The organism is Bacillus sp. CHD6a, from assembly GCF_001293645.1.
GTDB lineage: Bacteria > Bacillota > Bacilli > Bacillales > Bacillaceae_I > Sutcliffiella_A.
In genome coordinates this window covers 1-57671 of the sequence record NZ_LBMD01000027.1, presented here as the reverse complement: position 1 = coordinate 57671, position 57671 = coordinate 1, and the positions used below count along the sequence as shown (strand labels likewise).

61 protein-coding genes (1 of these 61 running past the window's edge) are annotated in these 57671 nt (G+C 40.2%); 28 read left to right on the top strand and 33 right to left on the bottom strand.

Going from position 1 to position 57671, the window contains the following annotated elements; all coding sequences use genetic code 11:
* The 4 genes from AAV98_RS16755 to AAV98_RS16740 all read left to right on the top strand — a co-directional run.
* Positions 1 to 536 carry the 3' portion of an alpha/beta hydrolase gene (locus AAV98_RS16755; RefSeq protein WP_060666685.1) on the top strand. Its footprint begins 190 nt before the window's first position, so only the last 536 of its 726 coding nucleotides appear in the window; its start codon lies off the left edge, out of view; it ends in the stop codon at positions 534 to 536.
* A 317-nt stretch (positions 537 to 853) separates the two neighbouring features.
* Positions 854 to 1375, top strand: coding sequence for a YjcG family protein (locus AAV98_RS16750; RefSeq protein WP_060666684.1), 522 nt, complete (start codon positions 854 to 856; stop codon positions 1373 to 1375).
* A 3-nt stretch (positions 1376 to 1378) separates the two neighbouring features.
* A complete protein-coding gene (locus AAV98_RS16745) occupies positions 1379 to 1804 on the top strand; it encodes a GNAT family N-acetyltransferase (RefSeq protein ID WP_060666683.1) in 426 nt (141 codons plus the stop codon).
* A 114-nt stretch (positions 1805 to 1918) separates the two neighbouring features.
* Positions 1919 to 2620 (top strand): DUF421 domain-containing protein, encoded by a 702-nt coding sequence (locus AAV98_RS16740; protein ID WP_060666682.1) that lies wholly within the window; start codon positions 1919 to 1921, stop codon positions 2618 to 2620.
* Here the strand turns inward: AAV98_RS16740 and AAV98_RS16735 are convergent.
* A complete protein-coding gene (locus AAV98_RS16735) occupies positions 2590 to 3498 on the bottom strand; it encodes an MBL fold metallo-hydrolase (RefSeq protein ID WP_060666681.1) in 909 nt (302 codons plus the stop codon). The two genes, AAV98_RS16740 and AAV98_RS16735, sit on opposite strands and share 31 nt — an antisense overlap.
* 30 nt (positions 3499 to 3528) lie before the next feature.
* Positions 3529 to 3792 carry a hypothetical protein gene (locus tag AAV98_RS16730; protein WP_060666680.1) on the bottom strand — a complete coding sequence of 88 codons (264 nt, stop codon included), beginning with the start codon at positions 3790 to 3792 and terminating at the stop codon, positions 3529 to 3531.
* A 134-nt stretch (positions 3793 to 3926) separates the two neighbouring features.
* On the opposite strand from AAV98_RS16730, the gene AAV98_RS16725 reads away from it, so the two are divergent.
* From AAV98_RS16725 to AAV98_RS16720, 3 genes are all read left to right on the top strand, one after another.
* Positions 3927 to 6209 (top strand): UvrD-helicase domain-containing protein, encoded by a 2283-nt coding sequence (locus AAV98_RS16725; protein WP_060666679.1) that lies wholly within the window; start codon positions 3927 to 3929, stop codon positions 6207 to 6209.
* A 162-nt stretch (positions 6210 to 6371) separates the two neighbouring features.
* A complete protein-coding gene (gene sda, locus AAV98_RS20065) occupies positions 6372 to 6533 on the top strand; it encodes a sporulation histidine kinase inhibitor Sda (RefSeq protein WP_197284318.1) in 162 nt (53 codons plus the stop codon).
* A gap of 74 nt (positions 6534 to 6607) precedes the next feature.
* Positions 6608 to 7078, top strand: coding sequence for a hypothetical protein (locus AAV98_RS16720; RefSeq protein ID WP_060666678.1), 471 nt, complete (start codon positions 6608 to 6610; stop codon positions 7076 to 7078).
* A 1097-nt stretch (positions 7079 to 8175) separates the two neighbouring features.
* Here the strand turns inward: AAV98_RS16720 and AAV98_RS16715 are convergent.
* The 12 genes from AAV98_RS16715 to AAV98_RS16675 form a co-directional block, all read right to left on the bottom strand.
* Positions 8176 to 8436 carry a stage VI sporulation protein F gene (locus AAV98_RS16715; RefSeq protein ID WP_060666677.1) on the bottom strand — a complete coding sequence of 87 codons (261 nt, stop codon included), beginning with the start codon at positions 8434 to 8436 and terminating at the stop codon, positions 8176 to 8178.
* A gap of 150 nt (positions 8437 to 8586) precedes the next feature.
* Positions 8587 to 8727: a YjcZ family sporulation protein gene (locus tag AAV98_RS20060; RefSeq protein ID WP_082380939.1), complete on the bottom strand. Its 141-nt coding sequence runs from the start codon at positions 8725 to 8727 to the stop codon at positions 8587 to 8589.
* Between the two features lie 318 nt (positions 8728 to 9045).
* Positions 9046 to 9285 (bottom strand): hypothetical protein, encoded by a 240-nt coding sequence (locus tag AAV98_RS16710; RefSeq protein ID WP_060666676.1) that lies wholly within the window; start codon positions 9283 to 9285, stop codon positions 9046 to 9048.
* A 47-nt stretch (positions 9286 to 9332) separates the two neighbouring features.
* Positions 9333 to 10193 (bottom strand): DUF421 domain-containing protein, encoded by an 861-nt coding sequence (locus tag AAV98_RS16705; protein ID WP_060666675.1) that lies wholly within the window; start codon positions 10191 to 10193, stop codon positions 9333 to 9335.
* A gap of 33 nt (positions 10194 to 10226) precedes the next feature.
* Positions 10227 to 10403 carry a DUF1657 domain-containing protein gene (locus AAV98_RS20385; RefSeq protein WP_156317839.1) on the bottom strand — a complete coding sequence of 59 codons (177 nt, stop codon included), beginning with the start codon at positions 10401 to 10403 and terminating at the stop codon, positions 10227 to 10229.
* Positions 10404 to 10419: 16 nt separating this feature from the next.
* Entirely contained in the window at positions 10420 to 10776 is a 357-nt protein-coding gene (gene spoVAE, locus AAV98_RS16700; protein WP_060666674.1) for a stage V sporulation protein AE, read from the bottom strand.
* Positions 10776 to 11789 carry a stage V sporulation protein AD gene (gene spoVAD / locus AAV98_RS16695; protein WP_060666673.1) on the bottom strand — a complete coding sequence of 338 codons (1014 nt, stop codon included), beginning with the start codon at positions 11787 to 11789 and terminating at the stop codon, positions 10776 to 10778. The genes spoVAE and spoVAD overlap by 1 nt, the downstream gene beginning before the upstream one ends.
* On the bottom strand, positions 11789 to 12265 hold the full coding sequence (gene spoVAC / locus AAV98_RS16690) for a stage V sporulation protein AC (protein WP_060666672.1): 477 nt from the start codon (positions 12263 to 12265) through the stop codon (positions 11789 to 11791). The genes spoVAD and spoVAC overlap by 1 nt, the downstream gene beginning before the upstream one ends.
* Positions 12266 to 12278: 13 nt before the next feature.
* Entirely contained in the window at positions 12279 to 12731 is a 453-nt protein-coding gene (locus AAV98_RS16685) for a YhcN/YlaJ family sporulation lipoprotein (protein WP_060666671.1), read from the bottom strand.
* Between the two features lie 110 nt (positions 12732 to 12841).
* Positions 12842 to 13195: a DUF1360 domain-containing protein gene (locus AAV98_RS16680; RefSeq protein ID WP_060666670.1), complete on the bottom strand. Its 354-nt coding sequence runs from the start codon at positions 13193 to 13195 to the stop codon at positions 12842 to 12844.
* Positions 13196 to 13254: 59 nt separating this feature from the next.
* Complete coding sequence (locus AAV98_RS20380; protein WP_156317837.1) at positions 13255 to 13407, bottom strand: hypothetical protein; 153 nt, start codon at positions 13405 to 13407, stop codon at positions 13255 to 13257.
* 92 nt (positions 13408 to 13499) lie between these two features.
* Positions 13500 to 14321, bottom strand: a complete 822-nt coding sequence (locus tag AAV98_RS16675; protein ID WP_060666669.1) for a hypothetical protein — start codon at positions 14319 to 14321, stop codon at positions 13500 to 13502.
* Positions 14322 to 14499: 178 nt separating this feature from the next.
* On the opposite strand from AAV98_RS16675, the gene AAV98_RS16670 reads away from it, so the two are divergent.
* Entirely contained in the window at positions 14500 to 15240 is a 741-nt protein-coding gene (locus AAV98_RS16670) for a hypothetical protein (RefSeq protein WP_060666668.1), read from the top strand.
* A gap of 145 nt (positions 15241 to 15385) precedes the next feature.
* Positions 15386 to 16135 (top strand): coiled-coil domain-containing protein, encoded by a 750-nt coding sequence (locus AAV98_RS16665; protein ID WP_060666667.1) that lies wholly within the window; start codon positions 15386 to 15388, stop codon positions 16133 to 16135.
* A gap of 141 nt (positions 16136 to 16276) precedes the next feature.
* Here AAV98_RS16665 and AAV98_RS16660 read toward each other — a convergent pair whose 3' ends face one another.
* Positions 16277 to 16813: a hypothetical protein gene (locus AAV98_RS16660; protein WP_060666666.1), complete on the bottom strand. Its 537-nt coding sequence runs from the start codon at positions 16811 to 16813 to the stop codon at positions 16277 to 16279.
* Positions 16814 to 17366: 553 nt separating this feature from the next.
* Between AAV98_RS16660 and AAV98_RS16655 the strand changes: the two genes are divergently transcribed.
* Both AAV98_RS16655 and AAV98_RS16650 read left to right on the top strand, forming a co-directional pair.
* A complete protein-coding gene (locus AAV98_RS16655) occupies positions 17367 to 17819 on the top strand; it encodes a hypothetical protein (protein WP_060666665.1) in 453 nt (150 codons plus the stop codon).
* Between the two features lie 21 nt (positions 17820 to 17840).
* Entirely contained in the window at positions 17841 to 18050 is a 210-nt protein-coding gene (locus AAV98_RS16650) for a hypothetical protein (RefSeq protein WP_060666664.1), read from the top strand.
* Positions 18051 to 18110: 60 nt separating this feature from the next.
* Here the strand turns inward: AAV98_RS16650 and AAV98_RS16645 are convergent, their stop codons facing one another.
* Entirely contained in the window at positions 18111 to 18860 is a 750-nt protein-coding gene (locus AAV98_RS16645) for a glycosyltransferase family 2 protein (protein ID WP_060666663.1), read from the bottom strand.
* An 87-nt stretch (positions 18861 to 18947) separates the two neighbouring features.
* Here AAV98_RS16645 and AAV98_RS16640 point away from each other — a divergent pair, with 87 nt between their 5' ends.
* From AAV98_RS16640 to AAV98_RS16620, 6 genes are read left to right on the top strand one after another with little or no spacing between them, the layout of a single operon-like run.
* The gene (locus AAV98_RS16640) at positions 18948 to 19943 is read left to right on the top strand and encodes a glycosyltransferase family protein (RefSeq protein WP_060666662.1); all 996 of its coding nucleotides are present in this window, start codon (positions 18948 to 18950) and stop codon (positions 19941 to 19943) included.
* Positions 19944 to 19967: 24 nt separating this feature from the next.
* On the top strand, positions 19968 to 21056 hold the full coding sequence (wecB, locus tag AAV98_RS16635; RefSeq protein WP_060666661.1) for a non-hydrolyzing UDP-N-acetylglucosamine 2-epimerase: 1089 nt from the start codon (positions 19968 to 19970) through the stop codon (positions 21054 to 21056).
* Positions 21053 to 21226, top strand: a complete 174-nt coding sequence (locus tag AAV98_RS20375; RefSeq protein ID WP_156317833.1) for a hypothetical protein — start codon at positions 21053 to 21055, stop codon at positions 21224 to 21226. Before wecB ends, AAV98_RS20375 begins: the two co-directional genes overlap by 4 nt.
* Positions 21195 to 22199, top strand: a complete 1005-nt coding sequence (locus tag AAV98_RS16630) for a glycosyltransferase (protein WP_060666660.1) — start codon at positions 21195 to 21197, stop codon at positions 22197 to 22199. Before AAV98_RS20375 ends, AAV98_RS16630 begins: the two co-directional genes overlap by 32 nt.
* A 35-nt stretch (positions 22200 to 22234) precedes the next feature.
* Positions 22235 to 23740, top strand: coding sequence for a glycosyltransferase (locus AAV98_RS16625; RefSeq protein WP_060666659.1), 1506 nt, complete (start codon positions 22235 to 22237; stop codon positions 23738 to 23740).
* Positions 23737 to 24741 carry a polysaccharide pyruvyl transferase family protein gene (locus tag AAV98_RS16620; RefSeq protein WP_060666658.1) on the top strand — a complete coding sequence of 335 codons (1005 nt, stop codon included), beginning with the start codon at positions 23737 to 23739 and terminating at the stop codon, positions 24739 to 24741. Before AAV98_RS16625 ends, AAV98_RS16620 begins: the two co-directional genes overlap by 4 nt.
* Before the next feature lie 125 nt (positions 24742 to 24866).
* On the opposite strand, the gene AAV98_RS20370 is transcribed toward AAV98_RS16620, so the two are convergent.
* The 3 genes from AAV98_RS20370 to AAV98_RS16610 all read right to left on the bottom strand — a co-directional run bounded on the left by AAV98_RS20370 (position 24867) and on the right by AAV98_RS16610 (position 27623).
* Positions 24867 to 25043 (bottom strand): hypothetical protein, encoded by a 177-nt coding sequence (locus AAV98_RS20370; protein WP_156317832.1) that lies wholly within the window; start codon positions 25041 to 25043, stop codon positions 24867 to 24869.
* A gap of 126 nt (positions 25044 to 25169) precedes the next feature.
* Entirely contained in the window at positions 25170 to 26594 is a 1425-nt protein-coding gene (locus AAV98_RS16615) for an N-acetylmuramoyl-L-alanine amidase (RefSeq protein WP_060666657.1), read from the bottom strand.
* Between the two features lie 210 nt (positions 26595 to 26804).
* Positions 26805 to 27623 (bottom strand): UTP--glucose-1-phosphate uridylyltransferase, encoded by an 819-nt coding sequence (locus AAV98_RS16610; RefSeq protein WP_060666656.1) that lies wholly within the window; start codon positions 27621 to 27623, stop codon positions 26805 to 26807.
* Positions 27624 to 27832: 209 nt separating this feature from the next.
* Here AAV98_RS16610 and AAV98_RS16605 point away from each other — a divergent pair, with 209 nt between their 5' ends.
* Positions 27833 to 29122: a UDP-glucose dehydrogenase family protein gene (locus AAV98_RS16605; protein ID WP_060666655.1), complete on the top strand. Its 1290-nt coding sequence runs from the start codon at positions 27833 to 27835 to the stop codon at positions 29120 to 29122.
* A gap of 257 nt (positions 29123 to 29379) precedes the next feature.
* Here AAV98_RS16605 and fabI read toward each other — a convergent pair whose 3' ends face one another.
* Positions 29380 to 30150 (bottom strand): enoyl-ACP reductase FabI, encoded by a 771-nt coding sequence (gene fabI / locus AAV98_RS16600; protein WP_060666654.1) that lies wholly within the window; start codon positions 30148 to 30150, stop codon positions 29380 to 29382.
* 807 nt (positions 30151 to 30957) lie between these two features.
* Positions 30958 to 33021, bottom strand: coding sequence for a cation:proton antiporter domain-containing protein (locus AAV98_RS16590; RefSeq protein WP_060666652.1), 2064 nt, complete (start codon positions 33019 to 33021; stop codon positions 30958 to 30960).
* A 211-nt stretch (positions 33022 to 33232) separates the two neighbouring features.
* Between AAV98_RS16590 and prpE the strand changes: the two genes are divergently transcribed.
* Positions 33233 to 33973: a bis(5'-nucleosyl)-tetraphosphatase PrpE gene (prpE, locus tag AAV98_RS16585; protein ID WP_060666651.1), complete on the top strand. Its 741-nt coding sequence runs from the start codon at positions 33233 to 33235 to the stop codon at positions 33971 to 33973.
* 351 nt (positions 33974 to 34324) lie between these two features.
* On the opposite strand, the gene AAV98_RS16580 is transcribed toward prpE, so the two are convergent.
* The 4 genes from AAV98_RS16580 to AAV98_RS16565 are packed head-to-tail and all read right to left on the bottom strand — an operon-like array spanning position 34325 to position 37079.
* Entirely contained in the window at positions 34325 to 35233 is a 909-nt protein-coding gene (locus AAV98_RS16580) for an RluA family pseudouridine synthase (RefSeq protein ID WP_060666650.1), read from the bottom strand.
* A gap of 15 nt (positions 35234 to 35248) precedes the next feature.
* Positions 35249 to 36046: an NAD kinase gene (locus AAV98_RS16575; RefSeq protein ID WP_060666649.1), complete on the bottom strand. Its 798-nt coding sequence runs from the start codon at positions 36044 to 36046 to the stop codon at positions 35249 to 35251.
* 16 nt (positions 36047 to 36062) lie between these two features.
* Positions 36063 to 36695 (bottom strand): GTP pyrophosphokinase, encoded by a 633-nt coding sequence (locus tag AAV98_RS16570; protein ID WP_060666648.1) that lies wholly within the window; start codon positions 36693 to 36695, stop codon positions 36063 to 36065.
* Positions 36696 to 36710: 15 nt separating this feature from the next.
* Positions 36711 to 37079 (bottom strand): hypothetical protein, encoded by a 369-nt coding sequence (locus tag AAV98_RS16565; RefSeq protein WP_060666647.1) that lies wholly within the window; start codon positions 37077 to 37079, stop codon positions 36711 to 36713.
* A 186-nt stretch (positions 37080 to 37265) separates the two neighbouring features.
* On the opposite strand from AAV98_RS16565, the gene AAV98_RS16560 reads away from it, so the two are divergent.
* The 4 genes from AAV98_RS16560 (at position 37266) to AAV98_RS16545 (ending at position 40810) form a co-directional block, all read left to right on the top strand.
* Positions 37266 to 37877, top strand: a complete 612-nt coding sequence (locus AAV98_RS16560; protein ID WP_060666646.1) for a CYTH domain-containing protein — start codon at positions 37266 to 37268, stop codon at positions 37875 to 37877.
* Complete coding sequence (locus AAV98_RS16555) at positions 37874 to 38527, top strand: lytic transglycosylase domain-containing protein (protein ID WP_060666645.1); 654 nt, start codon at positions 37874 to 37876, stop codon at positions 38525 to 38527. Before AAV98_RS16560 ends, AAV98_RS16555 begins: the two co-directional genes overlap by 4 nt.
* Positions 38528 to 39531: 1004 nt before the next feature.
* Positions 39532 to 39948: a globin domain-containing protein gene (locus AAV98_RS16550; RefSeq protein WP_060666644.1), complete on the top strand. Its 417-nt coding sequence runs from the start codon at positions 39532 to 39534 to the stop codon at positions 39946 to 39948.
* On the top strand, positions 39938 to 40810 hold the full coding sequence (locus tag AAV98_RS16545) for a ClpXP adapter SpxH family protein (protein ID WP_060666643.1): 873 nt from the start codon (positions 39938 to 39940) through the stop codon (positions 40808 to 40810). The genes AAV98_RS16550 and AAV98_RS16545 overlap by 11 nt, the downstream gene beginning before the upstream one ends.
* A 193-nt stretch (positions 40811 to 41003) precedes the next feature.
* Here AAV98_RS16545 and AAV98_RS20955 read toward each other — a convergent pair whose 3' ends face one another.
* From AAV98_RS20955 to mecA, 5 genes are all read right to left on the bottom strand, one after another.
* Positions 41004 to 41183, bottom strand: a complete 180-nt coding sequence (locus tag AAV98_RS20955; protein ID WP_082380934.1) for a cysteine-rich CWC family protein — start codon at positions 41181 to 41183, stop codon at positions 41004 to 41006.
* Positions 41184 to 41890: 707 nt separating this feature from the next.
* Entirely contained in the window at positions 41891 to 43705 is a 1815-nt protein-coding gene (pepF, locus tag AAV98_RS16540) for an oligoendopeptidase F (RefSeq protein WP_060666642.1), read from the bottom strand.
* Positions 43706 to 43786: 81 nt separating this feature from the next.
* Positions 43787 to 44965 (bottom strand): competence protein CoiA, encoded by a 1179-nt coding sequence (locus AAV98_RS16535; RefSeq protein WP_060666641.1) that lies wholly within the window; start codon positions 44963 to 44965, stop codon positions 43787 to 43789.
* 418 nt (positions 44966 to 45383) lie between these two features.
* Positions 45384 to 46901 carry a cardiolipin synthase gene (gene cls / locus AAV98_RS16530; protein WP_060666640.1) on the bottom strand — a complete coding sequence of 506 codons (1518 nt, stop codon included), beginning with the start codon at positions 46899 to 46901 and terminating at the stop codon, positions 45384 to 45386.
* A gap of 107 nt (positions 46902 to 47008) precedes the next feature.
* Positions 47009 to 47701, bottom strand: coding sequence for an adaptor protein MecA (mecA, locus tag AAV98_RS16525; protein ID WP_060666639.1), 693 nt, complete (start codon positions 47699 to 47701; stop codon positions 47009 to 47011).
* 545 nt (positions 47702 to 48246) lie between these two features.
* On the opposite strand from mecA, the gene AAV98_RS16520 reads away from it, so the two are divergent.
* Positions 48247 to 48909: a TerC family protein gene (locus AAV98_RS16520; protein WP_060666638.1), complete on the top strand. Its 663-nt coding sequence runs from the start codon at positions 48247 to 48249 to the stop codon at positions 48907 to 48909.
* 172 nt (positions 48910 to 49081) lie between these two features.
* Here AAV98_RS16520 and spxA read toward each other — a convergent pair whose 3' ends face one another.
* A complete protein-coding gene (gene spxA, locus AAV98_RS16515; protein ID WP_060666637.1) occupies positions 49082 to 49480 on the bottom strand; it encodes a transcriptional regulator SpxA in 399 nt (132 codons plus the stop codon).
* A gap of 551 nt (positions 49481 to 50031) precedes the next feature.
* On the opposite strand from spxA, the gene AAV98_RS16510 reads away from it, so the two are divergent.
* The 3 genes from AAV98_RS16510 to AAV98_RS16500 are packed head-to-tail and all read left to right on the top strand — an operon-like array spanning position 50032 to position 55086.
* A complete protein-coding gene (locus tag AAV98_RS16510; RefSeq protein WP_060666636.1) occupies positions 50032 to 51252 on the top strand; it encodes an efflux RND transporter periplasmic adaptor subunit in 1221 nt (406 codons plus the stop codon).
* A gap of 9 nt (positions 51253 to 51261) precedes the next feature.
* On the top strand, positions 51262 to 54330 hold the full coding sequence (locus AAV98_RS16505) for an efflux RND transporter permease subunit (protein WP_060666635.1): 3069 nt from the start codon (positions 51262 to 51264) through the stop codon (positions 54328 to 54330).
* A 24-nt stretch (positions 54331 to 54354) separates the two neighbouring features.
* On the top strand, positions 54355 to 55086 hold the full coding sequence (locus tag AAV98_RS16500; protein ID WP_060666634.1) for an SGNH/GDSL hydrolase family protein: 732 nt from the start codon (positions 54355 to 54357) through the stop codon (positions 55084 to 55086).
* 61 nt (positions 55087 to 55147) lie between these two features.
* On the opposite strand, the gene AAV98_RS16495 is transcribed toward AAV98_RS16500, so the two are convergent.
* Positions 55148 to 55723: a GNAT family N-acetyltransferase gene (locus AAV98_RS16495; protein ID WP_060666633.1), complete on the bottom strand. Its 576-nt coding sequence runs from the start codon at positions 55721 to 55723 to the stop codon at positions 55148 to 55150.
* A gap of 171 nt (positions 55724 to 55894) precedes the next feature.
* Here AAV98_RS16495 and AAV98_RS16490 point away from each other — a divergent pair, with 171 nt between their 5' ends.
* The gene (locus AAV98_RS16490) at positions 55895 to 56083 is read left to right on the top strand and encodes a hypothetical protein (RefSeq protein WP_156317830.1); all 189 of its coding nucleotides are present in this window, start codon (positions 55895 to 55897) and stop codon (positions 56081 to 56083) included.
* A 36-nt stretch (positions 56084 to 56119) separates the two neighbouring features.
* On the opposite strand, the gene AAV98_RS16485 is transcribed toward AAV98_RS16490, so the two are convergent.
* On the bottom strand, positions 56120 to 57340 hold the full coding sequence (locus tag AAV98_RS16485; RefSeq protein ID WP_156317827.1) for a putative glycoside hydrolase: 1221 nt from the start codon (positions 57338 to 57340) through the stop codon (positions 56120 to 56122).
* Positions 57341 to 57671: the final 331 nt, after the last annotated feature.

The window sequence follows — 57671 nt, the reverse complement described above, 5'->3', positions numbered from 1 at the left end:
CCGCAAACGAAATGCAAAATACCATCATCGTAGGTATACCTTACAAAGACGTAAAAGATAGATGGGAAAAGTATCACCCAGACGGAAGCAAAAACAGTGCCTACATTCGCTTCCTTGCACATGAACTGACGCCATATATCGATGAGAAATATCCATCGTATCAAATGGGGATGGGACGAGCTCTTATTGGAGATTCTTTAGCTGCAACTGTCTCCTTGATGACCGCTCTTTCTTACCCGCACACATTTGGCAAAGTCATCATGCAATCTCCATATGTGGATGAAAAGGTTATGTCTAAAGTACAGGATTTCGGACAACCTTCCTTCCTTTCTCTTTACCATGTAATTGGAACAAAAGAAACCGAAGTACCTACCACAAATGGAGAGAAGAAAAACTTCATCGAACCAAACCGTGCCCTGCACTCATTAATGAAAGAAAAAGGTTTCTCTGTATACTACGAAGAATTCGAAGGCACACATACCTGGACCTACTGGCAACCAGACCTAAAACAAGCCCTACCAAAAATGCTATCGTAATTTAAGTGAAATTAGTTGGCAGTTGGATATTTAGAGCTGTGGATTGGAGCAAAAGGCGAAGACTCCTGAGGGAGATAGCGCTAGGTGGAGACCCCGCAGGCGAAGGCGAGGAGGCTCCAGCAGCGCCCCTAGGAAAGCGAAGCCTTTTGCGGAAATTCACAGCGATGTTTTAACAATATCTAAATTGCTACAGGTGTTATCCACCACCAATAGTTATTTATGCATGAACAGGAAACTTTTCTATTCTTTTGAAAAAAATTACGATAAAATAAAAGTAGAAGTTACTTTATTGCAAACGCTAATAGGAGGGATATTGGATGAAATATGGAATAGCTATTTTTCCGACCAAAAAATTACAAGATCTCGCAAATTCATTTCGAAAACGTTATGACACTCACTACGCACTAATTCCGCCGCATGTGACGTTAAAAACAGCATTCGAAATAGATGAAAGTGATATGAAATCAGTAACCGATGAGCTTCAAGCTATCGCGAAAGATACCACACCAATCCCTTTGAACATTTATAAAGTGAGCTCTTTTGCTCCAGTAAACAATGTCATTTACCTTAAAGTAGATCCAACAGACGAACTTGTATCACTACATGAAAAGCTTCATTCCGGCATTGGGTATTTTCAAGATAACCGCGAATTTTCCTATGTCCCTCACATAACTATTGGACAAAATTTATCTGATGATGAACACTCGGACGTTTTAGGTCAATTAAAAATGACCAATATTGAACATGAAGAAATGGTTGACCGCTTCCACCTTTTATATCAATTAGAAGATGGCATGTGGACGGTTTATGAAACATTCCGATTTGGAAAGGATTGCTGACCCTTGCATGTACAAGTTGTAGATACAGAAAAAGAACTGCAGGATGCTTATTCTGTTAGGAAAATAGTTTTCGTAGAAGAGCAGCATGTTCCTCTTGAAGAAGAGATTGATCAATACGAAGAAGACTCTACCCATTTTGTATTGTATGATGAAGATCAAGCAGTCGGAGCTGGTCGCTTCCGTATTGTGGAAGGCATTGGAAAAGTAGAGCGAATTTGCGTTCTTCCTTCCTATCGCACCTCCAAAGGCGCCGGTCGCCTTATCATGAATACCATTGAAGAATATGCAATGACAAAAGAAATGCATGTATTAAAGCTGAATGCTCAAACACATGCGGAAGCCTTTTATGCAAAGCTAGGATATGAAACGATTTCTGACATTTTCATGGATGCAGGAATTCCTCATGTCACCATGACTAAAAATATCTAGAAAGATATCTCTCTAAGGGAAACCTGATGAGAGATATCTTTTTTGTTTTCTCATACTTTTACCGCTCCTAACGAATACTACTGTCAAGGACCCAACATAAAGGATGACACAATAATGATGGACTACGGTCAAATTGCAGTAGAATTGGTAATCGGTTTCTTTGCCCTATTTTTCATTACCCAGATGCTCGGTAAAACACAAATCACTCAAATAACGCCATTTGATTTCATATCAGCACTTGTATTAGGGGAACTTGTGGGAAATGCATTATATGATAATGATATAGGTGTGGTGAAAATCCTCTTTACATTAGGGATGTGGGGAATTTTAATCTTATTACTTGAAACGATCACACAGAAAGTGCGAAAAACTAGAGGCATATTAGAAGGAAGACCGTCTATTGTCATACATAAAGGAATGATAAACAAAAAAGAGTTGAAGAAATGCAAACTAGATATTGATCAACTAAGACATCTACTTCGTTCAAAAGGTGCTTTCTCCATTCAAGAAGTGGAGTATGCCATACTTGAAACTGATGGAACTGTCAGTGTGTTAAAGAAACACCCCTATGCTCAACCTATTAATGAAGATCTTAATATCCCTATTAAAAGTGTCACGCTTCCGATTCCCGTAATTTCTGACGGAGAAATTTTAATGGACAATTTAGATGAATTCAACCTTTCAGAGCAATGGCTACTAAACGAAATAAAAAAAATTGGCCACCATACCCCACAAGACATTGTATTTGCCGAATGGGAAGAAGGAAAGCCAATATTTGTGCTGCCTTACACAGAAGAAGATTCCACGACCAATTGATTGTCTCGAACGATGAGTTTCACACGTTGTTCTTGTATTAATTTGGTCAAATAAGCTGTCACTGCTGTTCTGAATAACATAAATGACGGCACGTTGCGAATGGTAATTCCTTTCTCGGCGCAAGCTTTTGTGACTAACTGTTCAATCGTTAATCCATTTTTCTCATGATTAATTAGTGAGAATAGTAAAAGCTCCATCTGGCGGTGAACCTGTATATTTTCTTTAATAGTAGGAAGGAAGTTTTTTTCATAATTCCCGTGTCCAGGTACCGCACCTGCACATGGGAGCTTTTTTATTTTTTCAAGGCTTTCCATTGTCTGTTTTGCATCGACAATATAAGGAATCCCGTGTTTATGTATGACTTCCACATCGAAATAGGCGTCTGCGGCAAACAGAATATCTTCAACCATCACTCCAAACTGATGGTAACTGTGCCCGGGTAAATCAACGGTCTTAAAGCGGGCATCTCCTTCTATTACCTCCCCTGCTTCTTCAAGAATTAGATCCACTTTTACCGGCTTGCCTTCTAGAAACTTATTCCGCCATTCCTTAATCGGGTTGACACCATGAAACAAGTATAGAGGCTCTAGCATCGGTTCTTGGAGGATGGCAACTTCAAATTTAGGAGCGATGGTATAAATCTTATGTTCGCTTTGCAAATAGGCCGCTCCGCCGTAATGGTCGGCATGGGCATGGGTAAGGAATAAATGCGTCAATGGTAGTTCCTTATTTTTCAGCGTTTTTATCACTTTTCTCATCGTCTGTTCTTCAAGCCCTGCATCAATGAGCATTCCTTGCCTGTTTGAAAAGCGCACATAACCTATGTTAACGGCCCCTTGAAAATAAAACACGTTATCTGTTATCGGATGAAACTCCACGTCACACACACTCCCTATTTCATTAAACTACTAGATGGTTTCGTGAAAGAAGCGCCCTTTTCCTGTTATGTCCGCCAATAATTTATCGGAAATGCCAGAAGTCTGCTTTTCTCTTTTTCGATTAACCTGGTTATGCTGTATATTTTTATGAATTTCTTCCCACGATAGCTGCTGGTCCACTCTGTAAAAAGCAGGTCTTATAACAGGATCAAGTTTAAGCATTTGTTTTTCGGAAATAGTACGGTTTGCATATTGTGTGTAGGCATCCATTTGTACTGGTAAAACATATCCCATCACATTTCTCCCCTTCCTATTCTACCTATATTTTTCCCTGTTTTTGCATAACACAAACTTCCTTTGACTCGTGTTCTCTCTATATAATATGTGGTACTATGGATAAGATTGACGGTTATAAAGGAGTCTGCACAATGAAATCTGCTGTTTGGAAAGAACGAACATTACATATAAAATCAATGACTAGAGAATTGTATCAAGAGGTGTACGACGCCGGTGTAAAGGGCGATCTAACATGCAAATTCTGTGGTGAGAGGGTTAAGCTTTATTTAGGATTAAGGAAAGAACCTCATTTTTTTCACCTAGATGCTTCTATCACTCATAAAGAAGAAATACCGAAGACAGAAACAGTGGTAACCAAAAAACAAGAATATGTGGAGCGAGATGGATTTCGTTATCCAAAATCAAGAACTGTTATTGCGGAAAAAGAAAAGCCAGTAGAGACATGGAAAGCACCAAAGCCGCTAACACATCTTCCTATCTTTATTAAAGAACATACGAAAAGCCATTTGAATATAAGCGGGTTCTTTCATGGATTACAAGAAAAAAATATATTTTTAGATCCTGCCCAGCAAGAAGCTGTTTCGACAGTAGACGGACCATTACTAGTACTTGCCGGCGCCGGCAGCGGGAAAACACGAGTATTAATCACTCGGGTGGCATATATGGTTCAAGAGAAACAACTCGATCCAAAATCCATCATGCTCATTACCTTTACAGCGAAGGCAGCCAATGAAATGAAAGAGCGATTGCGTCTATATGAGACCCACGGTTCAAGAATGTTCACTAATCTTCTATCCGGTACGTTTCACAGCATTTTCTACAGAATGCTACAACACCATCACCCCCAAAGGTGGAATGGGGAGAACTTGTTAAAATGGGATTGGCAAAAGGAGCAATTTCTAAAACAGGCCGGGCGCAAACTTGGCTTAGATGAAAAAGACTTCCCATTCGATCAGGCCATTCAGCAAATCGGCTATTGGAAAAATAATATGCAGACACCTAAGGAGATTAATCCGACCAGCAAGCTGGAAGAGCAGTTTCAAAGTTTATATCAAGACTATGAGGACTGGAAACGCGAGAAGGATGTTTTTGACTTTGATGACATGTTGCTAGGTTGCTACGAACTTTTGTTGGAAAATCCAACTCTGCTCACAAAATACCAGGAAAGGTTTCAATATTTCCTGATTGATGAGTTTCAAGATATTAATAAAGTACAATATGAAACAATGAAACTACTTGCCAAAAGCGGGAATATCTGCGCGGTTGGGGACGATGATCAGTCGATATATGCGTTTCGAGGCAGCAGTCCCGATTATATATTGAACTTCCACAAGGACTTTCCTTCTACCAAAGTCGTCACCCTTTCTGAAAACTACCGATCAACTCACACAATAGTTGCGGCAGCCAACCAGGTGATTGAAAACAATAGGAACCGCCGAGTGAAAAAAATGATCGCTCAGCATGACAATAAACATTACCCTGTTTTATTTTATCCTTACGATGAGGAAGAGGAAGCTACCATTATCGTACAAGATATAAAGGAACAAATTGAACAAGGCGCCACACCTAGTGATTTTGCGGTCCTATATCGGACCCATAGTGCCGCACGCGCAATCTTTGAGAGGCTCTCACAATCCGGGCTTCCCTTCAAGCTTGATCAAGATTACGAAAGCTTTTATAAAAGAAGGATCGTGAAAGGCATCCTTGGTTTCCTGCGACTAAGTCGTGACTCCAATGACGTTCAGGCACTATCCGATATTCTGCCGGCCTTGTTCCTCAAGCAATCAAACCTCCAAGATGCAAAAGCCATTAGTATTCTGGAAGATTGCAGTTTAGTAAAATCATTGAGTAAATTGACCAATGTACAGCCGTTTCAAGTAAAAAAAATCCAACGTATCATCCCATTATTTAAAACACTTGCCAACGTCTCCCCTTCCGTTGCTCTGGAGATGATTGAAAAAGACATGGGGTTTGATGACTACATTAAGAAACGCGGGAATGAAGGGAACGCACTTGAAAAAGGATCTGATGACATTCGTGACTTGAAGGTGGTTGCCCGCAAATTCAAGACCATTGCTGAATTTTTAGATCATGTAGAAGATATGATTGCCAAAACGGATGAGATGAAAAAGCTCAGCAAGCAATATTCAAATGCCATCCACCTTTCCACCATCCATCGCTCTAAAGGCCTTGAGTATACAAATGTTTATGTCCTTAGTGCCGTCGATGGCAGTATCCCGCATGATTTCGCACTAGAATCCTACCGAAATGGTGAACTCAGTGCACTAGAAGAAGAACGCAGGCTTTTATACGTGGCCATGACAAGAGCAAAGGAAACCTTGCAAGTCTCTGTTCCTATGAATCGAAGAGGAAAAAAGGCATACATGACTAGATTTATTAAAGATATTCTCTAACGGAAAGCGCAAATCCTTCTTCATTTTAAGGATTGTGCTTTTCGTTTTGTCAACAAAAATCATTCAAAAAAATTTTATTTTTAGAATAGTTGAAAAGTACGTTTTAACTGCTCCTATCTGGGTATGTACCCTTTATAGATGAGTTGAAAGGGGTATATTCTTTTGAAAACATTGGAGCCTTACCATAACTGTTCCATCACAAAACTGTCCGATGAATCCCTCCAGTTTGCTTATGAAAACGCCAAAGCAGAGAATCTCGATCACTATTTTATACAGCTACTGGAAGCAGAACTACTGAAACGAAAAGAAGGTTGCGTGTATTAAATTCTCCAATTTCTAGCTGAAAAATGATACTATTTAGAGTATATAGATAATTTTTTTTGAAAAGGGGATGTCCAATGGCCAACGTCACAAAGGAAGAGAAAGATGTACAATATACCTTTCACAGAAAAACAGCAATTAACCTATTTAATGAAGTTTGGGATTTGATGGAGAAAGGGGAACGCACTCCTGAAGAAGATTTCCAAATGATACATAAAGCACATGCCTCCCGTTTTCACTGGGGCGAAATCGGCGAACCTGTTAACTTCTCTCGCGGCGAATGGCAAATATCCAGAGTTTATGCCGTTTTACGACGCCCAGAACCATGCCTAGCACATGCAAAAAGAAACCTTGAAATCGTTTTAGAACATGAGATAAAGGACTTTGACCTCGCATTCGCATACGAAGCTCTAGCCCGAGCTTACAGCCTAAGCGGAGAAAGTGAGACTAAGGAAAAATACCTTACCCTCGCCAAAGAAGCATCCACACTAATCGCAAAAGACGCCGACCGGAATGTCGTGTTGCAGGATTTGGAGACGATTGAATAGATTTTCATTAGGTCATGTTTTTTCTAGCTGGTGATTTGAATCAAAAGGCGAAGACTCCTGAGGGAGACAGCTGTAGCTTGAGACCCAACATGCGTAGCGAGGCCACTTAAAACTGATAACCTAAAATTTTTTACGATTCCTAGCTGGTGATTGGAGCAAAAGGCGAAGACTCCTGAGGGAAATAGCGCTAGGTGGAGACCCTACATGCTTAACGAGGCCACTTAAAACTGATAACCTAAAATTTTTTACGATTCCTAGCTGGTGATTGGAGCAAAAGGCGAAGACTCCTGAGGGAAATAGCGCTAGGTGGAGACCCTACATGCTTAACGAGGCCACTTAAAACTGATAACCTAAAATTTTTTACGATTCCTAGCTGGTGATTGGAGCAAAAGGCGAAGACTCCTGAGGGAAATAGCGCTAGGTGGAGACCCTACATGCTTAACGAGGCCACTTAAAACTGATAACCTAAAATTTTTTACGATTCCTAGCTGGTGATTGGAGCAAAAGGCGAAGACTCCTGAGGGAAATAGCGCTAGGTGGAGACCCTACATGCTTAACGAGGCCACTTAAAACTGATAACCTAAAATTTTTTACGATTCCTAGCTGGTGATTGGAGCAAAAGGCGAAGACTCCTGAGGGAAATAGCGCTAGGTGGAGACCCTACATGCTTAACGAGGCCACTTAAAACTGATAACCTAAAATTTTTTACGATTCCTAGCTGGTGATTGGAGCAAAAGGCGAAGACTCCTGAGGGAAATAGCGCTAGGTGGAGACCCTACATGCTTAACGAGGCCACTTAAAACTGATAACCTAAAATTTTTTACGATTCCTAGCTGGTGATTGGAGCAAAAGGCGAAGACTCCTGAGGGAAATAGCGCTAGCTGGAGACCCCGCAGGCGTAGCCGAGGAGGCTCCAGCAGCGCCCCTAGGAAAGCGCAGCCTTTTGCGGAAATCACCAGCGGTGTCTAAAACGATACATCTAAATTCAAAAACTTTAATGCAGTGGCCCTCATGGCCTGGAGTAAACTCAACAGCAATTTTCAAGAAACAAAAAACATCTGCCAGATCCACTTCAAACGTGGTAGGCAGATGTTTTTTTACTTCTTCTTCTCATTCAACATCTTCGAAATAGTCCCCATATCAACCGGCTTATTCCCATTAACCAATGTATTAACAATCTTATCTTCCAATTCCTTAGGTACCTTCTTATTCGCCAACGTCGCTACACGAGACACTAAATTACGCACCGTCTGCTCGTCTTTGAAATTTGCATTTTGCATCGAATTAGCAAGCTCAAATACGTCCTTCATGCTTACGCCCGTTTTCTTCTCAATGCCTTTAAAAATGTTATTATCCACCAAACATCCTCCTCTCGGATATATCACATTGTATGTGAGAGAGCCTATTGGTGTGCCTCTAATAATTCATCACTCACTACTGCGTAGGTGGATGAAACAGAAAAGCACGGGGACACGTCCCGTACTTTCCTTATTCCCACTAATTAATTATTAATAGAATTTAGATGCACCAACGATGATCAAAAGAATGAATAGAACAACGATTAGCACGAATGTGCCGCCTTGGTAGCCACAACCGTAACCGTAGCCAGCGCCACCTACACCATAAGGATAGCCTCCATAGTAACCCATAATCTCGCACCTCCTTAATGAAGATTCCCTATTACTATATGTACTTTTCGAAAAACGGTTTGGGCGCTTTTACGGGCAATATGCAGTTTTACGGATTTTTTTTAAATGAATGGGATTATAGAGTACTGGTAAAGTACAATAAAATTAATTTTGACATGTTGTTTTTGATCTTCTACATTTCCCGGCTTCCGTTCTACCGTTTACCTTGTAGCTTCAACCTTACGCACGTCATCTTCTACCTTTTTAAGAAAACCTTCTACGACTTTCACATAAAACAAAAAAACGAAGGGATCTCCCTCCGCAACCAAGAAACAAAACTTACTCTTCTTCATCTTCAAAATCCACATCAACAGTACTCGCTTTCCCTTCCATCCACCGCTCTAAATTCCCAATGTATTTATTCATCCTGGCTTCTAGCTGCTGCACATACATGAATCCTTCATCTGCAGTACTAATATTTATTTTTGCCTGTTTGCCAGCCTCAGTGATTCCTTCATCCACCTTCCAACGTTCAAAAAGAAACTTTAAATGTTCATCTCCAAAATCAAATTCACTCATGACATTTCACCTCAAACTAGTATATGATCAAAAAAACAGCCGGTAGCTTAACCCTTTAATAATGGGCGCAGCTTCCGGCTAAGCTCTTCTAGGCTTGAAGTAGCGTTGGTATAAAAAGCTTTATTTTCTTCTCTGCTGGCAGTAACACTTAGGAACGAAAAATCTGATGAACATTTATCAAGCGTTACAAATGTCAGCATTTTTTCTTTCATCGGCATAGCTTTAATATGATCATTATATAAGTCTACGTTCATTTCTCCCCAAGCGTTCACTTGAGCGAGAAACACATTATCTAGCAGAACATTCCGCTTTTCGAGTTGTGCATCCAGCCAAGCCCTGTTTAATCCAATTTGAGCAAGGGGCTCATCTAAGATCTCCCCGTCCATTATCACCGTTTGAGGCTCTATCTGATTTGGAGCATCAAGATGGATATCTCCGTATGTAGCAGGTTGCTTTTCTTTTTTCAAAAGCACACTTAAATCACCATTTGACTCAAGTGTAGCGAACTCGATGTCATCCACAGAAAAAATATCTTTCTTCCGCAATTGCTCCAGAAACTCATCAATGGTGTACTTTTCTTTCTTTAGATTATGTTCGAGGATCTTGCCATCCCGGACAAATACTGTCGCATTTCCTTCCACAAAATCTCGAAACTTCTTATTGCGAAGAGAGATTTGTGAGGTCACAAGCGGGAAAAGAGACCAGACCAAAATACTTGTCACACCGTTCGTTAAATTTAGATCCCTATCCATCGACAATGTACCTGCAATGTCACCCACTGTAATTCCTACAATATACTCAAAAAAAGACAGCTTTGACAGCTGCTTTTTCCCCAAAAGCTTCGTAATCATAAACAGCCCAATAATAATTGTAAAAGACCTGACAACTATCTCTAACCACTGCGGCACTACATACACCCCTCACTCACAAGACTGTTTTCATTATATTTCTTTAAGCTTCAAGTCAATGTTAGCAAGGAGGTCGTCTATTTTCATCATGGATTCGTGATAGGTGTTTTGAGCGTTCGGGTCACTTGCTTCCATCGCATAGACGTGAAGATTGTTTCTTATCATCTTCAAACTTGCCCGGTTATAGGAAAGCATCATTTTTTCATCCACCGCAAACCATTCCTCCTTACCCTTTCGGTTTAAATAAGAGTGCACCGATAAAACCGAACACAATTGCTGCCGAAATACCAGAACTTGTCACTTGAAACATCCCTGTCAACACACCCACTAGACCATGATTTTTTGCCTCTTCTAAAGCACCATGCACTAGAGCATTACCAAAGCTTGTGATCGGTACCGTCGCACCTGCTCCTGCAAAGGCTATTAAAGGCTCATACAGCCCCACTCCATCCAATACAGCACCTGCAACCACCAATGCACTTAACGTGTGGGCAGGAGTTAGTTTACATACATCAAACATAATCTGCCCAATCACACAGATTAATCCCCCTACAACAAATGCCCAAAAGAAAGATAACAACATCAGCTGACACCCCCCATCTCAATGGACACTGCATGGGCTATACATGGTATCGATTCCTTTTGTTGAAAAGAAACAGGAGATAACAATGCTCCGGTAGCTACGAGCAAAATCCGCTTGTATGTTCCTTTTTTCATCTCATTTAACAGATGTCCATATAAAACCACTGCTGAACAACCCGCACCACTTCCTCCGGCAAGTACCGGCTGACCCTTATCATAAATCATCAAACCACAATCCTGATACTGTTCGTCACGAATCTGCAACCCTTTCTCCTTTAACAGCTCCAGAGATATCTTTCGGCCAATTTCGCCAAGGTCACCTGTTGCAATTAAATCATAATAAGAAGGATTCCTACCTGTATCTTTAAAATGCGCCTCTATTGTATCCACAGCAGCAGGAGCCATTGCGCCTCCCATATTAAATGGATCTTTAAGCCCCATGTTAATAACTTTTCCAATCGTTGCGGAAGTAACCCGCGGCCCTGTGCCAGTATTGCTCACAAGTCCTATTCCTGCTCCTGTAACGGTCCACTGTGCTGTCGGCGGTTTCTGACCGCCATATTCCGTTGGATAACGAAACTGCTTCTCTACAGCAGCATTGTGGCTCGAAGCACCTGTCAAACAGTATTTTGCTCCACCATAGTTCACCAGGAAGCTAGCTAAAGCCAGCCCTTCCATTGATGTAGAGCACGCACCGAACACTCCAAGATACGGCACTTCCAACGCTTCTGCAGCAAAATTGGAAGGCGTCATCTGATTAATTAGATCTCCTGCAAGTAAAAATTGAACATCAGACAGTTCCAAACTTGCCTTTTTAAGTGCAGTCTCACATGCTTCCTCCAGCAAAACACGGTGCGCTTTTTCATAACTATCCTGTTCTAGCCATAAGTCCTTATGAAGCAGATCAAAGTCATTAGCAAGCAAACCATTCGCTTCAAAGGGACCGCCAATGGCTGCACTGGAGGTGATGACAGGCTTATTTGCAAAAATCCACGATTGTTTTCCCTGTAGCATTAAAATCCTCCTATCGAGACCACAATTGTCTTCACCAATGCGACGACAAAGGCCGAGAATACGCCGAATAAAATAACAGACCCTGCCAGTTTAAACATATTGGATCCTACCCCAAGCACGTACCCCTCTGTCTTATGTTCAATACATGCAGAAATAACCGCATTTCCAAACCCAGTTACAGGAACTGCGCTTCCTGCCCCTGCAAACTGCGCAATTCGGTCATATACACCAAACCCAGTGAGTAACATGGAAATAAATATCATCGTAGCAACGGTAGGGTTCCCTGCGGTTACTTCCGTAAAATTAAAAAAGTATATGTACATCAATTGAATGGCCTGTCCCACAATACAAAAGAGACCACCAACCAAAAAAGCAATGATGCAATTCTTCCATACCGGACGCTTTGTCTCCAAGGTTTGTTCTAATTTCTGATAGGTTTTTTGTTGTGGTGTAAGCTGCTTATCATTATTACTCATCTAATGACACCTCCTATGCTTGTTCTTCACGTAAAGTCTTCATTTTTTCTATGCGCTTTTCCAGTTCTTTTTCCGAGATCTGCTTCTGCTCGACATCTCTTCTAAGCCTTTCAATTTCAAGGCGAATCTTTAAATCGTGGGATACGACCACGTTATCATTTGGAAACTCTTTTTCCAGCGCTTTTTTCACCTTTTTTTCAATTTTCTCCGTGAAAAACTTTTTGTACTGTGTCACATGAAATGCAACCACCAACTCATCTTCCGTGTCGTAAGCCACAGCACCTTTGACTTCTTTAAAGTCCTTGGCAATCTCTTCAGCCCGTTGTTCTTTGTCTGATTTCTCCTTTTGTGCGTTAGAAGTCCTCATGACAGTATCCTCTACTCTTTCTTTGACCTCCCCTTGCCCGCAGGCACCCAACAGGCCAACTGACACACTCAGTAAAATCACAATCGCCTTCGTTTTCATTTCTTCACCTCATTCTGCATGCATACTCTATCTCTTAATATTTATATCTGTCATCAAAATTATGTATCGAAAACTCCACTTAAAAAGGCCCTCCATAAGGAGAGCCACTTTTAATCAATGATTCTTGCCACGATACTTTCTAGAATCCCTGCCACACCAGCTGCAGCAAATATAATCAGTACCGGCTTTCCAAGGAGAGGATAAAACGTGATCAAAAGAAATAAACCCGTGGTTACCCAAACACCGGTACACCAGTAACAGCTGAGCAGTTCTCCCATCCAGCGTCTTAGCCCTTTTCCTTTAATAATGATATATTCCTCTATTTCTCCTTTATCATTCTTCTCCTCCATTTCTTCCATAAAAGGTTTGCGGATAAAACCTGCAATCTTATCCAATACAAGGAGCCTTGTGATTCGGAAACTGGCAAGTCCAAGCAGAAGAAACCAAAACCAGCTTTCAAGCAAAAAAATTCCCCCTTTCATATTGATGATATGTATGAAAAAGGGAATTAGTAGTAATGATGTTAATCTTCTTGGATAACTTTTGCTTTTTTACCGCAACCACAACCGGAGGATTTCTTTTTCTTGTTTGATGAAGAGGAATGATTACTCGAAGAAATCACTTTCATCTGACCAGATGTAGGTTTTGGTTGGCCTGAATAATGATAGTAGTTCATATGCAACCTCCAATTTGTTCGTAGTATAAGATACTTTATCTTATGCGTTTTCGACAAAAAGGTTTTCCGCATCTATCATCACTCATATAGGCTTATGTGTTTTTTTTCACATTATTATAGAACCAAGATTGAATTCTCGGATCAGTGGCTTGAGCATGTTGAGAAGATTTCTTCTTTTCTAAACTAGAAACCTTGGTGGATTCGTGAATGACTTGATCCCCCTTCTTCTCCAGTACTACCACACACTCGTTCAGTTTTTTCAAGTCATCTGTTAGGAGAGAGTTCTCATCGTGCAATGATTTGACTTCCTCTTCTAATTCGCCAACCAGCTTGCGAAAGGATTGATTCTCCGCTTCGAGCTGGTCATTAATTTCTGCAATTCTTTGATATCCTTCATGCGCTTGACTCGAGCTTTCTATTTTCACCAGCAATCCCTTGACCGTTTCCTTGACCATTTCGTATTCTTTCTCAAGATCCAAATTTATGGTACTTTGTTTCTCAAGTTCTCTTTTCAAATCCTCCAGCTCTTCTGTAAGCTCCTCATTTTTCTCTATTGCTTTTAGATGAGCTGTTCGTTCTGATTCACATTGGTACTTAAGTTGATGCATTTCATTGCTAATGGTCATCAATTTTCCCTGGTGATCTTCTTTTTGCTTAGCAAGCTCTCCCTTATATTGCGCCACTTCCTTTTGAAGCTTGGTGAGCCTTTCGTTTCCTTCTTCCTCCAAAAAAGCAAGTTGCTTTGTAAGCTTATTGATTTTCTCTTCATATTCATTTTTTTGCTTTTCTATATTTTTCAAGAGAGACTTACTATTAAGCCTTTCTACATCTGCAGTAAGGCGCTTTACTTCTGCACCTAAATGAATGATTTTCTGCTGTAAGATAATTTTATCGTCATTCTTAAAGTTGTTCATGCTTATCCCTCCCAAAAAACTCTCCCTTTTACAAGTAATTCCATTAGTTTCGGAAATATGACTAACTGATGCAAAAATAAAATTTGGGTTTTTGTCTCAGCACACTTACCCACCAAATTCATACTATACAGTAGTCCCGTAACCCAAATGGGTATTAAATGAATAGGAGGAGTTTTTAGTGAGTCATAAAGAAACTGAAAGAGTCTGCATTAAGGCTCGTAAAGTTTACGACTGGGTAACTCGTCAAGTGCAGGTTTCCCCTAAAAGTATATGTAACTCTGATTTAGAAGGAATTTTTGCATGCGATTGGGATCATGATGACGACGCAAACATTGCTGACATCTTATGTGAAATAGATCCAAAGGTTGGTCCTTTAGCAGTCGAATGTTACCTATCTGACGACCACGGTCGTAAAATTGATGTCATGGCAGCACACCACCACCGCCATCACAAAGGCTTTATCTGTAAAGAAATTGAGCAACCAGGTGGACGTCCGACTGTAGAAGTAGAACTACCAGACGGCACAGAAATCGAATTGCAACGCGTAAAAGTTCTAATCAAAGGCTTTGTTACGGTTCAACTGGTAGACGGTAACGGACGCGTAAGATGCTGCTCCAAAGCACTACCTTTCGCAAGTGTTCAAACATTCCTACTATGTGCTCCAGAAGGCACAGAGCTAGATTGCCATGTAACCTATTTTGAGTGCGACTCCAATCTAATCGCAACAGACGAATTCTCTCAACTTGATGTAACCCTTGCACTATGCTTAGACATTCAAATGGAAGCAGACGTAAAACTAGAAGTAGAAGCTAAAATCTGCCGCCCACGTGAGGAAATTATTGAAGGCCTAATCTGCCCTCCAAAACAATTTCCAGAACAGTGCCCAGAAATCTTCCCAGCACATAGACGCCCAAGATAACTTCCACATACAAATAAAACACTTTCTAGAACAGCCAAAAGGATCGGAGGCCCATCCGGTACTTTTTGGCTGTTTTGTTTATGCTCATATTTGGAGTTGTCCGGTACATAAGATGAAGTAAATGTAAAGGTGGGGAGTGTTGTGAGTGGATCCCAATAGTGAGTTGTTTCGGGTTAAACAACAGGTTATATTCTACCGTGCGGAAATTGCACAGTATAAAAATAGGATAAATGAGTTGGATAGGATGGTAGAGAAAGAAATTGTTAGGAATAAATATCTCCAAGAAAAAATCCGAAAATTAAATAGTGAAAAGATAGCTGTCTTCCAAGAGGAAATAAAAAGGCTACATAAAAAAATAATGGAGTTGGAGGTGCAGTTGGAGGAAGAAAGAAATATGTTAGATAATAGTGGGGAAGCGGTTCCTGCAGTAGAGAGCATTAAAGAAGAAAAAGAAGATTTTTATAGCTACTTCAATTACTCGGTAATCTTGCCACCAGAAGGAGAAGATACCATCAGTATTTATGGAAACTTCATGGTTGTAAATAATGGGGATGTCCCATTAGAAGAAATGGTTGTTTGCTTTAAAGTTAAACCTGTCGGGGCCGTTTCCTTGTCTGCTAAAATAATGGATCCGAATCTTTTGAATGGACCTGGCAGAGATAGAGAGGATATTGAATGGGTTTGGGCTGTCGAGGATTGGCGGGAACGAATTATTAAGGATGGGGAATATTGGTTTAAGCCGAAAAAAAGAATTTATGACTTTAGTGTACTGAATTTAGAATCTACAGCATCTATTAAGGAAGTATACAATAATAGAGTTTCCATTACAGGGATAATGTTAATCAACCAAAGCATTACCATAAAGGCATTAAACAATATTAAAATTAGTCTATAAAAATAGTATTTAAACTTGACACAAACCTGTAGGAATCCAAGTTTGTTTATATGTTATCACACATGGAAAACACTATTATTAAATCAAAATTTGAAAAAACCCAACCTTTTACGGTTGGGCACGAACAGAACTTTTTGGGAACTATTTGATTACTGTACCTGCAAAAGTGATAGGTCTTGAAAGGTTAATTGAACCAGAAGCACCATTTACTGCTTGAACAGTTAATACATAACTTACAGTTTCTTTCTTATCGCAAAAAACGTTACACAGATCGTCGCAATGTAAAACCGGGACTGCAGTGTAGTCACCAAAGAGTTCAAGTTCCTGAGTACGGTAAATTTCGGTGCCACTCGTATTTAGAGGAAAACCTTCACGTCTTCTAATTCTAACAATTGCTTCTCTATCCCCTGTATTTGCCAAGTGCAATATACCGTTTAATAATACTTCTGCATCTTTCTTCAGATGTTCAAAAGTAATGGATGCAATAGCTGTTTCACTTTGTTCTATTGTGATTGTTTGCTCAGTAGAATCATCTGCAATAGCCGGAAGTACAACATCACATTCAAAATCTACCACAGTTTTCTTGAAGCAATCATCTTTCTTATGGTCATCCTTCTTAAAGTCCTTCTTGCAAAAATCATCTTCGCATCTGTGTTTCTTTTGGTAATAGAAACTCATATTTACTTCCTCCTTGGAATTTTTAATTTTGGTGGTATTTTCATACCTCTCGCTTATAGTATATTGTGGTGAACAGGGGTTGTATCAGCGATTGTCCATGGGCGATGATACATTTTAGTAGGGAATGTGAATATGGGTTCATAGATTAGGTAGATGTCATAAACGTTGACCTATCAAGGATTCTAGGTTCTTTCCTCCCTACCATTTACCCAGTTAAACTAGAACTCTCCAACCTAATAATCACTAGGAAAAACGTCTATCAATTAAAAGTAACATTTCCACGTTTTCTTCTTCTTTTCTTGTTTTTTCTTTCTTTTATCGATTAATTCTTCTGCTACTAGTTTCTTCTCACCCATTACACGTACAGCTTTGATCATCTTTCTCACTCCTTTCTTTTTGTCTATTTACAAATTATTCAGCTGGTTGCTGAAACGTTTGTACTTGTTTATCTTTATAGAAAAAAGGGCATCTGCACACGGACACATTCTTCAAATGCTGAATAGATTAGTAAATGAGTTTAAGTACCATTTTTTAACAAAAGGGAGGCTTTATCATGGGAGTAGTTTATGTAGAAGGATCATATGAGGGTTGCGGCTGCTTTAGATGTTCCACCAGAAAACCTTGCTCTTCAAGGAGAAATGATAATTGTAATTCAAATTCAACTATCCGTTCTTTAGAAGAGAGAATTGAACGGTTAGAGGCAATAGTAGCACGAAACACGCAACAAATTGCAGAGAACAACCGTTCATCAGAAGCAAGATTTGCAAGTTTAGAGGCGTCAGTAGAAAGCAACACTGAACGAATCGTAGCACTTGAAAATGGAGACCTCACACCAGCTGAAGTGAGAGCGTTTTTTGAAGCAAACGAGGGCAGGGTTGTGACAATTGGGACTACTTTCGGAACAGTGAGGGGAAGAATTAGTGTAGCAGGTACCGATGTAGGGGAAATTCTTACTGCTGAGGGTGACGTTGTCATTACTCCATATAGAAGTGTCGAAACAGTATAAAGGTTGAATGGAGGAACGAACATGAATTTTGCAGAATCATTATCAAAATATATCGATGAAACAGTGGAAGTCTATCTTTCTAACCAAACTCCAGTTGGACGGCTAGACTCCGTAAACGGAAATTCCATCGTAGTCGAAGTGCGAAACGGGTCGTATGTAACACCTTCTGAATTTGTCACTATATTCCTTGACAATGTGGAAGGCGTGCGGGTCGAAAACGGAGTAAATTAATAAAATTCAATGGAGACGATAAAACTTATTATCGTCTCCTAAGTGTAATAAAAACTTTAGTTAGATGGATAATTCCATTCTTACCCAGTCTCTCCACTTTTCAAAAACCTCTCTTTGTTGCGCTGAAACACTTCCTCTTCTTAATCTTCTATGATATAAAAGTTTATCAATATGCCCTACCTTTCCTTGTTTACTTATTGCACACAAAATATATACATCTTCAAACAACCTACTTTGGTAAATATCCTTCGTGTGCCAACCACCTATTTTTCGTAAGAAATCTATCTGATAAATTCGTGGAGCAAGCGGGTAGGCATTTTCTAAATAGTAGGACGCGGTGAAGTTAGGCAGCCCTTTGATCACTTTAGAAAAGGAGAGCTTCTTATCGCGGAGATATTCCCTCCACTCCGCATAGTTTCCATAGTACGCCGCTACCCCGGTCTCTACGACTTCATCCAGAACAAGTAGAGCATTTTTCTCTAACCAATCATCAGAATCAAGCTCGACTAGCCATGTACCTCTTGCTGCATGCAACGCGATATTCAAACAATACGCCTTCCCCCTATTTTGCTCTAGGGAAATGATCTGAACAGTGGGATTGTTTCTAAATGGGGCGAGTATTTCTAACGTGTGGTCGGTGGATCCATCATTGATGATGATCAATTCCCAATTAGACACTTCTTGGTTCATCACACTTTCTATTGCTTTGCGTATGTATTCCGCATTATTATACGTGCAGATAACGATACTAAAAGTTGTACTGTTATTTTTTTCCTCAATATACTTAAAATGTATGTTTTCTCTATGCAAATGCCTACACCCCCTTCTCTCTAGTACATACATTATATAGACTATGTTCACAAGTGAACTTGTAGAAGCTGGAAAAGAGGGATCGTGTTGGACATTATTATTTTTCCACCTACCATTGACTGGACATTCATGAAGCAGCGCCCACAACAATTGATGACCAAATTCGCCCAAAAAGGATATTGTGTTTTTTATTGTAACAAGACGCAAAAAGAGCAAGACATGGAACTTCTCTCTCCTAACCTTTATCTCGTTCATCATCACCAACAATGGGTAACAGAAATCCTTCCCCTCTTTAGACAAACAGGGAAAAGCCGTGTTGGAGTATGGTGTTCCTGGCCTATGCTAGCTGATATATTGGATGTTTATCAGGCAGATTGGGTGATCTACGACTGTGTAGATGACTTTGCGATAGCGTTGCAGTACGAAAAAGCGATGATTAATAAAGCTGATGCTATCACCTGCACGGCGGATCGGATAAAAGATCGGTTAGTTAAAATGTATCCCCAGAAAACAATTACTCTTATTCCCAATGCCTATGACGACAGTATGGGACTGCATCTAAAAAGTTCCAAAGGGACAAAAGAAAATAACATTATTGGTTATATAGGAGCCTGGGCACCATGGGTAGATGAGGCGTTGATACGTAAGCTTGCATATGCCCTCCCTACAATCCAAATTATCCTTATTGGTATTGAATTTGATAAAAAATTCCGTTTGCACGATATTCCTAACATAACTTATTTGGGGCATCTCCCTCACGACCAGTTGGCTTTGCATCTTTCTACTTTTTCTGTATGCCTTATTCCATTTAAGGTAAATTCTATTACTCTTGCAACCAATCCCGTCAAAATGTATGAATATCTTGCCACCGGAAAGCCCGTTGTTTCTACCAACCTTCCTGAGTGTAGAAAGTATGAAGAAGTTATCTCCATCGCTTCAAGTCACTTAGAGTTCATTGCAAAAGTAAAAAACTACTTAAAAACACCAGGCGATGAAACCCTTCGTAGACATATTGCACTTTCCAACACGTGGGAACACCGATGCAATAGCATCCTTTCATTAATAGATAACATCCCTAACTAAATCAATGGAGAGGACTAAATCGTTATGAGAATAGCTATCATTGTCGGCACCAGGCCTGAATTAATAAAAATGGCCGTCTTGATCAAGGAACTTAAAAAACGAAATTCCACTCATCTCTTTATACATTCCGGCCAGCACTACGACTACTTTATGGATGGAATGGTCCTAGATCTATTTGCACTCCCTAAGCCAGATTATCATCTTAGTGTAGGTTCTGGTACACATGGTGAAACAACGGCCAAGATTATGGTAAAGATGGAAGAAATTATTATAAAAGAAAAAATTGATATCGTTGTCGTGCATGGGGATACCAATACGACACTAGCTGCAAGCCTTGCTGCCTGTAAAACGGATGCCAAGATTGCTCATGTAGAAGCTGGGTTAAGAAGCTATGACAGAACCATGCCAGAAGAAACAAATCGAGTTCTTGTTGATCACCTCTCTGATTACCTTTTCTGCCCTACCGAAGGAGCCGTTCATAATTTGAAAAAGGAAGGCATAAACAAAGGAATCCATCTTGTTGGCCAGTCCATTGTCGACGCCGTTACCTATATATCAGAGGGAGTACCACCAAGCATTCTCGGTAAATATTCCTTACAATCAAAGGGCTATCTGTTTGTCACGTGCCACCGCCAAGAAAACACGGATAACAGGAAGCGCTTAACCGGAATCATGGAAGCCATAAAGCATCTTGCCGCTCACACATCCGAAAAAGTGGTGTGGGCGCTTCACCCTCGAACAAAGAAAATACTCATAAACAATAATATGCTAGACCCTTTAATCCATCATCCAAACATTCTCGTACTAGATCCCCCACCAAATTTCCATGAAACCATACACCTACAACAACATGCCAAAATCGTGTTAACCGATAGCGGAGGATTGCAAGAAGAATCCTGCATATTAGGGACACCTTGTATCACCTTACGGGAAAACACCGAACGCCCTGAGACAGTGGAATGTGGATCGAATACACTAGCAGGTTTTGATACTTTCAAGATAATTCATTCAGTGGAAAGGGTATCAACCACTTCCCCTAATTGGAATCACCCTTATGGAACGGCTGGTATCAGTGCAAACATTATCGACATCATGCTAGGAGGATCAACATGAAATTATTCACCTATGGATTTTATGGAGCAGGAAATGCTGGAGATGACGCCATCCTTGAAGCGGTAAGTGTTCGTTTGAATATAGTCCTAATCAATATATGTTCGAAAACTGTTCCATACGGGAAGGGGGCGAATATCAGTGAACATCCTTATTTATCCTCCAACCATTGATTGGGGTTTTATGAAGCAAAGACCTCAACAGTTAATGCAGAATTTTGCAAAACAAGGATACACGGTATTCTACTGTAATAAGACTCAACAAGATCGGGAAATAGAAGAAATTGCTCCAAACCTTTATTTAGTTCATCATCATGACAACTGGTTAAATGATACATTACCGAATGTCAGAAAAGAGAAAGGTTGCAAAGTGGGTGTTTGGTGCTCATGGGCATTGTTAGCAAAGGAATTAAAAGTATATAAAGCTGATTGGATCATCTATGATTGTGTGGATGAATTTGCTGATTGGATCAAATACGAGAAAGAAATGATCGAGATTGCCGATGCAGTATCGTGTACAGCAGAAAGACTATACTTGCGTCTAAAAAAAGAATACCCTCATAAAAAAATCGACTTGATTCGTAATGCCTATGACGAGTCTATGGGTCTCCATATTCCATCACGGCATAATTTGCCACCTAAAAAAATAATAGGTTATATCGGGGCATGGGCTCCCTGGGTAGATGATCATTTAATCATAAGGCTTGCACGTGAATTTAAAGATTGTGAAATCAAGATAATAGGAGTGGAATTTGGTAAAAAGTTCTCTTTAGATCATATGCCAAATGTAACGTTCTTAGGGCACCTTCCCCACCATGAACTAGCATCCCATTTGAAACAGATGGCGATTTGTATTATCCCTTTTAAGCTAACTTCCGTTACGTTAGCCACAAATCCAGTAAAGATGTATGAATATTTGGCTACAGGCAAACCAGTCGTATCCACAGCGTTACCTGAATGTTTATTGGTTAAAGATTTGGTTGATGTTGGAAGAAGTTATTCAGAATTTATTTCAAAAGTACATTCGCGATTAAAAGATCCAGGTGACAGCTTCAAACGAAAAAATTATGCACTCTCCAATACTTGGAGCCATCGTGTAAATCAAGCAATCTCTCTCATTAATAACCTAAATCAATCAAAAAAGTAGACAGAGTTATTTAAATTAACTATCAGAGGTGAACTATGACTATTATTATTTATCCACCTACAATCGACTGGTCTTATATGAGGCAACGTCCTCAACATATAATGAGTCAGTTTGCTAAAGACCAACACACTGTCCTTTATTTTAATAAGGAAAACCAACCTGGTAAAGTTTGGAGTGAAGTAGAACATAACTTATTTACCATTAACCATGCCCAATTTTTTTTAGATAAAATAGTACCTAAGTTAGAGGAAGAGAAACTATATTGGACATCGTGGAGCAAAAAAATACCATTTGCTAAAGCATGTCATGCAGACTTTCTTGTTTACGATTGTGTAGATGACTTCCCAGATTGGGATGATGATGAAAAACGATGGATCCATGAAGTAGATACCATTGTTTGTACCGCCCTGAACTTGAAGGAGAAAATGAAGAAGATTGCACCAGAAACGCCTGTTACGCTCGTTCCTAATGGGTGTGATTGGGAATTTTTCAATAAATCCCAATCTATTCATGCCGACATGTTGGAAGGTGTCCCTTCTTCCAAAGGACCGAAAATTGGCTATATCGGTGCGTGGGCCCCATGGGTAGATAAAGAAATCATTTCCAAATTAGCCGACACCTATCCAAATGGTCAAATTATTATTATAGGTCCTATGTTAACTTCTGACATAGTAGATAAAACTAATGTTTATTATCTTGGATATAGAGATTATAGTAATCTTCCAGCTATCCTTGCTTACTTTGATATTTGTATTATCCCATTTAAACTAAATAGAATTACGGAAAGTACAAACCCCATTAAGGTTTATGAATATTTAGCTGCAGGAAAACCTGTTGTATCTACTAATCTCCCTGAAGTGAAGAAAATGGTACCTTATGTAGATGTTGCAGAAACACATCATCAATTTCTTTCGGATATTGCCAAAGCACTTGTGTATAAGCGAAACCCGACTTATTTATCACAATATGCTAAACAATTTAGTTGGGAAGAACGGTATAAAACCATTCAACAATCATTGGTAAATTATTTTCCAGCCATTAGAAAGCGCGGTGAAACCCATCAACTATTAACTTCTATTTCCTATCATCATGATACGTTTACATTAGCACACTGCACTACCAATTCCTATTACCCCAACACTAATCTTAAACATGACCCTCCATTCATCGGGAAAAAGCCACAGGGCGAGTACCAATGTTTTTTGAAAGCTCCAAAAGAAAAGATAGATTTAAGAAGTGACCATATTTACTTGGACTTTGATATAGAATCAACTCAATCTTTTCATGTAGAAATTAATTATACCCTTAATGATATAAATCTCGACAAGCTAACATATTCGACTAAACTTGACCTCCATTCCTTTAAAAACTACGACTTGCAAGAATCCATTAACAACACATATTCGGTAGACATTACGGAGTTAGTTAAGAAATTAGGAGTTATTCCTAGCTTTCAATTAAAAAGTAAAAATAATGGTCATATAAGACTAAATAACCCTCGGCTTTCCATATTTAAAAGAACAGATGAGGTGAGGAAATGAAAATAGGTATTGCTGGTTATTATGGCCAAGGAAATTTTGGTGATGAACTATTTCTTGAAACATTCAAACAAGTCTTTCATGAACATACTGTATATCCAATTGTTAACCATATCGATTATTTCTCTTCTGACTCTGTCATCGTAGGAGGAGGAGACCTAATCATTCCTTACTCTTATAACGACAGTTACTTTCCAAAAGGTTTAATAAAACTTCCAACCTGGGTTTACGGCGTAGGAATTGTTGACTTTTATCCTCCTGAAACATGGCCAAAAGAGGAAGTTGAAAAGTATCGAGAAGTTATAACACATGCAAAAGGATTATATGTAAGAGACTCAAACTCTGTAAGGCTTGCGGAACATATACAACTGAATGCCAATATCAAAAAAGTTCCAGATATTGCTTTTAGTTACAAACAACCAAATTATCCCATTATTAAAAATCCAAATAAAAAAACTATCGGTGTCTGCAGCTTCTCCTATGATGAATTCCCTTTAGAAAAAATAGCTAAAATTCTCTCTACATTATCCCCTAACGAATACACCCTTTCTCTAATAGCTGTAGTGGACGTCCGAAACAGATTCTCCGATCTCAACACTTGTGTAAAGTTAAAGGAAGCAATTTTGCAACTTAATCCTAACGCTGATATTGTCATCAAGAATTATCAATACTTGGACGTAACATATAGTCATATACAAAACTTGGATTATTTAGTTTCCTTTAAACTTCATCCTTCTTTAGTAGGCATTAGAAATAATGTCCCAACATTTTGTCTAAGTAGATTAAGCAAAGTAAAAAGCCTCCTCCAGGCCTTTGATTTAGGGGATTTCTTTTGTGATTACCAAGAGGAAGAAGCCGTTTTACAAGCCAAACTTGAGTATGTACTAAAAAATGGCGATAAGAGAATGTTACAAATCGCTCACAAAATAAAAGAAATGGAACAATTAAGTGATAGATCGCTTACTTCTCTTAAAAAAGAAATAGAAAATCTACATCAATCCTAAGATATTAAAATTAAATAGTCTGTTGTCTTTTGGGACAACAGACTATTCTTGTTGCTCTCCATATAAAAAGCAGTCCAGTTAGTTAAGGTAACCTAATTAGACTGCTAACGAAATCCCATAAACACTTATTCAATTGTTTCTTTCTGCCTGTATTCAACAGCTATATTTACCTCTTGTGCGTCTCCATTTTTCAAACCTTGCAAAACTGCCTTTAATGCTTCCTCAATACTTAATTCAGGCGAAATGGTAAATCCTTGTTTGAAATTCACATTCAATTCTGCTTTACAAACCTCTAATGTCATCTAAACCCCTCCCTAACACATTAGGATTTTCACTATATTATGCTGCTTATAGGTTGTTTGATGACATTTTTGAAAACATCCCCTAAGTTTTTTTGTCGAATGAAACTTAACTCCTAAAGATTACTTTTATCTATCTTTCCTTACTTCCACCAAAACATCCCTCATCTTCTCCAACTCTACCTGTTTTACCGTAATCGTTTCTTCCAACATTTTTTCATATATTTTCAAAATTAGTTGTGCGTACTGTGTTCCCGGTACCGCCCAGCGACCATTTAAATCAATCCATCCAGGGGCAACTCCTCTTGTAACAAAGTCAAATCGGGGATCTACTTTTGGATAGGTTGATGGCAGCGGCTTACGATTTGCATACGCGTAAAGATGCTGAATATGAGCAAGAACCCCTTCTTCTGGTGTAGCAAAAGTGGCGCCTCTCACCTCTCCGCCTGTCGCACCGATGCCTGCATAGTTATTTTGACTTGGCTTGACGCCTCCAGTAAAACGGAAGTAGTTTGTTTCGTGGATGGCCTGTGCAAAGGCGACATCACCCCTGACGTTATAAGCTTCACCAAGCTCTATATAATATTCACCAAGTAAAGGCGCATTCCCATTAATGGATTTGACGAAGGCATTTAACTCTTCAGCTTTTAAAACAGATTTGCCTTCAATGGATCGTCCCTTCGGCATAGGAATGTTTGGTGGTTTTGGCGGAGTTGGTGGTGTTGGGTCTGCTGGAGGTGTGGGTGCTGGCGGCATAGTACTTTCGACTAAGAAGAATGCTTCTACCCCTAACCCTTTAATTTGTGTCACAAGGTTTTCTGCGTTTTCCCTGTCTTTAAATGCACCCGCTTGCACACGAAAATACGGTGCACCGTTTAACGTCGTAGTCGCAATGAATGCTGTAATTCCCTTTTCCTGAAGAAATTTCAGTCTGGCTTCTGCGTTTTTCCTATCCTTAAATGAACCGGCAAATACTTTATACAAGTTCGTAGTCACCTTCCTTGGCAGGGCCAAAGCTTTGGCAAGACCTTCCCCGATTGCAGCGGACACATCCTCTTTAAAGGTTTCATGTTGAATGAGTGCCCTGTCTTCGGTGCTATCAAGAAACAGAATTTCCAACAGAACAGATGGCATCGCCGTTTCTCTTAACACATGAAAGTTCGCCGCTTTGATTCCTCTATCTCTCCTATTGTATTTACCTGTAACCACATTAATGACTTCTCTATGAACAATTTCCTGAAAAGTCTTTGTTCTACTAGATAAAGAGTTACTACCATTAAATCGATAGCTTTCAAAGCCTGTCCCCCCACCTGCATTATGGTGAATAGAACAGAAATAATCCGCTTTAACAGAGTTCGCGAGATTCGATCTAGCCTCAAGACTAACCGTAGTGTCCCCCTCTCTTGTCATCATCACCTTCACTTCATATTCTTTTTCCAAATATGCCCTCACACGCTTGGCTATATCTAAATTCAAACTTTTTTCTTGGAGCGTCTGAAACACAGCCCCAGGGTCCTGTCCACCATGACCAGGGTCTAAAACTATCAATTTCATCTGGTGATTCCCTCCTTTTGCTATAGGATATGCTAGAGTTGTGAGGGTGGTATGGGTGAATGACAGATTTGCGGAATATTTTTAATAGAATAGTTAAAGAGAATAAAAAAACACAAATCTATTACTATTATCTATGTAAAATGAGCTACGCTTGGATACAGCCATTTCTATCATAAATGAGGAAAAATGTCAGAAAATGTCCTGACACCTTTATTTCCTCCTTTTATTAATTCGCTCGATTTCATTAATCAAATTTATATACTCTTCATTAATCCCAATATCAAATCGTTCACTGTTAACAACTTTTCCATAGCATTCTTCTTGAGATAACAGATCTTTAATTGCATCAGTAAGCTGCAGCTCTCCACCAGCTGGTGCTTGTTTTTTATTCAATATGGATAGAATCTCAGGGGTGAAAATATATCTGCCGATTACAGCATAATTAGATGGAGCATTTTCACTAGGCTTTTCTACTATATTATTTAATTTAAACAACCCATTTCTTTTTGGCTCACCACTTATAACACCGTAATGTTTCAATTTGGACTCTTCCACTTCTTTTATTCCGATGACTGATTTTCCGAATTTATTGTATTGGTTTATAAGCTGTTTTAAAGCAGGTTCCTTTTCTGAAATCATAATATCATCGGGCAAAAGAACAGCAAATGGCTCATCCCCAATAAATGACTTACCGAGTCTTATGGCATCTCCCAGGCCTTTTGCATATGGTTGGCGGATATAATGAATAGGGACTGAAGGTACTGGTACAATTTCGATCAGATGATGTTTGTTTTCCCTTTCCAGAAAGGCCTCAAGCTCTAAGGATTCATCAAAGTAATCAACAATCATGTTTTTCTTTTTTGAAACAATCATTAATATTTGTTCAATGCCGGATTTGATAGCTTCCTCTACCACATAATGAATAGCAGGCTTTAAATCTATCGGGAACATCTCTTTGGGTAGTACCTTAGTGATGGGTAACCCCCTAGTCCCATAGCCTGCTGCTGGTATAATCGCTTTTTTCACCACACTAAACCCCTCTTTTCCTTTCTTTTTTTTATCGTATTCATTATATATAAACCAGAATGTTGTCTTATAGAAAAAGGGCGATAAACTCCATTTCTTTAATTCTTTTTAGGCAGTGTTTTTGTCACAATCCCCCTTTGTCCAGTAATAGTATATTAAATGAAATTGCCTGGTCTATTCTATATTGGTTAGACCTAAAGGGAGTGTAATTCTTGAACATCTGCATCATAGGAGCCGGTTATGTAGGGCTCACCACCTCTGCCGTGCTGGCGGAATTCGGACATCTTATTCATTGTGTGGATATTAACTCAGATAAAATACAGAAGCTTCAAGAAGGAAATGTTCCTATTTACGAGCCGCAATTAAAAGAATTAATCTGTAAAAATAGCGATAAAATAACTTTTTCAACAAACCTACCCGATTCTATTCAGAGGTGTACCGTCATCTTTGTGACAGTCGGAACTCCTGGTTTAACAGACGGAAGCACTGATTTAAGTTTTCTTCAATCTGTTTTCACAACCATTGCACAACAAATACAAAATTATAAAACCATCATTATCAAAAGTACTGTGCCACCTGGGACAAATCAAAAAATGCACCAGTATCTGCTGTCAAAAGGAGTATCCCCTTCCATGTATAATATTGTTTCCAACCCTGAATTTCTGCGGGAGGGTTCTGCCATTCATGATATGTTCCATCCAGATAGAACGGTCATAGGGATATCAGAAAATGATAAACGGTCGGAAGTGATTATAAGGGAAATTTATCAACCTTTAAGCGCCCCATTTATCGTCACAAGCTGGAATGGAGCAGAAATGATTAAGTATGCATCAAACGCCTTTCTTGCCACTAAAATATCATTTATAAATGAAATTGCTCGAATTTGCGACTTTTATGGAACAGATGTCTTGGATGTCGCAAAAGGCTTAGGAGCAGATCAAAGGATAGGTCCGCATTTTCTTCAGGCTGGAATAGGATACGGTGGGTCTTGTTTTCCAAAGGATCTACAATCATTGCAATCTATTGCTGCTGCCAAATTAGTCAGCACCCCCATTTTGGATGCGGTGCAGGAAGTAAATTCCACTCAATTGGAATGGTATATAAAAAAATTGCAAAAAGATCTTCCTTCTATCCAGGATAAAAAAGTGACCGTCCTCGGAATATCGTTTAAACCAAATACAGATGATATAAGGCATTCCCCTGCCATAGCACTTATTCAACAGCTGCATTCCCTGGGAGCCGATGTTCATACGTATGATCCGAAAGCGTTTTTACCTGCTGATTTACGTCATATAGCCACTCAGCATACATCACTGCAATCATCCTATATTGATTCAGAGGCGGTCATCATTGCCACAGATTGGCCGGAGATATGTCAACTAGACTGGAAGCATGTTAAAGCACATATTAAGGGTAATCTTATCCTCGACGGCAGAAACTGTATAAATAGGGAAGATGTATTGGGATTTGGACTGAACTATAAAGGTGTGGGACGTGGATGAGAGTATTGTTTACGGGAGCTGCCGGTTTATAGATAAAAAGGTAGAGGTCTTTAGTGGTCCTATCAATGGAGGTATCGTCCATTGATTTGTGACAAAAATCAATTTGAAGTCGGAAGCATTATTGTAAAGTACTTTTAAATGGAAATGCCAATGCTCCCAGTTATCGCCTAACTCCTATAACAGAAAAATCCGTGCTTGATTTAAAGATCAAGCACGGATTTTTTATGGAAATTTTACATGTTGCGGAATGAGCCTTATTAAAAGATATGATATCCAGAATCAACGTGAATGTTTTCCCCAGTAATTCCACGAGACAGGTTACTGAACAAGAACAATGCAGTATCTCCTACCTCTTCCTGTGTCGTCACTCGACGTAATGGAGCGGTTTCTTCAATTTCTTTCAAAATAGAGTTAAAGTCACTTACACCTTTTGCTGAAAGCGTACGGATCGGTCCTGCAGAAATGGAGTTCACACGTATCCCCACTTTTCCAAGGTCGTTCGCAAGGTATTTCACGCTTGCATCAAGACTTGCTTTTGCAACACCCATCACGTTGTAGTTAGGAACTACTTTTTCGCCGCCAAGGTAGGTTAGTGTTACAATGCTGCCGCCTTCTGTCATAATTTCCTTTGCTTCTTTAGCTACTGCTGTTAAAGAATAGGAGCTGATATTGTGTGCGAGCATGAATCCATCTCTTGTCGTGTTCATGTAATCGCCCTGTAGCTCTTCCTTGTTAGCGAACGCGATACAGTGCGCTACACCGTGTATCGTGCCAATTTCTTCTTTAATCTGCTGGAAGCAAGTGCGCACTTCCTCGTCTTTTGTTACATCACATGGAAGAACGATGGAGTCATTTCTTTCTAAAGAATCCGCAAGCTCTCTTACGCTCTTTTCTAAGCGCTCACCTGCGTATGTGAACACAAGGCGTGCACCAGCGTCATGCAGGGAACGTGCGATACCCCATGCGATACTTCTTTTGTTTGCTACTCCCATTACTACATATGTACGACCATCTAAGGATAAGTTCATTGTTTTATATCCTCCTATTTATATAAGTTATTAGTACCTAGTCACAATTATAGCATATAGTTGTCGAAATGCGAACTTAATCTTTTGGGAAGTTGGAGTAGCTGGTAGTAACTGGGGATATATGGGGGGGCTATTACGGTTTTTGTTTTTGGAGTTGGGGTTTGGGGGGGAGAGACGGGCTCTCTCTTACCGTTTTTGCTTTTGGAGTTGGGGTTTGGGCGGAGAGGGGGGGCTCTCTCTTACCGTTTTTGATTTTCGAGATGGGGTTTGGGCGGAGAGAACCCCCCTCTCTTACCGTTTTTGCTTTTGCAGCTGGAGTTTGGGCGCAGAGACGGGCTCTCTCTTACCGTTTTTGCTTTTGCAGCTTGGGTTTTGGCGCAGAGACACCCTCTCTCTTACCGTTTTTGCTTTTGGAGTTGGAGTTTGGGGGGAGAGACGGGCTCTCTCTTACCGTTTTTGCTTTTGCAGCTGGTTTTTGGGTGGAGAGACACCCTCTCTCTTACCGTTTTTGCTTTCGCAGCTGGTTTTTGGGCGAAGAGACACCCTCTCTCTTACCGTTTTTGCTTTCGCAGCTGGTTTTTGGGCGAAGAGAACCCCCATCTCTTACCGTTTTTGCTTTCGCATCTGGGGTTTCGGCGGAGAGCCCCCCCCTCTCTTACCGTTTTTGCTTCCACAGCTTGGGTTTCGGCGGAGAGAACCACTCTTTCTTAAAATGAACCCATTTACAACTAACCTCAGGTCATCACAATAAAAAAAACAGTGCAGGTATCCTCCTCCCTGCACTGCTTCCTATCAAATTATAACCAATCAATCATAATCCCTGCCAAGCAGTACTTCTTTTGGTATTTCTGTTCCGCGTGTTCCACGCAGGTCTTCTTTTTCCTCACGTGGATAGAAGATGATAAAGCTTTCCGGGTTTATTTTTGCAAGTTTTCCTGGAATCTTCTCAAGTTGTGGATGCCAGCCGGTCGTCCCTCTTCTTGCGCTTATTACAACCACCAGGTCATCTGGCTGCAGGGTCGGCAGCTTGTTGTCATAGAGTGCCGTCCAACCTTCCACCCATTCGACAATAGTCGGTGGATTTGGTTTGATTTCACGCATATGCGCTTTATAAACATCTGGGAATCCTTTGATCACATAGCATTGAATGGTTGCCCCAAGATTGCTGGCGATTAATTTTATGGTTGCTAGTGCATCCCAGTACCCCGGTTTATGGTCAATCCCTCTTGGAAGAATCAGCACTATCCGTTTAGTGGTATTCAGTGGATGGCCTAGCTTAGAAATCAATACCGATACGTTCGTCTGGTCCAGGACCTGATCGATGACACCGCCAAAAATTTTCTGAGGTGCTGTACGTTCTCCGTTCCAGCCTGCAACAAGGGTGGTAATACGTTCTTCTGCGATGGCTCTGTTAATTCCAATCGCGATATTGCGGTCTACCCTTGTCGTCACACGGATAGGAACATCCGCTCCACTCGAATAGGAAACCGCTTGGCCAAGCATTTTTTCTGCTTTTGCCACATCTCCATCTGCTCCCCACATGTCACGCTGTACAACACTTAGTGCATACAATGGATGCTCAACAGAATTGGATTGTCTGATGACAAAAGCAAGGTCCATCAAGGATTCCATCGTATTTGGATTAGCAATTGGAATCAATATACGCTCTAGTGCATCGCCTTTTTGAACTGGCATCATTTCTTCTTCCAGTGCGAGTTTTCGGCCATATTTTTCAACTAAATACGGTCCAACAATACACGTAATTAAAATCATGATGATAACGCCGTTAACCGTTGCTTGATCCAACAGTCCTACATTAAATCCAACAAGGGTAGCAGCAAGTGTTGCGGCAGCCTGTGGAGTGGTTAGTCCGAAAATCACCATTTTTTCATCTTTGGTGTAGTTGTAAAATTTACTGGTTAGCACTGCGGCAATATACTTACTTACCAAAAGCCCGAGCACAATGGCAATTGTTAAAATCCATGCCTTCGCATTGCCGACAAGTACACTCAAATCCATCAGCATCCCGACAGATAACAGGAAGAACGGAATGAAAATGCTGTTGGCCGTAAATCGAATTCTGTTCATCAACGGTCCTTGATCGAAAATAAAACGGTTTAGGGCAAGCCCCACTAAAAATGCCCCGATAATCGGCTGCAGACCTGCAATAAGTGCCAGGGATCCTGCTGTGAATAGCATGACCATGACATAGATGAACTCACCTGTTCCTTCCGTCGCAATATTTCTGAAGAACCACCTAGAAAGATAGGGTGTCCCCAAAAATATAATCGCGACAAAGACGATCAACGAGAAGGTCAATTTTATACCAAAATAAATATCAAGTTCTCCTGAAGCTGCCCCTGTAATGACTGCAAGCACTAACAGGGCAAATGTATCGGTCAAAATACTTCCACCAACAGCTGTGGTTATTGCTTTACTTTTCCCAATCCCTAGACGGCTGGCAATCGGGTAGCCTAAGAGAGTATGGGAACCAAGTATGGAACCAATCAAAATAGCTGCTGCCATACTATATCCGAGCAGCAAACTTATCACCGTACCAACAGCTAATGGGATCCAAAACGAAAGCATACCATATACTATGCTTCGATTTCGGTACTTTTTAAAACCATCCAGGTCCATCTCAAGTCCGGCAATGAACATGATGAAAAGCAAACCGACCGTACCTAACAACTCAATGGTCGAGCTTCTCTCTAACACTGCCAATCCGTTTGGTCCAATGATGACTCCCGCCAAAATCGGTCCAATTAACCCCGGAATCCGCAACAATTTCATGAAATAGGGAAAAATGAAAAAGATGATCATGGCAATTGTAAAAACTAATACAGGTTCCTTTATTGGTAATTCAAACATGCTATCTTCCCCGATCATTTTATATGTAATAAGCAAAAATTATATCATGTTTTTATTACGCTAAAACAGTAATCTGATAAATTTTTAATGAAAAATTTACATTAATGGTAGAATGAAGATATTAACAGTAGTATGAACTTTTTCCTTTTTTCTCACTCATTTGTATGGGGAACGGAAAAAGATATGTCCAAAAAAGGAGTGTTCCGGCTTTATGAAAATTGATGTAATCGGTGATATACATGGGTGTATAGACGAATTTAAGGCCTTGCTTAAGAAATTGGGCTATGAAAAGATTGATGGTTTATATAAACATCCTGATAAAAGAAAACTTGCCTTTGTGGGGGATCTTACAGACAGAGGCTCTGACTCTATTGGCGTGGCGAAGATCGTTTACGCTTTGGTCGAAGCGGGACTTGGATATTATGTTCCCGGAAATCACTGCAATAAACTGTACCGTTTTCTTTTAGGAAACAAAGTTCAGCATACGCATGGATTGGAAACAACCGTGGCTGAGTTTGAGGCGCTAGATGGCGCTGAGCAGGAACGCTTTCGACAGATGTTTATTAAACTGTACGAGGATTCGCCGCTCTATCAGGTGTTGGATGATGGTAAACTAATTGTCGCTCATGCAGGCATCAAAAAGGACTACATAGGCAAGCAGGGTAAAAAAGTGAAAACCTTTGTTCTTTACGGAGATATTACCGGAGAATTTCACGAGAACGGGATGCCAGTGCGCCGAGATTGGGCACAAGAATATGATGGAGATGCATGGATTGTCTATGGTCACACGCCAGTTCGTGAAGTGAGAATCGTCCATAACACTGCAAATATTGATACAGGTGCCGTTTTTGGTGGGAAGTTATCCGCCCTGCGCTACCCTGAGATGGAGACCGTTTCTGTAGATTCGGGGATGCCGTTTGTGAAGGAGAAATTTCGGGAGTTGTGGGACTGAGAAGACCGTGGATCGGCGAGTGGTGTGGACTAGGGTCAGACTACGGTGGCGGGAGAAGCGGGAAATTCCGCAGCGGCGACGGGGCCCAGGCGATGGGCGGGCCAGGCAATAGGTCAGCTTCGGCGGCCTCGCGTCAAAGATCAACGTTTCACTCAATCGGTCGATAATGTTAGTTTACGGGCGAAAATCAGAAAATACGGGCGATTTTTCCGAGTTTACGGGCGAAATTCAAACGTATACGGGCAATTCCCATTTTCCACCACTCCCCCCTCGCCCTTCCCCCCTTAGCGCGAAAACCGCAGCCAGCAAGCCTAGCCCAGAAAAAAAGAAAGCCGACATTCCCTCAGATCGTCAGCTTTCCCCCAACACTCTTTTCATATCATCTGGCAACTCGCATTGAAAGGTCATCATCCGCTCTTCCACCGGATGAAAGAAGCTTAGCTCACAGCTATGCAACGCCTGGCGTGACATTCCAGCAAACTCAGAACCTCCATATAAACTGTCGCCAAGTAATGGATGTCCAAGATGCGCCATATGTACTCTTATTTGGTGAGTTCTACCCGTCTCTAAGCGCAATGTCATATGACTCCAACCCGCTCCATTACGAAGTACCTTATAATGAGTAACCGCACGTTGTCCATCATCCCGAACCTCTCGCTCAATGATACTGGTATCCTTGCGACCTATTGGAGCATCTACCATCCCATAAGTGCTTAGCTCTTCAGCATTCATCTCTCCATGAACCAATGCCTCATACCGCCGCTTGACGCCAAAGTCCCGTTGTTGCATGGAAAATAGATGATGGGCATGACGGTGCTTGGCAATAAGCATCAACCCTGATGTATCAAGGTCCAGCCTAGTAACAATATGGATGGTTGCGAAAATGCCAATCGATTTATAGTACCCTAGCACACCATTGGCAAGGGTGCCGAAGCGATGCTCCCGTGACGGTATGGATGCCATCCCAGCTGGCTTGTTCACCACAAGCACATACTCATCCTCATAAACGATATCCAAAGGAATGTCCTCAGCCACCAAATCTTCACTCGGCTCTTCTTTTGGAAAAAATACTTCAACCATATCGCCTTCATGTAGAACGTATCGCACAGTAACGGCGCTGCCATTGACATGCAGCGCCCCACCGTTGAATTTTATATCGATCAATGCCCCTTTGGAAATCTGTTTCTCTTTCAAGAAATCCCTTAAAAGCTTGCCTTCATCTTGCTGACCAATTTGAAAACAGAGAGAAAATTGTTCCATACAAAACCAGTCCTCTTATTTATCCGTAATAAATGAATCGCTGACTCGTTTCCAGAAAGGGAAAGGACGGAAGCGTGCAAAGCGAATCTTTTCTTTTGCTACACGGCTTTGAATAGATTTAACATCCTTATGCAGCAGCGTCAAGTGGTCAATGGTGATTTGATAGTCGACATCATTGACCGGCTTTAATAAACAGGTATGATGCTGGGGTAAAACAAGTGGTGAACCGATGGTACGGAACACTCTGTTGTTTATGGACGCCATCTCTGCCAGCTGAATGGCAGGAAGGGATGGATGCAAGATTGCCCCGCCTAACGCTTTATTATAAGCGGTACTGCCTGACGGAGTGGAGATGCACAGTCCATCACCACGGAATGTTTCAAATAACTGTCCCTTAATCTCCACATCCATAACCAATGTTCCTTCCACACTTTTAACCGTACATTCGTTCAATGCAAGGTAACGTGCTTCTCTTCCCCCATCATTGTAGCGGATTATTACTTCTAACAATGGATATTCCACAATTTGATAAGGCGTTTTGGCTATTGCGATGACCAGTTTTTCAATCTCTTCAGGTACCCAGTCGGCATAAAAGCCTAGGTGACCTGTATGGACCCCGATGAAAGCAGTCTTATCCAAGCGGCTGCGGTAGCGATGAAAGGCGTATAGAAGCGTCCCGTCACCACCGACAGAAACAACTAAATCGGGCTGATCTTCATCGTAAATCAAATCAAAATCCTGCAAGTAGGTTCTCATTTTGTGCATCAAAGTATTTGATACCGAGTCCCCTTTGGAGGTTATGGCAAATTTCATACTCCCACCCCTTTTGTTAGTTCGAATCTAGCTCTTTTTTACGAGAAAAGATGGCTTGTGCTTCTTGGATTTCTCCTCGGATTTGCGACATTTCTGCATCAAGCAAATACGCCGCCTCCGCTGCACGAACCAGTCTTTCCTTTATATCTTGAGGAAATTGGCCACTATATTTGTAGTTCAGAGAGTGCTCAATCGTTGCCCAGAAATTCATGGCAAGTGTTCTGATCTGAATTTCAACAAGGATTTTCTTTTCTCCTTCAATTGTTTGTACAGGATAACGCACTACAACATGATAGGAGCGATAGCCGCTATTTTTTCGAGAAGATATGTAGTCTCGTTCTTCTACGATTTCAAAATCGTTGCGAATCCGCAGAATTTCCACCACTCTATGTATATCATCGACAAACTGACACATCATACGGACACCAGCTATGTCCTGCATTTCATCTTCCAGCTTCTCAAGCGATATGCCTTTGCGTGTCGCTTTATCCAAGATACTTGCAATCGGCTTGACCCTTCCTGTGACAAATTCAATTGGCGAATGCTCTGATTGCATTTTAAATTGCCCGCGCATCCCTTTTAGTTTTACTTTCATTTCATCTATTGCCTGTTTATAAGGCGCTAAAAACATATCCCAGTGTTGTATCATAATTGGCCAAACCCCTTAAAAAATCTCGTTTACTCTTCTCTCCATCTCTTCCCCATAATTGGCGTTATCTTTTATATTCTCTATTAAGTACCCTAGTTCTTCTTCTATGTTTGTCAGCAGTAATGCTGTCTTATCCACGACAAGGACTATCGCTTTCTTATCTTGTAATGCCTTTTTCACATCAACCCAAAAATCATCTTTGATGCTTACGTAAATAAATTCCGTTGCTGTCTCCAGCTTATAAATAAATGCGAGATTGTCTGAATCCACCAGCATTTGATTGCTCGCAGACACCTGATCTAGCGGAAAAGAAACAGAATCCGCCTCTAGCAAAAGTTGTTGTTCGTTCCATGATGTTTTCTTGATTTCAATTCTTTTTTGCATAATAATCTCCTTCCAACCTAAATCCTACTCATATATTATCATAATTCCCTTCCTTCAACGAAATGGAAACCTAACTTTTTTCCAAAAAATTGTGTTTCTTGATTCCTATAAGAATGTCACTTAAACATTGCCTTCCCTCAAAAAGCAAGTAATAATAGAAGTATATTAAATAGGAGAGGTAAAACTATGACTAACCAGGAAATTGAAATTGAATTTAAAAACTTATTGACCTTTGATGAATTTACATCTCTCTGTTCGGCATTCAAGGTGAAATCAGCTGACTTTTTCACACAGGAGAACCATTATTTTGACACGCCTGCGTTTGTCCTAAAGGAAAAAGGTTGTGCTCTCCGCATTCGAAAAAAAGGAGACACATTTACGCTCACCTTAAAACAACCCGCTAAAGAAGGACTTTTAGAAACCCATCAGGTTGTGTCGGAAAATGAATTTCAAACGATGAAAAGTGAAAAAAACGGCTTGGTCAACGGAGTTATCTCCACTATTTTAAGGGAGGATCTTTCTATCTCCCCATCTGAAATAATCTATTTTGGTTCATTGAAAACAAATCGCGCCGAGCTACCTTATAAAGATGGGTTATTAGTATTGGATGAAAGCACTTATATGGATACTAGCGATTTTGAGCTGGAATATGAAGTGAAAGATTACAAAGAAGGCGAAAAATTATTCCATGAACTTCTTGCGGCTTATGGAATCCCTCTCCGTGAAACGAAAAATAAAATTGTGAGATTTTACGAAGCTAAAGCATGTGCATTTAAAGGAGAAGAGGGTCAAATATGAACGTAGAACAATTCAGGTCTATGATGCAACTTCAAGCCCTACAAGGATTACAAGAAAACAAGCAATCCACACAATCTGATTCCACCCTTCCATTTTCTACTGTGTTGTCGAGGATGATGACAACTAATACAGGGAATACCACGCTACCAGGACAGGGCTCTTCTTTTTCCCATCCTTTAAATACAGCATTGCTTTCTATGAATGCAAGCTTTTTGGAAGCGGAGATTGTTAAGATGACTGGCTCTGCCAAGGAGAAAATGAGTGTAGCTAGACAAACGGATTTTGAAGAGATTATTGAGGAAGCGTCTGTAAAATATGGGGTCGATCCAAAACTTATCAAAGCAATCATCCAACAAGAATCAAATTTTAATCCCACTGCCATAAGCCATGCAGGAGCAACCGGCTTAATGCAACTCATGCCTTTAACCGCAAAAGGACTTGGTGTTACAAATGCACTCGACCCTCGCCAAAACATAATGGGGGGCACTAAATATATCCGACAGATGCTCGATAAGTACGACGGAAACCTAACCCTTGCACTTGCCGCCTACAATGCTGGTCCAGGCAACGTCGACAAATACAACGGAGTCCCCCCTTTCAAAGAAACCATGAACTACGTCCGTAAAGTTACAGGGAATTATCACACTTAAATAATTTTAAAACACCACGCATGCAAATAAGCATTTCATGTGTGGTGTTTTTTATTTTAGCTAAGGAAGAGGATAACCCGTTGATTGAAGTGAAGGCACGCAGACGCCCGCGGGAGGAAAGAACAGGTGAGACCCTGCAAATGAGGAAGCCACTGAAAAACTGATAACGTAAAATTTTTTATTAATTCCTAGCTGGCGATTGGAGCAAAAGGCGAAGACTCCTGAGGGAACTAGTGCTAGGTGGAGACCCCGCAAGCATAGCGAAGCCACTGAAAAACTGATATCGTAAAGTTTTTATTAATTCCTAGCTGGTGATTGGAGCAAAAGGCGAAGACTCCTGAGGGAGCTAGCGCTAGATGGAGATCCCGCAAGCATAGCGAAGCCACTGAAAAACTGATATCGTAAAGTTTTTATCAATTCCTAGCTGGTGATTGGAGCAAAAGGCGAAGACTCCTGAGGGAGCTAGCGCTAGGTGGAGACCCCACAGGCGTAGCCGAGGAGGCTCCAGCAGTGCCCCTAGGAAAGCGAAGCCTTTTGCGGAAATCAACAGCGATGTTTAGTAAAATTTCAAAATTAAAGTCTTTTTCTGTTGCTTCGGCGTAGCCGAGAAAGCTCACGTCAGCCTCTAGGAAAGCGAAGCCTTTTGCGGAAATCAACAGCGGTGTTTAATAATATTTCAAAATTAAGGTTTTTTTCAGTGGCTTCGGCGTAGCCGAGGAAACTCACGTCAGCCCCTAGAAATATTTGGAAATAAACAGCGGTATTAATAAAATACTAAAATCAATACTTTTTCAGTGGCCACCAACGGAGTGAGGAAGCTCACGGAGCACCCGCAGGCAAGCAAAGCGCCTGTAAAGAAAATCAACTGTTTGCAAAAATTTTCTCCCAATCCAATTCCTTTTTTCCCTATATTTTGCAAGGGTGGAATCGAATTGTTTGAGATATAATAACCACATTGCTAAAATATACATACAATCGTTACTTTTGATATAAGGGAGTTAAAAATGATGGATAACATACAATCACCTTTTGAAGCTGTTGGCGGTGAGCAAGTTATTGAAGAACTTGTAGACGCATTTTACGATCGTGTAGGTCGCCATCCCAGTTTAGCTCCTATTTTCCCGAATGATCTGACGGAAACAGCAAGGAAGCAAAAGCAATTTCTTACCCAGTACTTAGGAGGACCACCTCTTTATACGAGCGAGCACGGACACCCAATGCTTCGTGCACGTCATATGCCTTTTGAAATAACACCAACGCGTGCGAAAGCATGGCTTGCATGTATGGAAGAGGCAATGGATGAAGTGGGACTTGAGGGTTCATATCGAAAAGAATTTTTTCAGCGTTTAGTACTAACAGCCCAACATATGATCAATACCCCAGACAAACCTGAAGAAAAGGAAGATTCATGTGACCTGTAATGATAAGAAATTATTTTATTTACAAAACATACAGCATACTACAAATAAACCAATAGAGATTTACTTCTTCATCGATCCGCTCTGCCCAGAATGTTGGGCATTAGAACCGATGTTGAAGAAATTATATGTGCAGTATGGTCAGTATTTTACGATCAAGCATATTGTCACTGGCCAATTGACATCCCTTAATCTTGCCAAAAAACACTATGCTGCATCAATGGCCCAAGTTTGGGAACGCACTGCTACCCGCTCCGGCATGTCCTGTGATGGGTCCTTGTGGCTTGAGAATCCGATTGAATCGCCATATGTTGCATCGATTGCAATAAAGGCTGCCGAGCTTCAAGGACGTAAGGCAGGGATTAAATACTTGCGTAAGCTACAAGAAGTATTGTTCCTAGAGAAACAGAATATCTCTGAACTCACTGTTCTAATGGAATGTGCAGAGTCTGTCGGACTCGACATGGAAGAGTTCCAAAAGGATATGAACGGGGACTGTGCGTCAAAGGCTTTAAATTGTGACTTTAAAATCACTAATGAGATGGACGTTTCTGAGATACCTACTCTAGTGTTCTTTAACGAAGATATTGAAGAGGAAGGTATTAAGGTTTCAGGCTATCATTCCTATGAAGTGTATGTGCACATTCTGCAAGACATGCTAGGGGAACAGCCATTTCCGAAGATGCTGCCACCATTAGAGGATTTCTTATCGCAGTTTTCCTTTGTAGCAACAAAGGAAATATCGGTAGTTTATAACCTGCCGATCGTAGAAGTGGAGCATGAGTTAAAGAAGCTTCAACTGGCACAGCGAGTGGAGAAGGTTCCCGTGAAGTATGGGACGTTTTGGAGATATATTGCAAATTGAGTTAGATTCACAAGGGAGAGAACGTGTATAGGAGAGAGGCAACCTACTGATGTTTGCCTTGCGATTTACCAGGATATATAGGTTTTGTATCAACTTCTTTGGCTAGTAAGGCCGAAGAAGTTGTTTTTTGATTATAGAGATTTTAAACCTTTGCTGCTTTTCGCTGAGCTATTCTAGCAAATACCTTACTTGCTTATTTTCCAGAATTTTTAAAACATTTTTCACAAATACATTGTTTTCCTAAAAGTTCCTTTGGTACTTTATCTAGCACTTTATGATCTATAGTTAGAGACATACACCAACATGTTTCATTAACCTCATCAACTTTACAGTTATTGTCCTTGTTACATATTGGGCAACTAAATTTATCCATAACATCCAACCTTTCTGGTGAAGCATATTACTATGAGAAACTTTACAAAATTAATCGGTTAATGGTTTCCTATCCAATAGTATGTATGATAGTAAAGATCTCTGTCTAGTCTGTTTCACATCTTGGACGTCTTTAGACACTCAATAATGACCTCTCACCCCCTGGTCCTTATTAAAAACATAGTTCCCCCTGTAAATATAGGAAAAGCCCTGGTCAACGGGACCAGGGCTAATCTATTGTCATTAAAGACAACAAAGGGGATGGGAGAAATTTTTCACGGTCAAACAAAGGGGTATATGTTTGTTTGTGAATCGTTTCACAGTTATAATATATCAGATGCCTCAGACTTTTGACAAGAGGTTAGACCTCTATTTCACAACTTTGTCACAATCGAATTATTTTTGTAATGGAATCTCCTTCTTTTTCGTACATATAACTAATAGAGGTACAAGTCTAGTTGGAGGGAGCAGTATCTATGTCAAAAATACCTTTTATCGTTTGCATCGTATTTATTTTGTTTAGCCTTTTCATTAATGTTCTTGGACTTATGAAGCTTTACCCCATCTATTTGACCTCGCCTTTATTATTCTTTTCTTTATTTCTTTTGATCGCGCTATTAAACAATCAGCGCAGGTTTAAAGGATTCAAATAAGACCGTTCCCATAAAGAAAAACCACCTCGTGATAAGGTGGTCTTCATTTGCATTATTAGGAAAGCAATTCTTCCATCTCTTTTAACTTCTCTTCAAAAACCTTGCAAGCTTCTTCAATCGGATTGGATTGAGTCATATCCACTCCAGCCTTTTTCAACACTTCGATTGGATAATCCGAGCTTCCTGCTTTCAAGAATTCAAGATAACGGTCTACAGCAGGCTGTCCTTCTTCTAGGATCTGCTTGCTTAATGCTGTAGCTGCACTGTAACCTGTTGCATATTGGTATACATAGTAGTTGTAATAGAAGTGAGGAATCCTTGCCCACTCTAAGCCGATTTCTTCATCAATCGTGATGTTCTCGCCAAAGTATTTCTTGTTCAATTCATAATAAGTTTCTGTTAACAGGTCCGCCGTCAATGCTTCCCCGTTTTGTGCAAGCTCATGAATCTTGTGCTCGAATTCAGCAAACATTGTTTGACGGAACACTGTACCACGGAAACCTTCTAAATAGTGGTTCAACAAGTATAGACGTTTTTTGTCATCATCCACTGTTTTTAAGAGATAGTCATTTAAAAGTGCTTCGTTGCAGGTAGATGCTACTTCTGCGACGAAAATAGAGTAATTACCATACGGATATGGCTGAGTTTTTCTTGTATAGTAACTGTGTACAGAATGGCCGAACTCATGTGCAAGCGTGAACAGGTTATTCACATTATCCTGCCAGTTCATTAAAATGTATGGGTTAGTGCCATATGTCCCGGATGAATAGGCACCCGAGCGCTTCCCTTTGTTTTCTTGAACATCCACCCATCTGTTGTCGAATCCTTCTTTTACAATATCGAGATACTCCTGACCCAGCGGAGCAAGTCCTTTAAGTAAATAGTCCTTCGCTTCCTCGTATGAAACCTTCATATTAGCTTCTTTAATTAACGGAGTATAAAGATCATACATATGCAACTCTTCTACTCCAAGAACTTTTTTACGAAGATCTACATAGCGGTGTAATAGGTGCAAGTTCTTATTGATTGTGTTGACTAGATTATCATACACTGTCTCTGGGATATTGTTATTGCTTAAAGCAGATTGACGGGCAGAATCATAGTTGCGGACCTTCGCTTGGAAGTTGTCTTTTTTCACCGCTCCACCTAATGTGCTCGAGAATGTGTTGCGATAGTTTCCGTATGTTTCATATACTGCTTTAAATGCATTTTTTCTTACTTCTTGGTCTTCGCTTTCTAAGAAGCGAATGTAACGGCCGTGCGTGATTTCTATTTCTTCCCCGTTTTCATCTTTTACAGATGGGAAAGTAATGTCTGCATTGTTTAACATTCCGAATGTGTTTGAGGATGCGGACAACACTTCAGAAGCTTCTGCCAACAATGCTTCCTCTTTCGCGGACAACACATGCGGACGCTGGCGATTGATTTCGTCTAAAGAGTGTTCATATAATGCAAGTTCTTTATTCTCTTGAAGGAACTTGGCAATGTCTTCTTCTTTCATAGTCAAGATTTCAGGCACCACAAAGGAAAGCGCGCTCGCCACTTGTGTATAAAGATTTGTGGCACGGTCATTCAATCCTTGGTAGAAGGAGTTGGTAGTATCCTGATCGTAACGCATATGTGCATATGTATAAAGCTTGCCTAATCGACTGGAGATAGAATCCTGGTACTGTAATGCTTCAAACAATGCATCAGCAGACTGGGATAGTTTCCCTTCATAATCCTTTATTTTGCCGATCATTCCCTTTACTTCTTGAAATTCTTTTTCCCATGCTTCATCACTTGAGAAAATATCCTCCAATCTCCATGTATCCTCCACAGAGATGTCTTTACGTTCTTGTAATTTCTTAACAGCAGTTTGTTCCGCCATCATTAAACCCCCTTTAAAAATAAAAAATGCATCCTTTTAACTATTCGACACGACCTTATTATTCCCTTTTTTGTTTTATTATTAAGATTGTTTTAGATGCAACAAGTATTCTAATACGATACGATCTTGTTTACACACATCTTCCATGGACGTAAAAGAAAGCTCCTTTTTAATTTTCCGATAAACAACAGGTGTTTCCCTCTTCAAAGCCCCAATGGAGACGAGAGCATCCAAGTATTCTAGCACTGCATCCTCATCTGACCCGACCGTTACAAGGGGCAATTCTCGTACAGTAATCTGGGAGCCTTTAATGCGGCGCTTAAAATTTCGCAATACAGTAGGGACATGCACGATAGAATGTAATGGTGTATGGAAAATTGAATCAAAGTAGATCCATGCCTGCCATTCAATAGCAGGCGTATGCAATCTGTAAAAAGAAGGAACAGGGAGGCCGATTTCAGCGGGAAACAACGAAAGAGGGATGTTCATTTTAGCATAGCAATATTTTCTTAAGAGATTATAGGGTTTATAAAGGGAATAGACGTACCTCCATTTCTTTTTATAGTGGAGATAATGTTCTTTCCATGATGCACTGTGAATATTCTGCATGATAGGATGCTCTCTCCAACACTTGCTTGTCACACACGAAATATAGGTGGTAGAAGTATTAAAAGAGAATGACGGGTAGAGATAATAGTAGAGTGTCGAATTGGGGCAAAATGCTAGGATATAGGGTGGACTGTGCGCATTGTGCCTTTGAAGAAATTGCCATTGAAAGGGTGAAAACTTCATTTGTGGTTGAATGTTCCCTAGCTTCTCTTTTCCAAGTATCCATATTGGCTTGATGAGCGCACTCTCATATAGTTTTGTCCTCAAGATGAACTCTGATTTAGGAATGGTAGAGCATTGAAATTCGAATGCATACTTTCGATTTTCTGTTTCGAGATAAACATCTGCTCTTTGATTGGTGCTCGGGATATAATGTTCAAGTGTTGTTGTATTATGGGAGTGGAGAAGGCTTTCATATAGCTTGGCCTTACCTTCAAGATGGTAAAGAGTTTCTGCTTCTGAGGAGGCGTTGCAGGAGTCATTCATGTGGGCAAAGTGTACTTTTCTTACCTGTCCATGTTTTAGTTGGAGAGTTTGGTGACACGCTGGACAGAAAAACAACTCTCCTTTTGTTAGGCGCTCAATATCCTCTCGATTCTTCCAATCTAATAAAGAAAAGAAAGATCCATCCTTTCTTTTTGCAACAAACATTCCAACACACCTTTCGGTAGATATTTTTACACCACTATACCATTCGCCATACTTAGACAAATTCCTTTGAAAATTTTGAAATAAATTTTATACCCGTACTTTTTCAACTCAATAACTTTAGTTTATTGGTTAACCTCCGCTGTTGATTGTAGCAAAAGGCGAAGACTCCTGAGGGAGATAGCGCTAGGTGGAGACCCCGCAGGCGTAGCCGAGGAGGCTCCAGCAGCGCCCCTAGGAAAGCGAAGCCATTTGCGGAAATCAACAGCGGTGTTTATAAAAATACTAAAATCAAGACTTTTTCAGTGGTCTCCAACGGAGTGAGGAGGCTCACGGACCGCCCGCAGGCAAGCGAAGCACCTGGAACGGAAATCAACTGTTTTGTAATTCATAAAAAAAAGCCGGAAAAATTTTTCCGGATTTATAGAAGTGGAGAGGCCAGTCTTGCCAACGATTCAAACACCTTTTGATAAAAAGGACGGTTGGCAAAAACCTCTTTTGCTATTGGTTTCGCATCATGTAAATCTTGCTCGTAATCTTCAACAAGCGTCTTCACACTATCTGTATTGTATAAAAAAGCATTCACTTCAAAATTGAGATGGAAACTTCGCATGTCCATATTGGCTGTTCCAATCGATGCAACCTGTTCATCGACCACTACCACTTTACTATGCAAAAAGCCTTTTTCATACTGATATATCTTCACTCCTGCTTCCATCATTTCTGGAAAATATGATCTTGAAGCATAGTAAACTATTCGCTTATCTGGCCGTTTTGGCACCAATAACCGGACATCCAAACCACTTAGCGCCGCAACCTTCAGTGCTGTGAAAATATCATCATCAGGTACAAAGTATGGAGAGGCAATCCATATGGAGCTGCGAGCGGAAGTAATCATGGAAAAGTATAAACTTTTGATGACTTCCCACTCCTGATCGGGGCCCCCAGCAATCATTTGAACTCCACCATATTTCTTCCCTTCCCCGTGTGCCATAGCCGGAGTCAGATAGCTCGGGGTAAGTAGAGATTCATCAGTTGCATAATACCAGTCCTGAAGAAATATTAATTGAAGTGTCCTGACAGCTTCTCCTCTTACATATAGATGTGTATCCCTCCAAAAACCAAAATATTCATCACGACCGAGATACTCATCCCCGATATTCAGGCCACCAACGAAACCTACATCCCCATCGACGACAATGATTTTCCGGTGGTTACGAAAGTTGATTTTATTGTTAAATACAGGAATCCTTACGGGTGAGAAAGATACTATTTCTACTCCTGCGGCACGTAGCTCCTTTATGTATTTACCGCCTAATTGAAAGCTGCCTACTGCATCAAACAAAAATCGTACCTGTACCCCGCTCTTCGCCTTTTCAATTAACAAATCTTTAATTTGTGTACCTATTTCATCATCTCTAACAATGTAATATTCAAAATGGATATGATGTTTAGCTTTGCTAATTTCTTCTAAAATTCTGGTGAAGGTCTGATTTCCGTTAGTTAAAACTACTGTTTCTGTATCGAAGGAGATAGGACTCCTTCCAATATTTTGTGATAGTTGAAAAATGCCTTTCTTACTCTCATCCAGAAGTCGCATATCCTGTTCAGTATACTCCCTTGTTCCTTCTACTTCTTCTAATACCTCCTTGTCTAGAAGGGCTTTCCTTTGAAAAAGCCTCCTCTTCCTGACATTTCGCCCAAATAACAAATAGAAGAAAAATCCGAGAACTGGAAAACTCCCTAAGACAACCAGCCAAGTGAGCGTTCTGGTTGGTTGTCTATTTTCAAGTGAAATTAAAAAGGCGATGAAGACCACAGAAATAGTAAAAAATATAGAAATAGATCCTAGTAACCAGCCTTCCCAAAGGCCTTGGGTCGCAAATAAAACGGCACCGATTACTAGAATAAATACGATAACACGAATGGTATTTTTCAACTGACTCACTTCTCCTCTATTCTAGAGCGCACACGCCAAATCTTTCTGTTACTTCTCGTCATTTGAATTTGAAAAAACCGATTTCAACTTGTGAAATCGGCCTTCCATTATTTTAGAGGAAAATGTTTCGTCATTTCCTTCATTGCATCGTCCTTGGCAACTTCCGAACCATATTCTTGAAGACGGTGAATGGAGATGGCTGATTCTTCCCCGTATTCTAGTAACACACTTAGTACATTGTCGATTTCTTCATCTGTATAATGCTCACTTGAAAAATCAACATATAAGTAGTAGCTTTTTTCGTAGAAGTACAGATGGTTGCTTAAGTTTTCTAAGTGCTGCAGTCGGTGACTGGCTGAAATAATATACTCAAGATCTCTAAACCGGACCATAAATTGCAGAAGGTCTTTTTCCTCTTCCTGCTTGTCGTCTTTTGCTTCATCTGTTTTCGTTGAAGAATTAAAGTGCTGGTCAAGCAAGGCTTCTATGCGCTCATCAACTGGGATGTCAATTCGCTTGTCCTCTGACACAGGAACCTCGAAGTTCTTTCCATCTTTAGATAACTGAGCTCGGGTCACAATGACTTCCAATCCCTTATCAAGGGCTTGAACTTGTATCCACAGCGGTCCTTCCACCATGAAATCTTCTTCATCATGGGCTTCATCCATCATTTCCCAGAATAATTCTTCACTACGCTCGCGGTTATACCAGATTTCTTCGCGGTCAAATCCACGTTCCTCTATATCACCATATGAAATGTAAAACTTTACCGTATGATCATTAATACGTTCGATTTCCATTCTTAACAACTCCCTTCTTATTAGGTAAATGATAAGCGTGCTCTCTTGTAAACAATTCTCATCTGAGAAATGCCAGTCTCTTATTGTCCGCTCCTCATTTTCCTCCGTCTTTCCTTGGAAGGGACCCTCCACAAATTTCTTATACCTTTATTGTTACAATTTATCCATTTAGCATAGCGAGTAAACCTAAATTCTATGCAAAGATCAGCAAATGCGGTTGGTTCCGGTCCATTTAAGCAAAACCTAGATGTGATACATCCCGTTAAGAGACAAGTAGTGACCTCAAGTACCTAGCCTTAGAGCTAGACCATGACCGCAGCATATAAAAAGAACATTGTACTATCAAGAGTGATACTTGTACTTTTATTTTATGATAAAAAAAGGAAGAATGGAAACAAAAATGCTCACATTTTCAAAAATCGTTAAAATGCCTACCCTTACCAATTGAAAAACCCCAAGGCCTGGATCTCACCCAACTTTTATGGCATATTCTCTCTTCATGACCACTATATTTATATAGGACTGGGACAAGAAGGGGCGATAACGTGGAGCTGGAACTGATAACTTCCATACTAATCATCATAGGCATTGATATTGTACTCGGCGGAGATAATGCTATTGTAATAGCGCTGGCATGTCGCAATCTTCCAGAGCGTCACCGCAACAAAGCAATCATCATTGGTACCATTCTAGCCATTGTTTGTAGAATTTTACTCACCATATGTGCCGTCTATCTCTTAGCTATTCCCTTCCTTCAATTTGTAGGTGGAGTGTTACTGGTTTATATAGCAGCACAATTAATTCTTGATCAAGGAAATGAAACGATTGTTAAGGGAAGGCACTCCCTTGGCGCTGCTATTAAAACCATAGTAATTGCCGATATCGTTATGGGAATAGATAATGTTATGGCTGTTGCAGGTGCTGCACATGGTAATTTTTATTTGGTGATCATTGGTCTGGTTTTTTCTATACCAATAATTATATGGGGGAGTAAGATTATATTAGTGGCAATGGAGAAATATCCTATAATTATCTATTTTGGAGCAAGCATATTGTGTTATACGGCAGGAAAGATGATTATTTTTGAACCTAAGGTTGCTGGTATGATCCCCGCTGGTGAGTGGCAGGCGTTTTTTCCTTATTTTCTTATCCTTTGTATGTTGGTTTTTACTGGGATTTATAAAAGACAGTTTATTAAAATACGCTGAGTGAAATTGCTACCTTAATACTTATTGATTTCCGGTTCAGGTGTTCGCTTATCCAGAGGATGGTGCTTGAGCCTCCCTCACTTGGCTGGGGGTCTCACATTTCACTATAGGGAACGATAAAGATAAAAAAACTTCTACATGACATAATGCATGTAGAAGTTTTTTGGTATTATTAGCCGTTAACTAATCTTTGTGCTTCTCTTAATTGGAAGGTTCTTACTTTTCTTGGTAAGAAACGGCGAATCTCATCTTCGTTGTACCCTACTTGTAGTCGTTTTTCGTCTATAATGATTGGTCTTCTTAACAGACCAGGGTGTTCTTTAATTACAGAATATAATTCTTGAAGCGGCATTGCTTCTACATTTATATTCAGTTTTTGGAAGATTTTTGATCTGGTTGAGATGATTTCATCTGTTCCGTCTTCCGTCATTCGTAAAATTTCTTTGATCTCATCAATAGATAAAGACTCAGAGAAAATATTTCTTTCTGTATATGGAATGTTATGTTCTTCTAACCAATGTTTTGCTTTACGACAAGAAGTACAACTTGGAGATGTATATAGGGTTACCATGAACTTTCCTCTCCTTTTTATCTAGTATTATTTGAAAGAACATGCTGAACGTTTCTAATTGTGAATCGCTCTCAATTTGAAATTACTCTAAAGAAGTAATCTCTATTGGTTATTATACACGATTTCCGACTAAAAAGGTATAGTATTTTGAAAGTCGGACAAGTTGTCACAACATGTTCAAATTTACTGCTTTAACTCCCTTTAGATTTCCGTTCCAGGTGTTCGCTTTCCTAGGGGCGGTGCTTGAGCCTCCTCGGCTACGCCTGCGGGGTCTCAAGCTACCGCTATCTCCCTCAGGAGTCTCACACCTTGCACTCTAATCTAAAGGGGATATTTAAAAGAACTTTTCACTTAAATGTAAGTTACATCTATTCAGACGTTTGGATGTCCTAGAAGGTTTCATATTATTGAAATTAGTTCTCAATATTTTTTATGCGTTCACAAAGTAGTAACAATTATATTGTTTCCATAGCCCTTCGATAGTTAGGATTTGTAAGGGTTTGTAATACATGTTAGTTTTATAATTAGACAAGATAAGTATGAGGTGATATATGTTGAAAAAATATTGGCTGCTTCCTGCCATGTTCGTACTCTTAATTTCAACCGCTTGCAGTCAAAAAGAGATTACAAGTCAGAATACAGAGTCCAATAAGATCCCAATAACAATGGCTGAAGTTACAGAGAAAAATATCAGCAATACGATTGAATTGGTCGGACTGGCCGTACCTGAAACACAAGTACCACTCCTAACTACCTCCCCCCTAACCGTTGAGACTGTTCATGTAAAAATTGGTGATATAGTGAAAAAGGGCGATTTAATTGTTTCTTTGGATTCTGAAGCTGCAACCGAGCAGGTTGTTCAAGCTCAGAGTGCAGTGACAGAGCTTGAAAATGCCCTCTCAAAAATGAAAGAAATGCAAGAGGCAGCTGAAAGTCAGGCCTCTCTTTCTGATATACCCAAGTTGCAGGCAGAATTAAACCAAAGCTTAGAAAAATCTCAAGCGCTTTTGGATGGCGTTGACACAGGGGCTGTCACTTCGCTTGATTTGGTGCAAAGCACGGTAGATGTCATGGTTAAACAGGCCCAGCTTGCTACTGCTGCCAGCCAAGTCCAACAGATGCCTACCTTCAATACCATGGAAATGGAAGCTCAATTAAATCAGGCTAGACAGGGGCTGAAGCAAGCACAGCAAATGGCTGATGCTACTTCAATTACTAGTCCGATTGACGGTATTGTTTCTGAATTGAATGTTGTAAATGATGGAATTGCGACACCCAATGTTCCAATCGGAACAATTATTCAGTTAGATAACATCGCAGCAACTTTTCAAGTGAACAGTTATCAAGTAAGTAAACTTAAAGCTGGGCAAGATGCTACTATTTCCTTTGAAGGATTATCAGATTCATATGAATCCAAAATTGAAACTGTCTCCCCTACAGTCAACCAGCAGACAAATATGTTTTCTGTCACTATTCCAGTTAGCAATTCAGAATTAGTTATTAAAGGCGGTATGAGAGCAACTGCCTATGTCGCTGTTGATAACCTGGAATCTCAAACAGTTTTACCAATGGACGCTATACTATATGAAGAAGAAAATCCTTATGTTTATGTCATTGAAGAGAATAAAGCGGTGAGACAGGACGTTGAAACCGGCTTCCGTGACAATGAATTTATCCAGATTCTAAAAGGAGTTACTAAAGGCCAGAAAGTAGCCGTTAACGGAAAAGAAAGATTAAAAGACGGTGCAGAAATAACAGAACAAAGTGAGTGAACCTATTAGATGAAAATTGCGAAGCTTTCTGTATTACGTCCCATTGCTATGTCAATGGTGATTATACTTATGTTAATACTAGGTGCCGTCAGTATGCGCGGAATGCCGGTGGACTTGTTTCCTGAATTAACTTTTCCAATTGTAGCGGTAACGACAACTTATGAGGGAGCAGGTCCTGAAGAGATAGAGAATTTGATATCTTCTCCGCTTGAGGATGCAATGAGCACCTTGCCGAATGTAGAGTCTGTCTCCTCCATTTCGCGAACAGGGGGCTCGCTCGTCCTCGTGTCTTTTACCTGGGGAACGAATATGGATTTTGCCTCCTTAGATATGAGAGAGCGTATTGATTCGGTTCGAGATTTTCTTCCTTCAGGTGCTAATCTACCGAGGGTTCTTCGCTTTAACCCAAGTGATCTTCCAATCGTTCAACTAGCCATAACAGATCCTTCTGGAGAAATGACCAAGGCAAAGCAGTTGGCCGAACAAGATATTGAACCTCAATTGAGTAGTGTCGAGGGAATCGCGTCCATTTCAGTGGAGGGCGGAGCTGAAAACGAAGTAAGAATAACATTGGATCCTAATGCCCTTTCTTCCTTTGATGTCTCTATTGATCAATTACAGCAGATTATTGCAGCCGAAAATTTAAACCTTCCAGGCGGCTCTTTAACAGATCAAAATCAAAACCTGCCAATAAGGATTACTGGGGAATATGCGTCCATTTATGACATACAGACGCTCCCCATCCCTACTCCAAAAGGAGTCATACAGTTAGACCAGCTCGGTGAAGTGAAAGAAACTCTTCAACCGACAACGCAACTCAGTTATTTAAATGGAGAACCAGCTGTCGGGATGTCTATTCTAAAACAATCCGGCAGCAACACAGTGACTGTGGCAAATGATATTGAGAAAAAGCTAGAAGAAATTAGAAAGAACTTGCCAGAAGGCGTAGAAATAAAACCGATATTCGACCAAAGTCAATTTATTGAACAATCTATAAGAGCTGTGACCACCAACATGATTGCTGGTAGTTTGCTGGCTGCACTTGTACTGTTCTTCTTTTTACGAAATGTACGCAGTACGTTAATCATTTTATTTTCTATTCCTGTGTCTATTGTGGCAACCTTTATCTTTATGTACTTTAGCGGCCAAACGTTGAACCTGCTGACATTAGGCGGACTTGCATTGGGAATTGGAATGATGGTCGATAACGCGATTGTCATTTTGGAAAATATATATCGTTTAAGACAAAAAGGATATTCCATGAAAGATGCTGCAATCGAAGGAACTAGCGAAGTCGGCCCTGCCATCATTGCTTCCACATTAACGACCGTCATTGTTTTCTTACCTATCGTATTTGTGGACGGTTTGGCAGCACAATTATTTAAACCTTTAGCACTCGTTGTATCGTTCTCATTGCTTGCCTCTTTGTTTACGGCATTAATTATTGTTCCGTTATTTTCATCTCTTCTATTAAAAGTAAATACAAACACGTCTCGCTTTGAAGAGAGATTTATGGGATTCACTAGTTGGTACCGCTCTATTTTGGAAAAGGTGTTAAGAAATCCGAAAAAGACCGTAACCTCTATAGTCATTCTATTTTTGATTTCTTTAATTGGAATACCTTTTATCGGGAAAGAATTTTTGCCTCAGCAGGATCAAAGTTTCATTTCCATGACTGTACGTTTACCTGACGGAAGCTCACTTGACGCTACATATGACGTGATGGAGGATATCGATGCACGATTAGCAGATGTTAATGAAATTGACTTGGCATTTGTTACAGTCGGTGGGACAGACAACTTTTCTGTTTCAGCTGGTACGCAGACCAATCGGGCAAATTACAGCATCCTTTTGACACCAGTTACGGAACGGAGCCGCTCTGACAAGCTCGTCGGGGACGAAATCAGGGAAAAACTTGAGAATATTCCAGGCGCTGAGATTTCCCTTTCTTCAGGAGATTCAGGGTTTTCTCAAAATCCTGTATCCTTAAGTATCACAGGTCCTGACTTGACTACACTGAAATCAATGGCAGATGAGACAGTAGAACTTCTTTCAGAGATTGATGGAATTCGTGAACCTTCCTCAAACTATACGGAAGGCAACCCGGAAATTGTGGTAGATATCGATAGAGTCAAGGCAAGCCAGTTTGGGATTGGCAGTGCACAGATTGCTTCTGCCGTTTCTAATGCAACAAAAGGACTAGTCGCATCCCGAATGGCTCGTGACGGGGCTGAACTTGATATACGTTTAACCATTGAGGATACGTATACCGCTTCCATTCAAGACTTGGAGAAATTATTGATCAATACACCAACAGGTGAAAACATACCTCTTCAAGCAGTCGCTACGGTTGAGAGAGGACAAGGTCCAAGCCAAATTAACCGTACAGACAGAAATCGTGAAATAACCGTTAATGCGGATATTGTGAACCGTGATCTTGGAAGCGTTATTGATGATGTGGAACAAACACTAAAAGAAAACATCTACATTCCTAATAATCAATATAAAATTACAATCGGTGGGCAAGATGAACAGATGAATGATGCCTTTTTCAAGCTCGGTGGAGCCCTGGCACTTGCTGTTGTACTAGTCTACATGGTCATGGCTGGACAGTTTGAGTCTTATTTCTACCCATTTATTATTATGTTTAGCGTACCGCTGACGATTATTGGAATCATCATTGGCCTATTGGTTACGGGACAACCGCTCGGTGTTGGTTCCCTTGTTGGAATGTTAATTCTGACCGGGATAGTCGTAAATAACGCTATTGTTTTTGTCGACTATGTCAACATGATGAAACGGGAAGGCAAATCAACCTGGGAAGCTATTCTGATAGCAGGACCAACTCGTTTACGACCTATCTTTATGACAGCACTGACGACCATTCTCGGCTTGATTCCATTAACCTTAGGCTTTGGAGAAGGAATGGAAATTCAGCAGCCAATGGCCATTGTAATCGTGTTCGGACTAAGTTTTGCAACCATCATTACGCTGATTTTAATACCGGTTGTTTACTATTTGTTTGATGAATTTAAGGAAAAAAGAAAACAGAAAAAGTTAGAGAAACTAGATGTTTAATAAATTTACGGGAGGATGATTAACTTGCTGAAAAAATGGGTTTTCGTTGTAATACTAGTTGTTTCAAGTTTTGTTATCTATCCTCCTGCAACTGCTGAATCTCCAGGTGAGATTACTTACATCGCCATTGGAGATTCGTTAACAGCAGGCCTTGGATCCTCCGAAGAAAATTATTTACGCATTCACGGTTTTGTTCCTCAATTCACGAAGTATTTACGACAAGAAAACAATGTTACAGTAGAGAATTATGGTATTCCAGGTCTTTCCTCCACTGGCTTGTTGGCATTACTGACCGCAGATGAGGCTTTGCAAAATCGCTTAAAGACAGCTGGAGTTATTTCTGTTTCCATCGGAGGCAATGACTTCTTACAAACTATTCGCTCCGTCCCAGAGAGCGAAGAAGAGTCAGCACTAAATATTCGTATGGACATTTTGAAAAGGACATATCAAGAGACCTATAAGTTGTTGCGTGAATTGAATCCTGATGCAACTATCATTCTTTTAGGACTCTATAATCCCTATCCAAAAAACCATGAGTGGACAGACCTCGGAACGAAGTATGCCCCATTGTTTAATGGCTTTATCGAAGAGTTTGGAGATGAGCCTAAAACACTTGTAATTGACCCATATGAAGCCTTTGAGGGAAATGAGTTGGAGTGGACGCACATCTCGGAAGATGATATACATCCTAATGATAAGGGATACACAGAGATTGTCAGCTTGATGAAAAATGCTTATGAAAAAAGTCTAGAGTGATAGAAGAATCCCCCGGTAATAAAGCATGCAGCTTATTATTTCCGGGGGATTTTATTATTCATTATAATTTTGATAAGATATCTTCATTATCATCATCTTCATCATAAGTAAGTACGTTGTCAACTTTATCATAAGATTGACCGTACAATTCTTTATCTTTATACGTATGAATTTGCTCGTATGTAGCTTTCATCCCCTCATAGATGGCTTCTTCACTTGCATCCGAAGGTGACCAATAGAGGATTTCCATCGCATTCACTTCATTTGTGGCAAGAGAGCGACGTCTATAGCCGATAGATGAAGCATGTTCAAAGCCTTCTCTTTTATAAAAACGAAGTCTTTTCTCTGTATCTGTATCTTCGTAATCAACAGGCTCCACTTCTAAAATAATCGGCTTGCCTTTTTCCTTCATTTTATCTAAAAGCTTATGACCAAGACCCATTCCTCTGGCATCTTTTGATACAAACAAGTAGTCAATAAAGAGAAAGTTATCAAGTTCCACATACATTAGTACATGGTGCTCTCCTTCATCTTTATGATAGATGTCCCCTCTCTCTTTTAAAAGGAGCTCCATATGCTCCCTCGATTTCATTTCTTCTACTGGAAAATACTGATTTAATTTTTCATACCAATTCATTCTGTAAAAAGACTCCCCTTTCGTTATTTCTCTATGTACATATTAAGTATAACAAACTTGAACAGATTTCAGTGTTAATATACCCTCTTCCTTTTCTCTTAAACATACCATACAATAAGAGTAAGGTTGTTTTTTGTATACGATTACATAAGACAAAGGGGATGTTTGGTGTTGTTTGAGTATTTCATGGATTTTACCATCGTTGCTTTATTGGTGATTGGTATAACCGCTGTTATGGGTGTGGTTACAAATGGTATCGGAGAAAAGCTTTTTGGCGGTAAAAAAGGCACTGAAAGCTTTGATAAGTCAGCCAGCATGCAAGCCGGGTGGAAAAGTATTGGTGGAGGGAAAAAGAAATAGCAAAAAAAGCTGCCAGATAATTGGCAGCTTTTTTTCTTAGTCATTTAACGGGGTAAAATCAAGACCTTCTGTATAGCTGTTACCTGCATTCCAAATCAAATACTCTTTAATTCCATTTTCGTTTAATGCCTTGATTTGATCTTCCACTTCTTTTGGGCCATATGGAATATAATTCCCTGCCCCAAGCCAAGTTGCGGTAAAGTCCTGAATCCATGGTCTTGATACAGGTCTGTTTTCCAGTTTATCCAGCTTGTCATTTTCAAGCTTGGAATACGCAGCAATTAGCTTATAAGGTTCTGTATCTGGTTTTGCAATTCCAAAATACGCTGTCCAGTGACTTGGATAAATCATCGACGAGATTACATCCACATGTTCTGAAATCCGACTGAAATTCTGACCGATTCCAGGTGCTTCCGGCAATGTTGCCGTATAACCAAAGATATCCACGGACACTTGAACATTGTAAGGTTCTAATCTCTCACGTGCATAGGCTACGAAATCTGTCACCGCTTCAACCCGCTTTTGCACATTATCTAAATCTAAGTCTTTGTACTCGCCATAGGTATATTCAAGGGTTGTATCTCTCTTTTCAAAGCCTTCAGGAAATCTGACATAGTCAAACTGTATTTCCTGAAACCCCATTTTTGCCGCTTCAATCGCAATATCAATATTGTAATCCCACACTTCTTTTAGGAAAGGACTAACAAACGCCTCTTCACGACCGTTCACCCATACTTTGCCGTTTTCCTGAAAAGATAAGTCTGGTCGCTTCTTCGCTAACACCGTATCCTTGAAAACTACGATTCTACCAATTGGATATACTTCATTTTCCTCCAAGGTTTTCATCATTTTTTTCGGGTCCTTAATATAAGGCTGTGCAATGTCCTTGAATGGGGAATCTTCTTCCTCCGGTATGTAAGTAAGGTACCCATGATCATCTTTAATATCAATAACCATTGCGTTTAGATCTGTCTTGTTGAGAAGATCGAGTAAACGTGGAAATCTTTCCCCACCTGCAGAGTGACCAGTTACATAGATTCCTCTAACAGCATCAGGATAAGTGAATGTATAACCTGAATCAAAAGCAAATCTAGCAATTGAAATTGGCAACTCTCGAGTCTGCATTTCAACATTTTTAGTTGCATGTTGTGCAGCTTGTCTTACTTCTTCTCCTTCAGCTTCTGCTTGAACAAGTGTTCCACCAAATACGAAAATTCCGACTGCAGCCACCAGACCACCAATCATTTTTTTCATCATTTCATTTCAAAATCCCTTCTCTTATATGCTATCTCTATTATACTGGAAAATCGTTGTTTTTTTACCTTTTTCAACAATTTCCTTCAAAATAATCCGAGAGAACTAGTGTGTTGTGGTGAAGGGGTTACTGTGAGATTACATCTTGGGGCCTCCGTAACTGTTTTGGGCTTTTGCGTGGGAAAGATGGGGGTGCTCTCTTACTGTTTTTGCTTTGGCGGGAGGATTTCGGGAGGAGAGACGGGTTCTCTCTTACCGTTTTCGCTTTGGCGGGGGGTTTTCGGGAGGAGAGACGGATTCTCTCTTACCGTTTTCGCTTTGGGGGAAGGATTTC

Coding starts and splice junctions, on each gene's coding strand:
- AAV98_RS16750 (WP_060666684.1), top strand. CDS start 854: ATGAAATATGGAATAGCTATTTTTCCGACCAAAAAATTACAAGATCTC.
- pepF (WP_060666642.1), bottom strand. CDS start 43,705: ATGGCGGAACAAACTGCTGTTAAGAAATTACAAGAACGTAAAGACATC.
- spxA (WP_060666637.1), bottom strand. CDS start 49,480: ATGGTAACCCTATATACATCTCCAAGTTGTACTTCTTGTCGTAAAGCA.
- AAV98_RS16685 (WP_060666671.1), bottom strand. CDS start 12,731: ATGAAAACGAAGGCGATTGTGATTTTACTGAGTGTGTCAGTTGGCCTG.
- AAV98_RS20375 (WP_156317833.1), top strand. CDS start 21,053: ATGAAATTATTCACCTATGGATTTTATGGAGCAGGAAATGCTGGAGAT.
- AAV98_RS16505 (WP_060666635.1), top strand. CDS start 51,262: ATGAAAATTGCGAAGCTTTCTGTATTACGTCCCATTGCTATGTCAATG.
- AAV98_RS20955 (WP_082380934.1), bottom strand. CDS start 41,183: ATGGATAAATTTAGTTGCCCAATATGTAACAAGGACAATAACTGTAAA.
- AAV98_RS20380 (WP_156317837.1), bottom strand. CDS start 13,407: ATGAACTACTATCATTATTCAGGCCAACCAAAACCTACATCTGGTCAG.
- AAV98_RS16660 (WP_060666666.1), bottom strand. CDS start 16,813: ATGAGTTTCTATTACCAAAAGAAACACAGATGCGAAGATGATTTTTGC.
- AAV98_RS16535 (WP_060666641.1), bottom strand. CDS start 44,965: ATGTTTGTTGCAAAAAGAAAGGATGGATCTTTCTTTTCTTTATTAGAT.
- AAV98_RS16550 (WP_060666644.1), top strand. CDS start 39,532: ATGATGGATAACATACAATCACCTTTTGAAGCTGTTGGCGGTGAGCAA.
- AAV98_RS16650 (WP_060666664.1), top strand. CDS start 17,841: ATGAATTTTGCAGAATCATTATCAAAATATATCGATGAAACAGTGGAA.
- prpE (WP_060666651.1), top strand. CDS start 33,233: ATGAAAATTGATGTAATCGGTGATATACATGGGTGTATAGACGAATTT.
- AAV98_RS16485 (WP_156317827.1), bottom strand. CDS start 57,340: ATGATGAAAAAAATGATTGGTGGTCTGGTGGCTGCAGTCGGAATTTTC.
- AAV98_RS16710 (WP_060666676.1), bottom strand. CDS start 9,285: ATGAGTGAATTTGATTTTGGAGATGAACATTTAAAGTTTCTTTTTGAA.
- AAV98_RS16510 (WP_060666636.1), top strand. CDS start 50,032: ATGTTGAAAAAATATTGGCTGCTTCCTGCCATGTTCGTACTCTTAATT.
- spoVAE (WP_060666674.1), bottom strand. CDS start 10,776: ATGTTGTTATCTTTCTTTTGGGCATTTGTTGTAGGGGGATTAATCTGT.
- AAV98_RS16725 (WP_060666679.1), top strand. CDS start 3,927: ATGAAATCTGCTGTTTGGAAAGAACGAACATTACATATAAAATCAATG.
- mecA (WP_060666639.1), bottom strand. CDS start 47,701: ATGGAAATCGAACGTATTAATGATCATACGGTAAAGTTTTACATTTCA.
- AAV98_RS20060 (WP_082380939.1), bottom strand. CDS start 8,727: ATGGGTTACTATGGAGGCTATCCTTATGGTGTAGGTGGCGCTGGCTAC.
- AAV98_RS20370 (WP_156317832.1), bottom strand. CDS start 25,043: ATGACATTAGAGGTTTGTAAAGCAGAATTGAATGTGAATTTCAAACAA.
- fabI (WP_060666654.1), bottom strand. CDS start 30,150: ATGAACTTATCCTTAGATGGTCGTACATATGTAGTAATGGGAGTAGCA.
- AAV98_RS16720 (WP_060666678.1), top strand. CDS start 6,608: ATGGCCAACGTCACAAAGGAAGAGAAAGATGTACAATATACCTTTCAC.
- AAV98_RS16495 (WP_060666633.1), bottom strand. CDS start 55,723: ATGAATTGGTATGAAAAATTAAATCAGTATTTTCCAGTAGAAGAAATG.
- AAV98_RS16560 (WP_060666646.1), top strand. CDS start 37,266: ATGACTAACCAGGAAATTGAAATTGAATTTAAAAACTTATTGACCTTT.
- AAV98_RS16615 (WP_060666657.1), bottom strand. CDS start 26,594: ATGAAATTGATAGTTTTAGACCCTGGTCATGGTGGACAGGACCCTGGG.
- spoVAD (WP_060666673.1), bottom strand. CDS start 11,789: ATGCTACAGGGAAAACAATCGTGGATTTTTGCAAATAAGCCTGTCATC.
- AAV98_RS16655 (WP_060666665.1), top strand. CDS start 17,367: ATGGGAGTAGTTTATGTAGAAGGATCATATGAGGGTTGCGGCTGCTTT.
- AAV98_RS16570 (WP_060666648.1), bottom strand. CDS start 36,695: ATGATACAACACTGGGATATGTTTTTAGCGCCTTATAAACAGGCAATA.
- AAV98_RS16555 (WP_060666645.1), top strand. CDS start 37,874: ATGAACGTAGAACAATTCAGGTCTATGATGCAACTTCAAGCCCTACAA.
- AAV98_RS16740 (WP_060666682.1), top strand. CDS start 1,919: ATGATGGACTACGGTCAAATTGCAGTAGAATTGGTAATCGGTTTCTTT.
- AAV98_RS16580 (WP_060666650.1), bottom strand. CDS start 35,233: ATGGAACAATTTTCTCTCTGTTTTCAAATTGGTCAGCAAGATGAAGGC.
- AAV98_RS16625 (WP_060666659.1), top strand. CDS start 22,235: ATGACTATTATTATTTATCCACCTACAATCGACTGGTCTTATATGAGG.
- spoVAC (WP_060666672.1), bottom strand. CDS start 12,265: ATGAGTAATAATGATAAGCAGCTTACACCACAACAAAAAACCTATCAG.
- wecB (WP_060666661.1), top strand. CDS start 19,968: ATGAGAATAGCTATCATTGTCGGCACCAGGCCTGAATTAATAAAAATG.
- AAV98_RS16730 (WP_060666680.1), bottom strand. CDS start 3,792: ATGGGATATGTTTTACCAGTACAAATGGATGCCTACACACAATATGCA.
- AAV98_RS16565 (WP_060666647.1), bottom strand. CDS start 37,079: ATGCAAAAAAGAATTGAAATCAAGAAAACATCATGGAACGAACAACAA.
- AAV98_RS16675 (WP_060666669.1), bottom strand. CDS start 14,321: ATGAACAACTTTAAGAATGACGATAAAATTATCTTACAGCAGAAAATC.
- AAV98_RS16590 (WP_060666652.1), bottom strand. CDS start 33,021: ATGTTTGAATTACCAATAAAGGAACCTGTATTAGTTTTTACAATTGCC.
- AAV98_RS16620 (WP_060666658.1), top strand. CDS start 23,737: ATGAAAATAGGTATTGCTGGTTATTATGGCCAAGGAAATTTTGGTGAT.
- AAV98_RS16575 (WP_060666649.1), bottom strand. CDS start 36,046: ATGAAATTTGCCATAACCTCCAAAGGGGACTCGGTATCAAATACTTTG.